General features: G+C 75.4%; 54 protein-coding genes and 1 pseudogene (2 of these 55 only partly in view). 20 read left to right on the top strand and 35 right to left on the bottom strand.

The annotated features are described in order from the left end of the window. Positions 1-576 carry the final stretch of an ATP-binding protein gene (locus ACGFZL_RS16325; protein WP_393692174.1) on the top strand. Its footprint begins 1200 nt before the window's first position, so the window shows 576 of its 1776 coding nt (coding positions 1201-1776); the start codon falls outside the window, past its left edge; its stop codon occupies positions 574-576. Further along, complete coding sequence (locus ACGFZL_RS16330) at positions 573-2150, top strand: SpoIIE family protein phosphatase (RefSeq protein WP_393692176.1); 1578 nt, start codon at positions 573-575, stop codon at positions 2148-2150. Before ACGFZL_RS16325 ends, ACGFZL_RS16330 begins: the two co-directional genes overlap by 4 nt. Before the next feature lie 72 nt (positions 2151-2222). Here ACGFZL_RS16330 and ACGFZL_RS16335 read toward each other — a convergent pair whose 3' ends face one another. After that, positions 2223-3587 (bottom strand): FAD-dependent oxidoreductase, encoded by a 1365-nt coding sequence (locus ACGFZL_RS16335; RefSeq protein ID WP_393692178.1) that lies wholly within the window; start codon positions 3585-3587, stop codon positions 2223-2225. Between the two features lie 128 nt (positions 3588-3715). On the opposite strand from ACGFZL_RS16335, the gene ACGFZL_RS16340 reads away from it, so the two are divergent. Continuing rightward, positions 3716-5281: an MFS transporter gene (locus ACGFZL_RS16340; RefSeq protein WP_393692180.1), complete on the top strand. Its 1566-nt coding sequence runs from the start codon at positions 3716-3718 to the stop codon at positions 5279-5281. Positions 5282-5292: 11 nt separating this feature from the next. On the opposite strand, the gene ACGFZL_RS16345 is transcribed toward ACGFZL_RS16340, so the two are convergent. Next, complete coding sequence (locus ACGFZL_RS16345; protein ID WP_355173554.1) at positions 5293-5439, bottom strand: hypothetical protein; 147 nt, start codon at positions 5437-5439, stop codon at positions 5293-5295. 156 nt (positions 5440-5595) lie between these two features. On the opposite strand from ACGFZL_RS16345, the gene ACGFZL_RS16350 reads away from it, so the two are divergent. After that, the gene (locus ACGFZL_RS16350) at positions 5596-5769 is read left to right on the top strand and encodes a CsbD family protein (RefSeq protein ID WP_355173556.1); all 174 of its coding nucleotides are present in this window, start codon (positions 5596-5598) and stop codon (positions 5767-5769) included. A 71-nt stretch (positions 5770-5840) separates the two neighbouring features. Here ACGFZL_RS16350 and ACGFZL_RS16355 read toward each other — a convergent pair whose 3' ends face one another. Continuing rightward, the gene (locus tag ACGFZL_RS16355; RefSeq protein WP_393692183.1) at positions 5841-8507 is read right to left on the bottom strand and encodes a SpoIIE family protein phosphatase; all 2667 of its coding nucleotides are present in this window, start codon (positions 8505-8507) and stop codon (positions 5841-5843) included. A gap of 100 nt (positions 8508-8607) precedes the next feature. Beyond that, entirely contained in the window at positions 8608-11163 is a 2556-nt protein-coding gene (locus tag ACGFZL_RS16360; protein ID WP_393692185.1) for a SpoIIE family protein phosphatase, read from the bottom strand. Between the two features lie 261 nt (positions 11164-11424). On the opposite strand from ACGFZL_RS16360, the gene ACGFZL_RS16365 reads away from it, so the two are divergent. Continuing rightward, entirely contained in the window at positions 11425-11811 is a 387-nt protein-coding gene (locus tag ACGFZL_RS16365) for an ATP-binding protein (RefSeq protein WP_393692187.1), read from the top strand. 28 nt (positions 11812-11839) lie between these two features. On the opposite strand, the gene ACGFZL_RS16370 is transcribed toward ACGFZL_RS16365, so the two are convergent. Continuing rightward, the gene (locus ACGFZL_RS16370; RefSeq protein ID WP_355173564.1) at positions 11840-12205 is read right to left on the bottom strand and encodes an STAS domain-containing protein; all 366 of its coding nucleotides are present in this window, start codon (positions 12203-12205) and stop codon (positions 11840-11842) included. 169 nt (positions 12206-12374) lie between these two features. On the opposite strand from ACGFZL_RS16370, the gene ACGFZL_RS16375 reads away from it, so the two are divergent. Next, positions 12375-12659, top strand: coding sequence for a hypothetical protein (locus ACGFZL_RS16375; RefSeq protein ID WP_393692189.1), 285 nt, complete (start codon positions 12375-12377; stop codon positions 12657-12659). A gap of 40 nt (positions 12660-12699) precedes the next feature. On the opposite strand, the gene ACGFZL_RS16380 is transcribed toward ACGFZL_RS16375, so the two are convergent. Both ACGFZL_RS16380 and ACGFZL_RS16385 read right to left on the bottom strand, forming a co-directional pair. Beyond that, positions 12700-14277, bottom strand: coding sequence for a glycerol-3-phosphate dehydrogenase/oxidase (locus ACGFZL_RS16380; RefSeq protein ID WP_393692191.1), 1578 nt, complete (start codon positions 14275-14277; stop codon positions 12700-12702). Further along, positions 14274-14891, bottom strand: coding sequence for a TetR/AcrR family transcriptional regulator (locus ACGFZL_RS16385; protein ID WP_355173570.1), 618 nt, complete (start codon positions 14889-14891; stop codon positions 14274-14276). The genes ACGFZL_RS16380 and ACGFZL_RS16385 overlap by 4 nt, the downstream gene beginning before the upstream one ends. Positions 14892-14961: 70 nt before the next feature. On the opposite strand from ACGFZL_RS16385, the gene ACGFZL_RS16390 reads away from it, so the two are divergent. Further along, positions 14962-16590, top strand: coding sequence for an FAD-binding oxidoreductase (locus tag ACGFZL_RS16390; protein ID WP_393692193.1), 1629 nt, complete (start codon positions 14962-14964; stop codon positions 16588-16590). A 54-nt stretch (positions 16591-16644) separates the two neighbouring features. Continuing rightward, positions 16645-17526, top strand: coding sequence for a diacylglycerol/lipid kinase family protein (locus ACGFZL_RS16395; protein ID WP_393692195.1), 882 nt, complete (start codon positions 16645-16647; stop codon positions 17524-17526). Positions 17527-17536: 10 nt separating this feature from the next. Here ACGFZL_RS16395 and ACGFZL_RS16400 read toward each other — a convergent pair whose 3' ends face one another. From ACGFZL_RS16400 to ACGFZL_RS16480, 17 genes are all read right to left on the bottom strand, one after another. Beyond that, the gene (locus tag ACGFZL_RS16400) at positions 17537-19426 is read right to left on the bottom strand and encodes a DUF2264 domain-containing protein (RefSeq protein WP_393692197.1); all 1890 of its coding nucleotides are present in this window, start codon (positions 19424-19426) and stop codon (positions 17537-17539) included. Next, complete coding sequence (locus ACGFZL_RS16405) at positions 19423-20454, bottom strand: hydroxyacid dehydrogenase (protein WP_393692199.1); 1032 nt, start codon at positions 20452-20454, stop codon at positions 19423-19425. Before ACGFZL_RS16405 ends, ACGFZL_RS16400 begins: the two co-directional genes overlap by 4 nt. Then, on the bottom strand, positions 20451-21317 hold the full coding sequence (locus ACGFZL_RS16410) for a carbohydrate ABC transporter permease (protein ID WP_355173580.1): 867 nt from the start codon (positions 21315-21317) through the stop codon (positions 20451-20453). Before ACGFZL_RS16410 ends, ACGFZL_RS16405 begins: the two co-directional genes overlap by 4 nt. After that, positions 21314-22303 carry a carbohydrate ABC transporter permease gene (locus ACGFZL_RS16415; RefSeq protein WP_393692201.1) on the bottom strand — a complete coding sequence of 330 codons (990 nt, stop codon included), beginning with the start codon at positions 22301-22303 and terminating at the stop codon, positions 21314-21316. The genes ACGFZL_RS16410 and ACGFZL_RS16415 overlap by 4 nt, the downstream gene beginning before the upstream one ends. A 24-nt stretch (positions 22304-22327) precedes the next feature. Continuing rightward, positions 22328-23659 (bottom strand): ABC transporter substrate-binding protein, encoded by a 1332-nt coding sequence (locus ACGFZL_RS16420; RefSeq protein ID WP_393692203.1) that lies wholly within the window; start codon positions 23657-23659, stop codon positions 22328-22330. 126 nt (positions 23660-23785) lie between these two features. Further along, positions 23786-24880, bottom strand: coding sequence for a substrate-binding domain-containing protein (locus tag ACGFZL_RS16425; protein ID WP_393692205.1), 1095 nt, complete (start codon positions 24878-24880; stop codon positions 23786-23788). Positions 24881-24947: 67 nt separating this feature from the next. After that, positions 24948-25241, bottom strand: a complete 294-nt coding sequence (locus ACGFZL_RS16430; RefSeq protein WP_355173588.1) for a gas vesicle protein K — start codon at positions 25239-25241, stop codon at positions 24948-24950. Further along, entirely contained in the window at positions 25238-25447 is a 210-nt protein-coding gene (locus ACGFZL_RS16435) for a gas vesicle protein (protein ID WP_393692538.1), read from the bottom strand. Before ACGFZL_RS16435 ends, ACGFZL_RS16430 begins: the two co-directional genes overlap by 4 nt. Positions 25448-25485: 38 nt before the next feature. Continuing rightward, positions 25486-26304 carry a GvpL/GvpF family gas vesicle protein gene (locus ACGFZL_RS16440; protein ID WP_393692207.1) on the bottom strand — a complete coding sequence of 273 codons (819 nt, stop codon included), beginning with the start codon at positions 26302-26304 and terminating at the stop codon, positions 25486-25488. After that, a complete protein-coding gene (gene gvpJ / locus ACGFZL_RS16445) occupies positions 26301-26642 on the bottom strand; it encodes a gas vesicle protein GvpJ (RefSeq protein ID WP_393692209.1) in 342 nt (113 codons plus the stop codon). The genes ACGFZL_RS16440 and gvpJ (ACGFZL_RS16445) overlap by 4 nt, the downstream gene beginning before the upstream one ends. 18 nt (positions 26643-26660) lie before the next feature. Further along, positions 26661-27533, bottom strand: coding sequence for an SRPBCC family protein (locus ACGFZL_RS16450; protein WP_393692211.1), 873 nt, complete (start codon positions 27531-27533; stop codon positions 26661-26663). After that, entirely contained in the window at positions 27530-28126 is a 597-nt protein-coding gene (locus tag ACGFZL_RS16455; protein ID WP_393692213.1) for a hypothetical protein, read from the bottom strand. The genes ACGFZL_RS16450 and ACGFZL_RS16455 overlap by 4 nt, the downstream gene beginning before the upstream one ends. Continuing rightward, positions 28123-28407: a gas vesicle protein GvpG gene (locus ACGFZL_RS16460; protein ID WP_393692215.1), complete on the bottom strand. Its 285-nt coding sequence runs from the start codon at positions 28405-28407 to the stop codon at positions 28123-28125. Before ACGFZL_RS16460 ends, ACGFZL_RS16455 begins: the two co-directional genes overlap by 4 nt. Positions 28408-28411: 4 nt before the next feature. Beyond that, complete coding sequence (locus ACGFZL_RS16465) at positions 28412-29185, bottom strand: GvpL/GvpF family gas vesicle protein (RefSeq protein WP_393692217.1); 774 nt, start codon at positions 29183-29185, stop codon at positions 28412-28414. Further along, positions 29182-29763 carry a gas vesicle protein GvpJ gene (gene gvpJ / locus ACGFZL_RS16470; protein WP_393692221.1) on the bottom strand — a complete coding sequence of 194 codons (582 nt, stop codon included), beginning with the start codon at positions 29761-29763 and terminating at the stop codon, positions 29182-29184. Before gvpJ (ACGFZL_RS16470) ends, ACGFZL_RS16465 begins: the two co-directional genes overlap by 4 nt. A gap of 36 nt (positions 29764-29799) precedes the next feature. Further along, positions 29800-30111, bottom strand: a complete 312-nt coding sequence (gvpO, locus tag ACGFZL_RS16475) for a gas vesicle protein GvpO (RefSeq protein ID WP_355173604.1) — start codon at positions 30109-30111, stop codon at positions 29800-29802. Between the two features lie 59 nt (positions 30112-30170). After that, positions 30171-30824, bottom strand: coding sequence for a class I SAM-dependent methyltransferase (locus tag ACGFZL_RS16480; protein WP_393692223.1), 654 nt, complete (start codon positions 30822-30824; stop codon positions 30171-30173). Positions 30825-31335: 511 nt separating this feature from the next. On the opposite strand from ACGFZL_RS16480, the gene ACGFZL_RS16485 reads away from it, so the two are divergent. Further along, on the top strand, positions 31336-31995 hold the full coding sequence (locus ACGFZL_RS16485) for a fasciclin domain-containing protein (RefSeq protein WP_393692225.1): 660 nt from the start codon (positions 31336-31338) through the stop codon (positions 31993-31995). A 50-nt stretch (positions 31996-32045) separates the two neighbouring features. Here the strand turns inward: ACGFZL_RS16485 and ACGFZL_RS16490 are convergent, their stop codons facing one another. Further along, positions 32046-32729, bottom strand: coding sequence for an alpha/beta fold hydrolase (locus ACGFZL_RS16490; RefSeq protein WP_393692227.1), 684 nt, complete (start codon positions 32727-32729; stop codon positions 32046-32048). Between the two features lie 213 nt (positions 32730-32942). Between ACGFZL_RS16490 and ACGFZL_RS16495 the strand changes: the two genes are divergently transcribed. Genes ACGFZL_RS16495 through ACGFZL_RS16515 form a run of 5 tightly spaced genes read left to right on the top strand, consistent with a single transcriptional unit; the run spans position 32943 to position 38392 of the window. Continuing rightward, positions 32943-34238: an NAD(P)/FAD-dependent oxidoreductase gene (locus ACGFZL_RS16495; RefSeq protein WP_393692229.1), complete on the top strand. Its 1296-nt coding sequence runs from the start codon at positions 32943-32945 to the stop codon at positions 34236-34238. Continuing rightward, on the top strand, positions 34235-34972 hold the full coding sequence (locus ACGFZL_RS16500; protein ID WP_393692231.1) for a DUF1365 domain-containing protein: 738 nt from the start codon (positions 34235-34237) through the stop codon (positions 34970-34972). The genes ACGFZL_RS16495 and ACGFZL_RS16500 overlap by 4 nt, the downstream gene beginning before the upstream one ends. Next, complete coding sequence (locus ACGFZL_RS16505) at positions 34969-36273, top strand: class I SAM-dependent methyltransferase (RefSeq protein WP_393692233.1); 1305 nt, start codon at positions 34969-34971, stop codon at positions 36271-36273. The genes ACGFZL_RS16500 and ACGFZL_RS16505 overlap by 4 nt, the downstream gene beginning before the upstream one ends. After that, a complete protein-coding gene (locus ACGFZL_RS16510; RefSeq protein WP_393692235.1) occupies positions 36270-37580 on the top strand; it encodes a class I SAM-dependent methyltransferase in 1311 nt (436 codons plus the stop codon). Before ACGFZL_RS16505 ends, ACGFZL_RS16510 begins: the two co-directional genes overlap by 4 nt. Positions 37581-37585: 5 nt before the next feature. Then, positions 37586-38392 carry a DUF1295 domain-containing protein gene (locus ACGFZL_RS16515; protein WP_393692540.1) on the top strand — a complete coding sequence of 269 codons (807 nt, stop codon included), beginning with the start codon at positions 37586-37588 and terminating at the stop codon, positions 38390-38392. 46 nt (positions 38393-38438) lie between these two features. Here ACGFZL_RS16515 and ACGFZL_RS16520 read toward each other — a convergent pair whose 3' ends face one another. Together ACGFZL_RS16520 and ACGFZL_RS16525 are read right to left on the bottom strand one after the other, a co-directional pair. Then, positions 38439-39191: an anti-sigma factor domain-containing protein gene (locus ACGFZL_RS16520; RefSeq protein WP_393692237.1), complete on the bottom strand. Its 753-nt coding sequence runs from the start codon at positions 39189-39191 to the stop codon at positions 38439-38441. Further along, positions 39191-39775 (bottom strand): sigma-70 family RNA polymerase sigma factor, encoded by a 585-nt coding sequence (locus ACGFZL_RS16525; RefSeq protein ID WP_393692239.1) that lies wholly within the window; start codon positions 39773-39775, stop codon positions 39191-39193. Before ACGFZL_RS16525 ends, ACGFZL_RS16520 begins: the two co-directional genes overlap by 1 nt. A gap of 166 nt (positions 39776-39941) precedes the next feature. Here ACGFZL_RS16525 and ACGFZL_RS16530 point away from each other — a divergent pair. The 3 genes and pseudogenes from ACGFZL_RS16530 to ACGFZL_RS16540 form a co-directional block, all read left to right on the top strand. Further along, a pseudogene (locus ACGFZL_RS16530) lies at positions 39942-40337 on the top strand (GNAT family N-acetyltransferase); the annotation flags it as partial. 139 nt (positions 40338-40476) lie between these two features. Beyond that, positions 40477-42861, top strand: coding sequence for a phosphoketolase (locus ACGFZL_RS16535; protein WP_393692241.1), 2385 nt, complete (start codon positions 40477-40479; stop codon positions 42859-42861). Between the two features lie 7 nt (positions 42862-42868). Beyond that, positions 42869-45241, top strand: coding sequence for a glycoside hydrolase family 65 protein (locus ACGFZL_RS16540; protein ID WP_393692243.1), 2373 nt, complete (start codon positions 42869-42871; stop codon positions 45239-45241). Between the two features lie 18 nt (positions 45242-45259). Here the strand turns inward: ACGFZL_RS16540 and ACGFZL_RS16545 are convergent, their stop codons facing one another. From ACGFZL_RS16545 to ACGFZL_RS16560, 4 genes are all read right to left on the bottom strand, one after another. After that, positions 45260-45715, bottom strand: a complete 456-nt coding sequence (locus ACGFZL_RS16545; RefSeq protein WP_393692245.1) for a hypothetical protein — start codon at positions 45713-45715, stop codon at positions 45260-45262. An 87-nt stretch (positions 45716-45802) separates the two neighbouring features. Further along, positions 45803-46666, bottom strand: coding sequence for a DMT family transporter (locus ACGFZL_RS16550; RefSeq protein ID WP_393692247.1), 864 nt, complete (start codon positions 46664-46666; stop codon positions 45803-45805). A gap of 39 nt (positions 46667-46705) precedes the next feature. Next, the gene (locus tag ACGFZL_RS16555) at positions 46706-47029 is read right to left on the bottom strand and encodes an SCO0607 family lipoprotein (RefSeq protein WP_393692249.1); all 324 of its coding nucleotides are present in this window, start codon (positions 47027-47029) and stop codon (positions 46706-46708) included. 111 nt (positions 47030-47140) lie between these two features. Next, positions 47141-48055, bottom strand: coding sequence for a hypothetical protein (locus ACGFZL_RS16560; RefSeq protein WP_393692251.1), 915 nt, complete (start codon positions 48053-48055; stop codon positions 47141-47143). A 102-nt stretch (positions 48056-48157) separates the two neighbouring features. Between ACGFZL_RS16560 and ACGFZL_RS16565 the strand changes: the two genes are divergently transcribed. After that, on the top strand, positions 48158-48727 hold the full coding sequence (locus tag ACGFZL_RS16565) for a WHG domain-containing protein (protein ID WP_355173637.1): 570 nt from the start codon (positions 48158-48160) through the stop codon (positions 48725-48727). A 90-nt stretch (positions 48728-48817) separates the two neighbouring features. Here ACGFZL_RS16565 and ACGFZL_RS16570 read toward each other — a convergent pair whose 3' ends face one another. From ACGFZL_RS16570 to ACGFZL_RS16580, 3 genes are all read right to left on the bottom strand, one after another. Further along, positions 48818-49519 carry a type 1 glutamine amidotransferase gene (locus ACGFZL_RS16570; RefSeq protein ID WP_393692253.1) on the bottom strand — a complete coding sequence of 234 codons (702 nt, stop codon included), beginning with the start codon at positions 49517-49519 and terminating at the stop codon, positions 48818-48820. 73 nt (positions 49520-49592) lie between these two features. Further along, positions 49593-51218, bottom strand: a complete 1626-nt coding sequence (locus ACGFZL_RS16575; RefSeq protein ID WP_393692255.1) for an amidohydrolase — start codon at positions 51216-51218, stop codon at positions 49593-49595. A 28-nt stretch (positions 51219-51246) separates the two neighbouring features. Then, complete coding sequence (locus ACGFZL_RS16580; RefSeq protein ID WP_393692257.1) at positions 51247-51885, bottom strand: TetR/AcrR family transcriptional regulator; 639 nt, start codon at positions 51883-51885, stop codon at positions 51247-51249. 68 nt (positions 51886-51953) lie between these two features. On the opposite strand from ACGFZL_RS16580, the gene ACGFZL_RS16585 reads away from it, so the two are divergent. After that, on the top strand, positions 51954-53399 hold the full coding sequence (locus ACGFZL_RS16585) for a purine-cytosine permease family protein (RefSeq protein WP_393692259.1): 1446 nt from the start codon (positions 51954-51956) through the stop codon (positions 53397-53399). 3 nt (positions 53400-53402) lie between these two features. Here the strand turns inward: ACGFZL_RS16585 and ACGFZL_RS16590 are convergent, their stop codons facing one another. Continuing rightward, the gene (locus tag ACGFZL_RS16590; protein WP_393692261.1) at positions 53403-54524 is read right to left on the bottom strand and encodes a lipid II:glycine glycyltransferase FemX; all 1122 of its coding nucleotides are present in this window, start codon (positions 54522-54524) and stop codon (positions 53403-53405) included. A 227-nt stretch (positions 54525-54751) separates the two neighbouring features. On the opposite strand from ACGFZL_RS16590, the gene ACGFZL_RS16595 reads away from it, so the two are divergent. Beyond that, on the top strand, positions 54752-54926 hold the beginning of the coding sequence (locus ACGFZL_RS16595; protein WP_393692263.1) for a Ku protein. It continues 818 nt past the right edge of the window; the window shows 175 of its 993 coding nt (coding positions 1-175); it begins with the start codon at positions 54752-54754; its stop codon lies off the right edge, out of view.

Genomic DNA, 54926 nt, shown 5'->3' on the forward strand with positions numbered 1-54926 from the left:
TTCGAGGAGTTCTACCAGGTCCGGGGCCCGCACCAGCGCGGCCGGTCCGGCACCGGCCTCGGCCTGCCCTACGCCCGCCGCCTCACCGAGGCCCTGGGCGGCCGGCTCACCCTGGACAGCGAGCCCGGCCGCGGCACCCGAGTCGTCGTGGAGATCCCCTCCCGCCCCACCGAGCCGGCCCCCGACCCGGGCCCCCTGGCGCGGCTGTCGCTGGTCGTGGTGGACGACGACGAGACGTTCCTGGCCGGCTTCCGCCCGCTCCTGGACCGCTTCGTCGCGTCCGTCACCCTGGTCACCGACAGTGCCCGGGCCGCCGCCGCGGTGCGCGCCGGACGGCCGGACGCCGTCCTGCTCGACCTGGACATGCCGGGACCGGACGGCTACGAGGTGCGGCGCCGGCTCGCCGCCGACCCGGCCACCGCCGAGGTGCCCGTCGTGGTGCTGACGGCGGCCGAACCCGCCGACGTGGACCACGAGCGCCTGCCCGGGGTGCGCGCCGTCCTGAACAAGTCCCGCCTCACCACCGCGCAGCTCGTCACCGCCCTGACCCGTCCGGCCCCGAGGGACCCCCGATGAACCCCACCCCCGCCCCGGACGCCGCCGACACGGACCGGGTCCCCGCGCACGTGCTCGTCGTGGACGACGACCCGACCAACCGCTACGTCCTGACCACCACCCTGCGCCGGGCCGGCCACCGGGTCACCGAGGCCGAGGACGGTACCGGGGCGCTGGAGTCGCTGCGCGACGGCGGGGAGCTCCCCGAGGTCGCCATCGTCGACGTACGGCTGCCGGACATGACCGGGTTCGAGGTGTGCGAGCACATCAAGGCGGAGCCGGCCACCGCCGCCGTGCCCGTGATCAACATCTCGGCGTCCGCCATCACCGTGGACGACCGGGCCCAGGGCCTCTACCGCGGCGCCGACGCCTACCTGGTCGAACCCGTCGCCCCCGCCGAACTGCTCGCCACCGTCACCGCCACCCTGCGCTACGCCCGCGCCCGGCGCCGGGCCGAGCTGCTCGCCGAGCGGCTGCGCCTGCTCAACCGGGCCACGCTGGCCCTGTACAGTGCGACGGACGCGCAGGAGCTGGCCGCCGCGGCGGCCGAGGGCGCGGCGGCGATCCTGCGCTGCGAGGTGGCCGCCTTCCTCTCCAGCCCCCAGGGCGCCCCGCTGGTCGCCCACACCTGGCACGACGAGGGCGGCGCCGAGACACAGGTGCACCACCTCACCACGGTCAGGCCCGCCGACCCGCCGTGCCTGTCCGCCCGCCTCGGCGGCCCGGAGCGGCGCCGCACCGTGGCCGGCCGGGCCAAGGCCGAGCGCCCGCCCGTCGTCCTCGTGACCCCCGCCGGCGCCGTCGCCGGCGGGGACGACGAGCAGCTCCTCGCCCAGCTGGCCCAGGCCGCCGCCCTGGCCCTTGAGGCCCTGCGCAGCTACAGCGAGGAACACGCGCTCGCCCTCACCCTGCAGCGCGGCTTCCTGCCGGAGAGCCTGCCCGAGACGTCCCGCGCCGACCTCGCCGTCCGCTACCTCCCGGCCGGCGAGCGCACCGAGATCGGCGGGGACTTCTACGAGGCGATCCGCACCCCCGCCGGGCTGGTCGTCGCCGTCGGCGACGTGGCGGGGCACTCCCTGGACGCGGCCATGGTGATGGGCCAGGTCCGGCACGCGCTGCGCGCCTACGCCGTCGAGGGCCACCCGCCGGCGGACGTCCTCACCCGCCTCGACCACCTGCTCACCACCGTCGAACCCGGTGCCAGCGTCACCCTGTGCGTGATCCTCGTCGAGTCCGGCACCGACACCCTGCACATCGCCAACGCCGGCCACCTCCCCCCGCTGCTGCGGCACCCCGACGGCACGACGTCCTACGTCTACGACCACGGGCCGCTGCTCGGGCTCGGCCTGCCCCATCCGCCGGCCCGGCAGGTCACCGCCCCGCCCGGCACCCTGGTCCTGCTCGTCACGGACGGTCTGGTGGAGCGCCGCCACGTGCACCTCCAGGACTCCCTGGACACCCTCGCCCGGGTCGCGGCCGGCATCTCCGCCGACCCCGAGCGGGCCTGCGCCGACCTCCTGGACCGCCTGCCGCCGGACGGCAGCGACGACGTCGCCCTGATGGCCATCCGGCTGTCCGACCCCGGACCGGGCTGACGGCCCCCCCGGAACGCGGCCGGCGCCGGCGCCCCCTCGGGACACCGGCGCCGGCCACAGCACGAGTGGGGCTCAGGCGCCGCTCTCGCGGAGCATGTCCTCCCGCTCCACGAGCTTCACCCGCGCCCGCCCCTGCGGCTCGCCCAGCGCGCGCTCCGCGGCGTCCAGGCGGTACCAGCCGTCCCAGGTGGTGAAGCGGACGTCCCGCTCGGCGAGGAAGGCGTCCACGGCCTCGGGGCCGGGGGAGGCCGGCGTGTGCAGCCGTCCGTTCGCGTGGTCGGCCAGGAGGTTGGCCACCGTCTCGTTGGCGTCGCCCTTGGTGTGGCCGATCAGGCCGACCGGGCCGCGCCGGATCCAGCCGGTGACGTACGTCGACTGCAGGTGCTCGCCGGACTCGGCGATGACCCGCCCGCCCTCGTCCGGGACGGTGCCGGTGCCCAGGTCCCAGGGCAGCTTGGCCAGTTCCTCGGAGAGGTAGCCGACGGCCCGGTAGACCGCGCCGACCGGCCAGTCGGTGAACTCGCCGGTGCCCTTGACGTTCCCGGTGCCGTCCAGCTCGGTGCGCTCGGTGCGCAGGCCGGTGACCTTGCCGTCGGCGCCGAGGATCTCGGTGGGCGACTCGAAGAAGTGCAGGAACAGCTTGTGCTGCCGCTCGCCCACGTCGCGGATCGCCCAGTTCTCCAGCGTCTTGGCGACCATGTCGGCCTGCTTGTTGCCGCGCCGGGTGGCGATCGAGCCCTCGTCGTAGTCGATGTCCTCGGGGTCGACGATGACCTCGATGTTGGGGGAGTGGTCCAGCTCCCGCAGCTCCATCGGGCTGAACTTCGCCTGCGCCGGGCCGCGGCGGCCGAAGACGTGCACCTCGAGGGCCTTGTTGGCCTTCAGGCCCTCGTACACATTCGGCGGGATCTCGGTCGGCAGCAGCTCGTCGGCCGTCTTCGCCAGGACGCGGGCCACGTCGAGCGCGACGTTGCCGACACCGAGCACCGCGACCTTCTCGGCCTCCAGCGGCCAGGTGCGGGGGACGTCCGGGTGGCCGTCGTACCAGGAGACGAAGTCGGCGGCGCCGTAGGAGCCGTCGAGGTCCACGCCGGGGATCGGCAGGGCCCGGTCGGCCGTCGCACCGGTGGCGAAGATCACACCGTCGTAGAAGGTGCGCAGGTCGTCCAGGCTGATGTCGGTCGGGTAGTCGACATTGCCGAAGAGGCGGATCTGCGGCTTGTCGAGCACCTGGTGCAGGGCGGTGATGATGCCCTTGATCCGCGGGTGGTCGGGGGCGACCCCGTACCGGATCAGCCCGAACGGGGCGGGCATGCGCTCGAAGATGTCGATGGACACACCGGGGTCGGCGGCCACCTCGGACTTGAGCAGTGCGTCGGCGGCGTAGATCCCGGCGGGGCCGGATCCGACGATGGCTACCCGCAGCGGGCGGGGCATGTTCGAGTTCCCTTCGAGCGGTGACAGATCGACTCGACGGGAAGCCTAAGCTAAGGCAAGCCTAAGTGGGTACGCGGGTCCGGTCTATGGGCACATAAGCCGAACTTATGACTGACCCCGGTGGAGGTATGAGGCGGGCCCGGGGTTTGAACCGCCGGGCGCGGGTGTACGCAGGCGGAGGGCGCGGCGAGCGCGCCGCACGCCCGGAGGGAGCCCCTGTGAAGCCCGGTACCCCGGAGGACGGTCCCGACCCGAACCGCTGGCGGGCCCTGTGGGTGACCCTGGTCGCCGGGTTCATGACCCTGCTCGACGTCACCATCGTGGCCGTCGCGCTCCCCTCGCTCCAGAAGGAGCTGCACACCTCGGCGGCAGCCGTCCAGTGGGTGGTCTCCGGCTACGCCCTGGCCTTCGCCCTCACCCTGGTCACCGCCGGGCGCGTCGGCGACGCCTTCGGCCGACGCCGGGTCTTCCTGATCGCGCTGGCCGCCTTCGTGCTGTGCAGCGCCGCCGCGGGCGCCGCACCCGGCATCGTGCTGCTCGTCGTCGCCCGCCTCGCCCAGGGCGTCGCCGCCGGCAGCATCGCCCCGCAGAACTCAGCCCTGATCCAGCAGCTCTTCCGGGGCGAGGAACGAGGCCGCGCCTTCGGCCTGTTCGGCGCCACCGTGGGTGTCTCCAGCGCCGTCGGACCGGTGGTCGGCGGCCTCATCCTGGCCCTGGCGGGTCCGCAGGGCTGGCGGTGGATCTTCTACGTCAACGTGCCGGTCGGCGTGGTCGCGCTGCTGCTCGGCATGCGCTTCCTGCCCCGGGTCGCGCCGGCCGGGCGGGGACGCCTCGACCCGGTGGGCGTCGCGCTGCTCGGCGCCGGGATCCTCGCCCTGATGCTGCCGCTGGTGCTCGCCGAGGGCGGCGGGGTGGCCCGCGTGTGGTGGCTCTTCCCGGTGGGCGCGGCCCTCCTCGTCGCCTTCGCGCGCTGGGAGCGCCGGGTCGCCCGCCGCGCCGGCGAACCCCTCCTCGACCCCGCGTTGCTCACCCAGGCCCGCGGCTACGCCACCGGCGCGGGCCTGGGCGCCCTGTACTTCGTCGGCTTCAGCGGGGTCTGGCTGGTATTCGCGCTCTTCTTCCAGAACGGACTGGGCTACTCCCCGCTGCGCTCCGGGCTCGCGGTCACCCCGTTCGCCGTCGGCTCAGCGGTCGCCGCGGCCGTGGCCGGACGCCTGGTGGACCGCCTGGGGCGGCTGCTGACCGTGTGGGGCCTGGTCGCCGTGATGGTGGGCCTCGGCACCACGGCCCTGGTGCTGTGGCTGGCCCCCGGCGACCGGGCCGCCCTCTACGCGGCCCCCGCGCTGCTCGTCGGCGGCCTGGGCAGCGGCTGCGTCATCTCGCCCAACATCACGATGACGCTGCGGGAGGTGCCGGTGCGGATGGCCGGCGCCGCCGGCGGCGCCCTCCAGACGGGCCAGCGCCTCGGCGGCGCCGTGGGCACCGCCGCGCTGCCCGGGCTGTTCTACCTGGTGCTGAACGCCGGCGGCGACGACTACCACCGGGCCGTCGGCCTGTCGGTGGGCACCGGCGTCGCCGCCATGGTGTGCGCGCTCGCCGTGGCCGTCCTCGACTGGCGCCGCGACCACCGCCACGACGAGCGGCGCTGCCCGCCGGAGACCGCCCACAGCCACGCCCACGCCAGTCAGAGCTGAACGGCCCCCGTTCAGCGGCGCTTGCCGAACTTCCGGAGCATCTCCTGCGCCTGGGCCCGGCGGCGCGGGTCGGCCGCGGCGCGGCGCACCTGCTCCGCCGCGCGACGCCCCTGCGGGCTGCGGGCGAACTCCTTGATCCGGTTCACTATTCCGGCCATCACGTTCCTCCGGTTCGACGCGGTGTCTCTTCGCCGTGCGTCTACCCCCGGTGTCCCCGCGGTCACCCCGGAGCCGGGTCCGGTGGTTTCAACCCGTCGCCGGCGGTCACCCGCAGTGCCAGGACGAACCGTACGACTGCCGAGAGGTGAGCGACTGTGGCCGGCGACGAGAAGACCAAAGCCAAGATGGAGCAGGCCAAGGGCAAGGCCAAGGAGGCGGCCGGCCGCGCGGTCGGCAACGAGCGCATGACGGCCGAGGGGCGCGCCGAGCAGTCCAAGGGCGACGTCCGCCAGGCCAAGGAGAAGGGCAAGGACGCGTTCAAGCACTGACGCGAACCGACGCGGCGGGCCGCGGAGACCGGTGAGAGCCGGCTCCGCGGCCCGCCGCGTCTGCGCGGCCGTCAGCCGAGCGGCTGCTCCGCCCAGATGACCTTGCCGGCCGGCGTGTAGCGGGTGCCCCACCGCTCGGCGAGCTGCGCCACCAGGAACAGGCCGCGCCCGCCCTCGTCCGTCATCGCCGCGTACCGCAGGTGCGGCGAGGTGCTGCTGCTGTCGAACACCTCGCACACCAGGCTGCGGTCCCGCAGCATCCGCACGTGCACCGTCTCGCCGCCGTACCGGATCGCGTTGGTGACCAGCTCGCTCAGGATCAGCTCCGTCGTGAACACCAGCTCCTCCAGGCCCCACTCGGCCAGCCGCCGGGTGACCCGGGCCCGCACCTCGCCGACCGCCGCCGGGTCCGAGGGCACCTGCCACTCGGCGACCTGGTCGGGACCGAGCACCTGGGTGCGGGCCACCAGGAGCGCGACGTCGTCCCGGGGCCGGTCGGCCTGCCGGTCGTCCAGCACCTGCCGGCAGGTCTCCTCCGGCGAGGGCCCCGCCGCCGCGAGCGCCTGCCGCAGCCGCTCCAGACCGACGTCGATGTCGTGCGCCCGGTCCTCCACCAGGCCGTCGGTGTACAGCACCAGGCGGCTGCCCGCGGCCAGCCGCAGCTCCGTCTTCTCGAACGGCAGCCCGCCCACGCCCAGCGGCGGACCGGCCGGCACCTCCGGGAACTCCACCCCGCCCTCCGGTCCGATCACGGCCGGCGGGGGATGCCCGGCCCGGGCGACGGCGCAGCTGCCGGAGACCGGGTCGTAGACGGCGTAGAGGCAGGTCGCGCCGGTGACCGGCGCGGTGCCGTCCCCGCCCGCCTCGTCCTGGTCGATGCGGCCCACCAGCTCGTCGAGCAGCGTCAGCAGCTCGTCGGGCGGCAGGTCGAGGGAGGCGAAGTTGTGCACCGCCGTGCGCAGCCGCCCCATGGTGGCCGCCGCGTGCAGCCCGTGCCCCACGACGTCGCCGACCACCAGCGCGACCCGGGCCCCCGACAGGGGCAGCACGTCGAACCAGTCGCCGCCCACGCCCGCCTGCGCCGGCAGGTACCGGTAGGCGATCTCCAGCGCGTTCTGCTCGGGCAGCCGCCGCGGCAGCAGGCTGCGCTGGAGGGTCACCGCCATGCTGTGCTCGCGCGTGTAGCGCCGGGCGTTGTCGATGGCGACCGCGGCCCGCGCGACCAGCTCCTCGGCGAGGGCCAGCTCGTCCTCGTCGAACGGCTCCGGCGCCCGGGAGCGCCAGAAGCTGACCACCCCGAGCACCAGGGTGCCCGCCCGCAGCGGCACGGTGATCAGCGAGTGGATGCCGTACTCCATCACCTGCGCGGAACGCTCGAAGTCCTGCGCGTGCCAGCCGGGGGCCTCGGCGAGGCGTGGCGCGAGCACCGGCCGGCCCGACTCCAGGGAGCGGCCCTGCGGGGCGGAGGCCACGAAGCGCAGCCGGTGGCCCACCGGGTACAGCGGCGCGTCCTCGGTGACCCCGCGCAGCGCGGTGCGGCGCAGCGGCGTCACCTCCTCCGGACGCCCGCCGCCGAGCACCGAGTCGAACAGGTCCACGCAGACGTAGTCCGCGAACCGGGGCACGGCCACCTCGGCCAGCTCCTCGGCGGTCCGGGTGACGTCCAGGCCGGTGCCGATGGCCACACCGGCGTCGTACAGCAGGTCCAGGCGCTCCCGGGCGGTCTCGGCCCGGCCGGACAGGGCCCGCAGCTCGGTGGAGTCGCGCAGCGTGGCGACGGTGCCCGGCGGACCGCCCCGCAGGTCGGTGGCCCGCTGGTTGACCGCGAGCAGCCGGTCCGCCACCCGGTGCACCTCGTCCGTCGCCGCCCGCCCGGAGACCAGCAGCTCGGCCGTGTCCGGGGGCAGACCGAGGTCGCGGACGTGGCACCCCTCGGCGTCGGCGGGCAGGTCGAGCAGGCGCCGCCCCTCGTCGTTGGCGAGCAGCAGCCTGCCCTGGCCGCCGACGATGAGCACGCCCTCGCGCACCGAGTGCAGCACCGCGTCGTGGTGCTCGTACATCCTGGTCATCTCGCCCGGGCCGAGCCCGTGCGTCTGGCGCCGCAGCCGCCGGGTGACCAACGCGGTGCCGGCGGTCGCCAGGAGCAGCGCGACGGCCGCCGCGACCAGGACCAGCGGCAGCTGGCGGTCGGCGGCGCCGCCGACGTTCGCCGTGGTGATGCCGGCCGACACCAGGCCCACCACCGTGCCGTCGGGCGCCTCGACCGGGACGACGGCCTGCACCAGCGGCCCCAGGGTCCCCTCGATCTCCTCGGTGGAGGTCCGTCCGGCCAGCGCGGGGGCGAGGTCCCCCACGAACAGGCGGCCGATGCGGTCGGGCTTGGGGTGGGTGTAGCGGACCCCGGCGGTGTTCATGACGACGATGAAGTCCACGCCCGTGGCCTTGCGCGCCGCCTCGGCCCGCGGCTGGAGCACCGCCGTCGGGTCCGGGGAGCGCAGCGCCTCGCGGATGCCGGGCGACTCGGCGAAGGAGGCGGCCACGGCGATCGAGCGGTTGCGGGCCTCGATGGTGGTGTCGTGCCGCACCTGGAGCACCAGCGCCACCACCGCCGCCACCACGAGCAGCAGCACGATGGCCACGTTGAGGAGGAAGACCTGTCCGGCGAGGCTGCGTCCGGTCAGCGCCGACCGCAGCGCCGCACCGGGGCGCCGGGGTGACCGCGCTCCCGATCGACCCATCAGTCGGACCATGAGCCCATGTCTACACTGCGGGGACCCCGGAGGCGAGAGGCACCCCCGGTACCGGAGCGGCGGGCGGGGACCGGGCCCGTGCCCGCCCTCACGGCGGCTCCCCGGGGCCCGGCCGGCGCACGGCGAGCAGGACGGCGATGTCGTCCGGGCGGTCGGTGGCGTGCCGGGCCGTCGCGGTGAGCCGGTCCGCGACCCGTGCCAGCGACCGGCCGCCGGGCCGGGCGGCCGGTGCCCCCGCCTCGGACAGCGCCACCCGCAGCGCCATGACGCCGTCGTCGATGTCGAAGCCGGGCCGCTCCACCAGACCGTCCGTGTAGAGGGCGAGCACGGCCCCCGCGTCCAGCCGGAACTCCGTCAGCGGATACTCCGCCACCGGATCCACGCCGAGCACCACCCCGCCGGGCAGGTCGAGCATTTCGGTGCGGCCGTCCGGGTGACGCACCAGCGGCTGCGGATGGCCTGCCCGGGCCGCGCGGGCGTGCCCGGTGGCGGGGTCGAGGCGGAGGTAGCAGCAGCTGGCGAACAGGCCCGGGTCGAGGTCGGCGAGCAGCCGGTTGGTGCCGCTCAGCACCTCGTCCGGCGGCCGGTCGCCCAGCGCGAAGGCCCGCACCGCGCTGCGCAGCTGCCCCATCATGGCCGCCGCCTGCACCCCGTGGCCCTGCACGTCGCCGATGACCAGGGCCATGCCGTCGCCCGAGGCGATCACGTCGTACCAGTCGCCGCCGACGTCCATGCCCTGGGTGCCCGGCAGGTAGCGGCCCGCGGTCTCGAGGCGGGGGTGGGTGGGCAGCCTCCGCGGCAGCAGCACCTGCTGGAGGCCGCGGGCGAGCGCGCTCTCCGACTCGTAGCGCCGGGCCTTCTCAAGCGCGTGGGCGATCAGCCCGGCCAGCGCGGTGAGCACCGCGCGCTCCTCGGTGCCGAAGGGCCGGCCGCGGTCGAAGCCGAGGATGCAGGAGCCGACCGGACGGCCCGAGGCGATCAGCGGCAGGAAGGCGCGGGCGCCCTCCGCGGCGTCCAGCGGGATGCCCGGGTAGGCGGCGGAGAGCGCCTGCATCGAGTCGAAGAACAGCGGACGGCCGCTGGTGAGCGTCTCCACCCCGGGCAGCTTGGCGTCAAGGGCCACGCCCTCGAAGGGGGCGAGGAAACCCGAGGGGAAGCCGGTCTCCCAGGCCAGGTACAGGTGCCGGTCCTGGAGCAGGTAGATCGCCAGCCGGCGTCCGCCGAAGGCGGGCAGCAGCTCGCGCACCACCACCTCCGACACCTGCCGGGCGGTCACCGCCTCGGTCAGCGCGACGGCCAGCACGATGGGGCGGTACACGGGCGCCATGGAGGCCGCCGCCGGCGCCGGGTCCGCCGGCTCCGTGACCGGGTCGCCGGGCGCCTCGGGGTCCTGCCCGGGCGGGGCGTCGGCCATCCGGTTGGCCGGCCGGAGGACGCAGGTCAGGATGTCCGCGCCGGGATGGACCGACACCGCGAGCCAGTCCCCCTCGAAGGCGCGCGGCGCCGTCCGGCGGCTCGCGTCGGGCGGGCGCCTGACGTGGAAGTGACCCGGCTCGTGGGACAGCAGCGCGCCGCGCAGATGGTCCTCGTAGGCGGCCTGGTCCAGCCACGGCACGGCCTCCCACAGGGAGTGTCCGGACAGGCCCGCACGGGGGCGGCCGAGCAGCTCGGCGGCGCGCGGGTTGGCGTAGCCGATCATCCCCAGCCGGTCCAGGCAGAACACGCCGTCCGGCAGCAGGTCGGCGGCGGCGTCGGCCAGGGTGCCGGACAGCGGATCGCGCACGGCGCCGCGCACCGGGGCGGCGCCCGGCGGCCCGCCGGCCGGCCGCCACAGCTCCACCAGGCGCGGCGAGCCGTTCGCGGCCCGCACGTGCAGCGGCAGGGGCGGCGGCCGCCCGGCGGCCGTCTGCCGCAGCGCGGCCGCGATCCGCAGGCCGTCCTCCGGGGCCAGGGCGGCGGTGAACGCCTCCAGCGGGCCGGCGGTGGTGGCCGGGCCGCCGCCGTCGCCCGGCGCGCCGAGCAGGGCGCGCAGCGGCTCGTCGGCGACGACGGCACCGGTGGCGGGGTCCCAGGAGAAGGTGCCCGCGCCGCGAGCGGTCCGGCGGCTCGCCGGCGGGCGGACGCACAGCGGCTCCTCGTCCCAGGTGAACGGCGGGACACCGGCCGCCTCCAGGTCCGCCAGGGCGCAGCCGAGCTCCCGGGCGGTGCGCTCCATGCGGTCCACGCCGGCCATCACCTCGGCCGCGTCGGCGGCGGCCGGACGCAACACGGTCAGCACGCCGAACGTCCGCCCCGCCGCGGTCACCGGCACGTACAGCGAGCCGAAGGGGAAGGGCAGGGCGGCGGCGAACTGCGGGTAGCGGCCCATGGTCTCGGTGGCGTTCGGCAGCACGACCCGCACCCCGAGGCGGAAGGCGTCGGCGGCCGGGGACCTGCTGTCCGTGTGCACCCGCCACCAGGGGCGGAACAGCGGCCCCGGCAGTCCGGCGAGGACCGACAGGCGCAGCAGTCCGGGCGTGGGGGAGCGCAGGTACACCCCGCCCGCGTCGCCGGCGGTCGCGCGGATCGCCTCGGCCGAGGCGTCGATCAGCAGCGCCGCCGGCCGCCCGGGCCCCCGGTCGGTGTCCTCGGCGCCTGCGGTCATCGGCCCCACCTCGTCCGTACGCCCCACGCGGGCGACACAGCAAGAATGCGCCCGCACACCCCCCGCCCGCACCCGCTGGGCCGCGCCGTCCGCCCGGCCGTCCGAAGGGCCGCGGCCGGGGCGGAAGTTGGGGCAAAGGAGCCGTGCGGGCCGGATCGATGCGTATCGTGAGGGTCCGTGGGCCCGAGACCCGGCCCGAACCGGACGGTGAGGCCCTGTATGACGCCGGCGCACAGACACGATGCCGCGGACGCCTCCGTCGTGTCGACGGTGGTGGAGTTCAGCGGCGGATCGGCGATGATCCCGGCCTCCCGGGACGTCGTCCGGCGCTTCGTGGCCCGGCTCGCCGCGGCCGGCGTGGAGGCGGCCGGAACCTTCGCGGACGCCGCCCGGCTCGTGGTCAGCGAGCTGGTCACGAACGCGCTGCGGCACGCGCCCGGACCCTGCCGCCTGGAGCTGACCCTGAAGGGCGACAGCGTGGAGATCGCGGTGTCCGACACCGGCGACGGCTTCCCCACCTTCCTGCCCCGCGACCCGCAGCGGGTGGGCCGGCACGGCCTGGAGATCGTGACCCGGCTGTGCGACGAGGTCATCACCAAGCCGCACGCCTCGGGCAAGACGGTGTCCGCCCTGCTGCCGCTCCTCTAGCGCCCCCCGACAGAGCCCTCCGGCCGGCTCAGCCGCGCAGGGCGCCCTCCACGGTGGGGTGGCAGGCGATGAGCGTGTCGACGCCGACGAGCTGCAGGACCCGCTCGACGGACGACTGCGGTGCGGCGATGCGCAGCCAGACCCCGCGCGACTCGGCGGCCTGGTGGGCGGAGATGAGCACATTGATGCCGCTGGAGTCCAGGAAGGCCACCTCGGCGAAGTCGACCACCGTGCCGGGCGTCCGCTCCACGCAGGACAGCAGCACGTCCCTCAGCTGGCTGCTGCCGTCGAGGTCGACCTCGCCGGCGAGGGTGACGACGCTGACGCCCTCACCCGTGGTGGTACGGGTGATCAGCAGCCGCTCCGGTACCGCCGCACCCTCGATGTCCGCCACGCTCGACTCACCTCTCGCATATGCCCGGCCGTTTCGGTCGCTTGATGTTAAGGCTCCGGGGAGCTTGTGTAAGCCACTTGGGTGGAAGGGCTCCCACGGCCCGGCGGGTCCCGTCGGCGGGGCGGGCTCGGCGCGCGGGACGGCGCCGCGCTGACTAGGCTCTTCCGGTGTGGCTCATACATTCGACGAGCTCGTGCACAAGCGCCGTGCGGCGGACCAGGCCCACCACCGGGTCGAGGAGCTGCGCGGCTCGTACGGGCCTCCCACGCAAGCGCACTGGAGCGCCCGGCAGTCCCGTACCTACGAGACCGCCGTACGGGCATGGCGCGACCTCGACCGGGACGCGCAGAGCGCGATGACCGAGTACGTCAGGGAGGAGGGCCAGGGCCAGTCCCGGCACAAGATCGAGGCGAGGGTCCGCAAGGCCGTCCAGGAGGGGCAGCCGGGCGGCTGACGCCCCTCCACCGACCGACCGCCGCGTCGGCCGGGTAGCCTCACCTGACCGCGGCCTCCCCGAGCGCGGCGCGGGCGCTCTCCAGCGCCGCGGCCCGGTCCTCGGGGACCAGCCCGACACGGGTGCGCCGGTCGAGCAGATCGGCCTCGTCCAGCGCGCCCTCGTGGCGCACCGCCCACCACAGCTCCGCCCCGGTCACCGGGTGGCCCGGCAGCACCGGCTCGCCGAGGCGCGGGTCGGCCGCCGCCAGGGCGTGCACGGCCGCCGCCTCCGTCCCGTACCGCCGCACCAGCCGGCGCGGCGCCCGCAGCGCGGCCAGCGTCGCCGGGTCCGCCGCGCCCACCAGCGGCAGCGTGGCGGTGGGGGAGGGTCCCGCGGCGAGGCGCCGGGCGGCCAGCGCGGCGTCCACGGCGTCCTCGGCCATGCGCCGGTAGGTGGTGAGCTTGCCGCCGACCACCGTGACCACGCCGTCCGGCGAGGTCAGGACGGCGTGCCGCCGGGAGATGTCGGCGGTGCGCGTGCCGCCGGCCGGCCCCGAGGTGTCCAGCAGCGGGCGCAGCCCCGCGAAGGCGCCCACCACGTCCCCCCGCTGGACCGGCGCGTCGAGGACCGAGCCGAGCACGTCGAGCAGGAAGCCGATGTCGGTCTCCGGCACCTCGGGCACGTCCGGGATCTCCCCCGCCACGGGCTCGTCGGTCAGCCCGACGTACACCCGCCCGTCGCCCTGCGGCAGCACCAGCACGAAGCGGTTGGTCTCGCCGGGTACCGGCACGTGCAGGCCGGCCGGGAGCGGGCCGAGCCGGTCGGCGCGCAGCACGAGGTGGGTGCCCCGGGAGGGGCGGACCCGGATGCCGTCCACCAGCCCGCCGGCCCACACCCCGGAGGCGTTGATCACCGTCCGGGCGCGGATCTCGCCCTCCTCGCCGGTGAGTTCGTCGCGGATCCGGGCGCCCGCGGCGGTCAGCTCCAGGACCCGGGTCCGGGTGAGTATGCGGGCGCCGCGCGCGGCGGCGGTGCGGGCCAGCGCGGTCACCAGGCGGGCGTCGTCCGTGAGCCGGCCGTCCCAGGACAGCAGCCCGCCGCGCAGCCGCTCGGGACTGAGCGCCGGGGCGAGGTGGCGGGCCTCCACGGCGGACAGCCGGCGCGGCGCGGGCAGCGTGGCCCGGGCCGTGCGCGCCGCCAGGCGCAGGGTGTCGCCGGCCCGGAGCCCCGCCCAGGCCAGGGCGGCCTGCCCGCGGGAGACCAGCGGGGTCAGCGGCAGCACGAACGGCTGGGCGTGCACCAGGTGCGGGGCCGTGCGCTCCATCAGCACGCCCCGCTCGACGGCGCTCTCGTGGGCGACGTCGAACTGGGCGGAGGCCAGATAGCGCAGCCCGCCGTGGATGAGCTTGGAGCTCCAGCGGGAGGTGCCGAACGCCAGGTCGTGGGCGTCCACCGCGACCACGCTCAGGCCGCGGGCCGCGGCGTCCAGGGCGGCGCCCGCGCCGGTCGCGCCGAGCCCGACGACGAGGACGTCTGCGACGGCGCCGCCGGCCGCCTCGGCCAGCTCGCGCGAGCGGCGGGCGGCGGACAGGGAGGCGCCGGAGGCCGCGGCGGCCGGGTCGCTGTGCGGGCTCATGGCGTGAGGGTCCTCTCCAGGATGGTGCGCAGCTCCGCGAGGAAGGCCGCGGGGGTCAGCTCGGCGTCGTCCTCGTCGGTCATGGTGCGCAGGGACAGCGCGAAGGACTGGACGACCAGCAGCACGGAGCGGGCCTGCCGCGCGGGGTGCGCCGGGCGCACCGACCCGTCGGCGTGGCCCTCGCCCAGCGCCTCGGCGAGGAGTTCGAGGAGGGCCTCCTGACTGGCGCCGCGCCGGTCGAGGACGTAGGGGAGCAGCAGCTCCGGGTCGACGTCGACGATCTTGCGGAAGAGCGGGTGCGCGCGGAACGCCGCGATCCCGGCCACCAGGCCCTCGACCATGCGCGTCCGGGTGTCCGTGCCCGGCCGGGGCGCCGGGATGGCGCCGGTGGCCACGGCGATCCACTCCCGGGTCATCAGATCGCCGACCAGGGAGCGCACGTCGGGCCAGCGCCGGTAGAGCGTCATCCGGGAGACGCCGGCGCGCCGCGCCACGTCGGTCATGGTCGTGCGGCGCACCCCGACGGCCAGGACGCAGTCGCGCACGGCGTCGAGGACCGCGTCGTTGTCGGCCGGAGCCGGCCGGCCCGGGCTGTTGTGACGGTTAGGCGTCATGTGTAACAGTGTAACGCCCGTGAGGCCGCCGAGACGGCACCCCCGCACCGACCGTGAGGACGATCAGGCCATGGACATGCTGTGGAACGGCTGGGGCGACCCGGCCAGGGCGACACCGCTGCCCGACACGGTCACCGGGCTGCTGCGCGACCTGCTCGGCGTCAAGCCCCGCGAGACGCCGGCCGTCCGCCTGGCGGACCTCGACGTCCCCGCCGCGCCCCTGGCCGAGGCCGCGCACCGGGCGCTGCGCACCGCCGTCGGCGACCGCGCCGAATCCCTGCGCACCGACGCCGAGAGCCGGATCCGGCACACCCGCGGCAAGTCCACGCCCGACCTGCTGCGGATGCGGGCCGGCGACACGGCGGACGTCCCCGCCGCCGTCGTGCTGCCCGACGGCCACGACGAGGTGCTGGCCGTCCTCGTGGCCTGCGCGGCGCACGGCCTGGCGGCGGTCCCCTTCGGCGGCGGCACGTCCGTCGTCGGCGGCCTCGCCCCCGCCCGTCGCGGCGGGTTCGTCGCCCTGGACCTGCGGCGCATGAACCGCCTGCTCGACCTCGACCCGGTCTCCCGCACCGCCACCCTGCAACCCGGCCTGCGCGCCCCCGAGGCGGAGGCGCTCCTCGCCGAACAGGGCTGGACCCTCGGCCACTTTCCGCAGTCCTACGAGTGGGCCACCATCGGCGGCTTCGCCGCCACCCGCTCCAGCGGGCAGGCGTCCGCCGGCTACGGCCGCTTCGACGAGATGGTCCTCGGCCTCACCCTCGCCACCCCCGAGGGCACGCTGGACACCGGGCGCGCCCCGCGCTCGGCGGCCGGACCCGACCTGCGCCAGCTGGTGCTGGGCTCGGAGGGCGCCTTCGGCGTCATCACCGCCGTCACCGTCCGGATCCGTCCCGCGCCCGAGGTCCGGCGCTACGAGGGCTGGCGGTTCACCTCCTTCGCGGAGGGCACCGCCGCGCTGCGCCGGCTCGCCCAGGACGGCCCGCGTCCCACGGTGCTGCGGCTGTCCGACGAGACGGAGACGCTGATCGGCCTCGCCCAGCCCGACGCCGTCGGCGCCTCGCTCTCCGACGGGTCGGACGGCTCCGGGGCCTCCGCCGGCTGCCTGGCCGTCGTCGGCTTCGAGGGCACCGAGGAGGACACCGCCCACCGCCGGGCGGGCGCCGCCGCCGTGCTGCGGGAGGCCGGCGGCACCTTCGCCGGCGAGGAGCCCGGGGAGCGCTGGGAGCACGGCCGCTACTCCGCGCCCTACCTGCGCGACGCCCTCCTGGACGCCGGCGCGCTGGCCGAGACCCTGGAGACGGCCGCCTTCTGGTCCCGCCTGCCCGGCCTGTACACCGCGGTCCGCGACGCGCTCACCGCCACCCTCACCGACGCGGGCACCCCGCCGCTGGTCATGTGCCACGTCTCGCACGTCTACGAGAACGGCGCCTCCCTGTACTTCACCGTCGTCAGCGCCCAGGGCGAGGACCCCGTCGCGCACTGGACCCGGGCCAAGCACGCCGCGGGCGACGCGATCCTCGCCGCGGGCGGCACCATCACCCACCACCACGCGGTGGGCACCGACCACCGCGACTGGTACGTCCGCGAGGTCGGACCGCTCGGCGTCGAAGCACTGCACGCCGTCAAACGGCGCCTGGACCCGGCCGGGGTGCTCAACCCGGGCGTCCTCCTGCCCGGTGACCCGCCGCGCCCGTGAGGCAGACTCCCGTCCTGATCGTCCGGCACCACCGCCCAGCCCGGAGGCACTTCGATGCGACAGTTCACCGCCGTCGTCAACCCCACCGCGGGCGGCGCCACCTCGGCCGCCGCGCTGCTCGGGGTGGCGCGGCTGCTGCGGGAGGCCGGGGCCGGCCTGGAGACGGAGTACAGCCGCAGCCTCGCCCACGCCCGGGAGCTGGCCCGGGCGGCGGGGGAGCGGGGCCGGGTGGTGCTCGCCGTGGGCGGCGACGGCATGGCCGGCGCGATCGGCGGCGCGCTCAGCGGCACCGGCACCACGCTCGGCCTGGTCCCGGCCGGGCGCGGCAACGACTTCGCGCGCGCCCTGTCCCTGCCCACCGCACCCGACGCCCTGGCCGAGGTCCTGCTGCACCACGAGCCGCGCCCCGTCGACACCGTCGAGGTCGTCTCCGCCGTGCACGAGCGCACCGTGGTGCTCGGCAGCGTCTACGCCGGCGTCGACGCGCTCGCCAACCGCCACGCCAACCGCTCCCGGCTGCTGCGCGGCACCGCCTCCTACTACGCGGGCGCGCTGCGCGCCGTCGCCACCTGGCGCCCGCCCCGCTACCGGGTCACCGTCGACGGCCGCGAACACGCCTTCAGCGGCTACACGGTGGTGGCCGCCAACTCCGGCTACTACGGCTTCGACCGGCGCATCGCCCCCGAGGCCCGGGTGGACGACGGGCTCCTGGAGGTCGTGATGATCCACCACGCCCCGCGCCTGCTGTTCTTCGCCCTCATGAACGAACTGGCCACGGGCGCACACGTGCACCGCCCCCAGGTGCGGATCGCCCGCGGCACCGAGGTCCGCATCGAGGCCGACCGGCCCATACCCTACGGCGCCGACGGCGAGGTGGAGGCCGAGGTGCCGGTCACCGCCCGCGTCCTGCCGGGGGCACTGCGCGTGCTGTGCTGAACGGCCGTGGTCAGCCGTGCACCACCGCCACCGGGTCGAACGTGACCCGCGTGCGCCGCGGGTCGTCCTGCCAGGTCAGCTCCACGCCGCCGGCGTCGGCGACGGCCGTCGGCGCGGGACCGGACGGCGGTCCCTCGGTCAGGGCGGCCAGGCAGACGTGCAGCGTGCTGCCGCCGGCCTCGCCGGTGAGGCGGGGGACCTCGGCCCACGGCACGCAGGCCGTGCCCTGCGGGGCGCGGAGTGTCTCCGGTTCCGGGTGCCAGCCGTACAGGGGGAGCAGCGTGGAGACCAGCGGCTCCTCCGGCCCGGTGGCCCAGCCGGTCTCGGTGAGCCGGGTGCCGTCCGGCGCTCCCGTCACCCGGTGCACCCGTACCTCCCAGGCGCCCCGCGCCACCGTCACGCTCTCCACCCGCAGCCCCGGCACCATCGGCGGCCCGGCCGCGAAGACCGGCCGGTGCCAGGACGCCGCCCAGCCCCAGCCGTCGCCCTCCCCGGCGCCCAGCGGACGGATCCGCCGCCGCACGCCGTCCCGGCCGTCCACCACGACCGCGAGCCGGTTGTCCGCCACGTTGCCCGGCGCGGTGGGACCGGTGCGGGTCGAATACGCCAGCCGGCCGTAGTGCGGGTCGTCGGCCACGGCCGACTCGCCCTCGTGCGGCCGCACATGGTCGCTGCCGTGGTTGTGCAGCCGGACGATCCCGTCCGCGCGCGTCGCCTGCACCAGCAGGCCCGGCGACGGCAGCGCCAGCACCCGGTCGCCCCGCTCCACCGGCGCCGCCTCCTCCGGGTCCGTCCACAGCGGGTGCCCGGCCGGCGCCAGCAGCGACACGAACGCCTTCGAGGCCCAGTACGGCGACGCTGGACCGGAGTAGGACTGCAGGGTCGGCTCGTGCGGGCCGTGCCAGCCCAGGCTCAGCAGCCCGTCCCGCGACACCGCCCCGCGCTCCAGGAAGTACCGCAGCGCACCGCTCACCAGCCGCCGCGAGGCCCCCGGCGTCAGCGGCGTGTGCCCGGTCACCGCGCCGAGGCCCACCGCCGAGGCGGCGGCGAAGCGGTAGGTGAGCGACCGGCCGAAGTGCAGCGGCGCCCCGTCGCCGCCGAACATCAGCCCGAAGGAGCCGAGATGCTCCCGCAGCCGGCCCCCGAAGGGCTCGGCCGCGCCGCCCTCACCGGCGAGATGGGCGTCCAGGACCGGGTACAGGTGCAGCGCCCAGCCGTTGTAGTGGTCGAAGGCCCGCCCGTCCCCGTCGGCGTACCAGCCCCCGCCCCGGTACCAGCCCTCCATCAGCTCCAGCGCCCGACGCCGGGCCGCCGCCGTCTCCGCGTCCCCGCGCCCCACCGACTCCAGGAACCCGGCGACCGTGTACGGGAACAGGTACCAGTTGTTCGGCGCCGGCACGTGCCGCAGCGCCCCGCGCAGCCACGCCTCCACCCGGTCCCGCACCCCGCTGTCCAGGTGCTTCCACAGCCAGGGCGCGGTCAGCCGCAGGCCGAGGGCGACGGACGCCGACTCCACCATCGGCTGGCCCTGCACGTCGTGGCCGAGGATCAGCGGCCAGGACTCGGCGTCCTCCCGGCCCGGCGAGCGGGTGCCCGCGGCCAGGCCGCCCGCATACCGGTCCAGCCAGCCGTGCGGGTCGTCGCCGCCGGCCCCCGCGACGCGGAAGGCCGCCGCGAGGAAGGTCCGGGCGAAGCCCTCCAGGCCGTCCGAGCGCACCCCCGAGCGCGAGGGCCGCCCCGGCAGGTCGAGCAGCGCGCCGCCCGGGGTGGCCCACCGCCACGCCGCCCCGAGCAGCCCGTCCGCGACGGCCTCCCAGTGCGCCCGGGTGAACCCGGTGTACGGGCTGGACGCCCGGTCCTCGGCGGGCAGGGGGAACGGAACCACCAGGTCCTTGCTCATGCCAGGAACGCCAGCCTCTCGCGTCGTACGGGATGGAGGAACCCGGCGCCGGAGGCCCAGCGGGTGGTCTCGGCGAGCGCCAGGTCGGCCAGCCGGCGCCACTCGTTGCCCTCGGAGCCGGCCAGGTGCGGGGTGATCAGCGCGTGGTCGCAGTCCCACAGCGGATGCGCGGGCGGCAGCACCTCCGGGTCGGTGACGTCCAGGACGGCCCGGATCCGCCCCGCCAGGACGGCGTCGGTGAGCGCCTCCTGGTCGACGACGGCGCCCCGGGAGGTGTTGATCAGCACCGCCCCCGCCGGCATCGACTCGATCAGCGCCCGCCCGACCAGGCCCCGGGTGGCGGGCAGCAGCGGGGTGTGCACGCTGACCGTGTCGCAGCGCGCGAACAGCTCCCCGAGCCCCACGCGTTCGGCTCCCAGCGCGGCGGCGTCCGCGTCGTCCACGTACGGGTCGTGCAGCAGCACCTCCACGTCGTGCGGGCGCAGCAGCTCGATCACCCGGCGCCCGATCAGCGACGCCGACAGGATGCCCACGGTGCGGCGGTAGTTGCCGAGGCCGGGCGGGAGGTCGAGCAGCCGGCCGCGCGAGCGGGCCACCCGGAAGTCGCGGGCGCGCTCCAGGACCTGCTTGCCGCTGAGCAGGATCATGCCGAGGGTGTACTCGGCCACCGGCACGGCGTTGGCCGCCGCCGCCGAGGACACATCGAGGCCCCGCTCCCAGCAGTCCTCGGTCACATGCCCGCGCACGCTGCCCGCGGTGTGCACCACCGCCCGCAGCCGCGGCGCCGCCGCCAGCACCTCCGCGTCCAGTGGCTGGCAGCCCCAGCCGGTGACCAGCAGGTCGGCGTCGGCGAGGACCGCCCGCGCCCGCGGTGTCGACAGGTCGTCCAGGACCGGCGGCGGGGCCAGGTCGCAGACCCGGCGGAAGCCGGCGAGGGAGTCCGGGCCGAGGACGGCCGCGGCGGCGTCCCGGGACATGGCCACGGCGGCCCGGGGCCGGAAGCCGGGCCCGGGCCCGACCGGGGTCACTTGACGGCTCCCGCGGTCAGTCCACCGCGCCAGAAGCGCTGGAGCAGCGCGAAGGCGAGGACGAGCGGGAGGACGGCGAGCAGTGAGCCCATGACGACCACGGGGTAGTACTCCGGCGAGACGCGGGCGGCGCTGTTCCACTGGTACAGGCCGAGGCTGACGGGATACAGGTGCTGGTCGGAGAGCATCACCATGGGCAGGAAGAAGTTGTTCCAGATCGCCGTCAGCTGGAAGAGGAAGACGGTGACCAGCCCCGGGCCGAGCATGCGCAGCGACACCCGTACGTAGGTGGTCAGTTCGCCCGCCCCGTCCACCCGGGCCGCCTCGAGCACCTCGTCGGGCACATAGCCCCGGCTGAAGACGCGCCCCAGGTAGACGCCGAACGGGTTGAACAGCACCGGCACGAACACCGACCAGAAGGTGTTGATCAGCCCGGCCTTGGACGCCATCAGGTACAGCGGCAGCGCGAGGACCGTCTGGGGCACCATGACCGCGGCCAGGACCAGGCCGAACAGCTTCTCCTTGTGCCGGAAGCGGTACTTGTCGAAGGCGTATCCGCAGGCCACACTGACCAGCGCGCCGATCGCGGCGCCAAGCACCGCGTACAGCAGGCTGTTGACGTACCAGCGGCCGTACACCCCGTCGTCCATGGCGAACAGGTCGCCGAGGTTCCGGCCGAAGGAGAAGTTCCCCAGATCGAGGAGGTCGCTGCCGGACAGCGCGTCCCGGTCCTTGGTGGAGGCCAGCACCAGCCACAGCACCGGCAGCAGTGTGTAGAGGACGGAGAGGGCGACGACCACGTTGACCGTCGTCCGGCCCAGCACCCCGGGGCGCAGGGGCGCGGGTCCCGCGGTGGCGCTCATCGGGCCTCCTCGGCGATGTCGGCGCGGCTGGTGAAGCGGGTGACGCCGTAGGACAGGGCGATGGTGCACACCAGCAGCACCACCGACGCGGCTGCCGCCAGGCCGTAGTTGGTACGGGTGAAGGCGGCGTCGTAGATGTACATGCTCGGCGAGAACCGGGAGCTGATCATCGGCGAGGACTGGCTGAGCAGCATCGGCTCGGTGAACAGCTGGAGCGCCCAGATCAGGGTGAAGATCGCCACCATCACGACGGAGGCCCGCACCAGCGGCGTCTTGACCTGGAGCGCGGTGCGCACCGGACCGGCGCCGTCCACCACGGACGCCTCGATCACCTCGCGCGGCACGGCCTGCAGGGCGGCGTAGAAGACCACCATGTTGTAACCGAGGTTGCTCCACAGGGCGATGTTCACGATGGACGGGACGACCGTGTGGATGCCGAGGAAGTCGACCGTGACGTCGGCGCGGGCGAACAGGTCGATCACCGGGCTGATGCCGGGGGTGTAGAGGTACAGCCAGATCAGCGCCGCGATGATGCCGGGCACCGCGTGCGGCAGGAACAGTGCCAGCTGGGCCGAGGCGCGCAGCCGGACCACGCCGGAGTCGAGGAGCAGGGCGAGGCCGAGGGCGCCGGCGACCATCAGCGGGATGTACACCAGGCAGTACAGGCCGACCGTGCCGAGCCCGCCGAGGAAGGTCGGGTCGGACAGCACCGCCGCGTAGCTGCGCAGGCCGGTGAAGACGGAGCGCTCGGGGCCGAAGCCGAGCCCCGGCTGGTCGTCGGTGAAGAGGCTCAGGTAGAGCGCCGTGCCGACCGGGATGAGGAAGACGGTGACCAGCAGGGCGAAGAACGGCGTCATCAGCACGCCGCAGGCGGCTGCGCGCCGGCGTCGCGCGGTGCGGCGGGCGCGCAGGCCCGCCGCGGCGGGATCCGGGCTGCCGGCGCGGGGCGCGCCGGTCGTCACCCGGGGTCCGGTGGTCGTGGTCATGGGTGTCACCTGCCTCTCGTCGGCTCAGGTGGTGTGCTGGGTGGTGGACAGGCCGAGGGCCTCCAGATCGGGCATGGTGCCCTCCTGCGCCGCGCGCAGGGAGTCGGTGAGCGAGCCCTGGCCGCCGCCGACGCGGGCGAAGGAGTCCTGCATCACCCGCTGGGTGGCGCTCATCCGCGGGCCCCAGGTCCAGTCCGCGCCGATCTTCCCGGCCTCCTGCTCGAACAGGGTGTAGACGTCCTGCCCGCCGTAGTACGACCGGTCGAACGCCTCGCGGCCGACGGCGACCAGGGCGGGCGCGGCCGGGAACTGGCTGCTGGTGCCGCTGGAGAGCCGGGCCCGCAGCGCGTCGGGGTGGGAGACCTGCCACTCGATGAACTCCATGGCGGCCTCGGGGTGGCGGCAGTCCGCGGTGATCGCGAAGGTGGAGCCGCCCTGGGTGCCGACGACCGGACGGCCGGTGTCCCACTGCGGCATCGGCGCGATCCGCCACTGCCCCTTCTGGCCGGGCCGCGCGTTCATCTGGGCGCCCGCGTCCCAGGCGCCGGTCAGCCGCGCCAGCACCAGGCCGCCGCTGATCTGCGCGTCGGACTGGCTGCTCTCCACGGCGTTGGCGAACACGTCCCCGCGGTCGATCAGCCGCTGCCAGTACGCCGCCACCCGCCGGGACGGCGCGTCGGCCAGCGAGACGTTCCAGGCGCCGCCCGAGGTGTCGAACCACCGGGCGCCGGCCTGCCAGGACCACGCGGCGAACTGCGCCATCCCGTCGGTGGGGAAGATCGCGAGGCGTCGCTCCCGGGCCTTCGCCCTGACGGTGCGGGCCTGTTCGGCGAACTCGTCCCAGGTCGCCGCGGGCCGCAGCCCGAAGCGCTCGAACAGGTCGGTGCGGTAGTGCATCACCATCGGCTCGACGTCCAGCGGCACGCTGACCACCTTGCCCTCGAAGGTGGTCAGCCCGAGCGCCTGCGGCTGGAGCTTCCGGCGCAGCCCGTCAGACAGCAGTCCGGTGATGTCGCGGGCCACACCGTCGATGGCGAACCCCGGGACCTGCGGGTACTCGATGGTGGCGACGTCGGGCGCGTTGCCGGCCCGGGCGGCGTTGCTCAGCTTGGCGTAGCCGCCCTGCGCGCCGGCCGGGATCTGCTCGAAGTCGACCCGCACGGTGCGGTGCGTGCGGTTGAAGGCGTCGACCACCTCCTTGCTGCCGCGCAGGGCGGACCAGAAGGTGACGTGCGTGGTGCGGCCGGTGCCGGCTCTCGCGGCGCCGTTCCCCCCGCTGCAGGCGCCGAGTGCGCCCGTCAGCGGCACGGCGGCCGTCGCGGTGAGCACGGACCGGCGGCTGGGTCGTCCGGGCATGGGCGCCTCCCGCGGCTCCGGCGTGCCCGCGGCGGGCGGGCACGGCTGTTCGGGACACGGGAATCCTCAACGCTGGGTGTCAAACGGTCAATAGACCGATCAGAAGAAACTCAAACGGTCAAACACTCAGACGGGGTGGGTCAGCCGCCTGGTCGACCCCCGGACCAGCAGGCTCGGCAGCAACTCCACCCGCCGCGCCGCACGCGGCCCGCCGCCGCCCCGCAGCCGCTCGAGAAGCAACTCCGCCGCCGTCCGGCCCACTTCGGCCTTCGGCGGGGCCACGGCGGTCAGCGGCGGCGTGGCCAGCGCGGCCACCACGTCGTCGTACGCCACCACCGAGCAGTCCTCCGGCACCCGCACCGCCTCGTCCGCGAGCCGCTGCACCACCATCACGGCGTCCACGTCGCCGTGCAGCACCACCGCCGTCGCCTCCGTGGCGCGCAGCAGCGCCGACACGCCGGCCGTCTCCGCGGCGGAGTACGGCCCGCCCCGCCCCGCCTCCGGCGAGACCAACCCCCAGGCCCACGCGTCCACTTCGGGGTGGGCTCCGGCGATCTCCGCGAACCCGGCGCGCAGCGTGCGCGCGGTCGGGCTGTCGTCCCGGGTGGCGAACACGATCCGCCGGTGTCCCAGCGCCACCAGGTGCTCCACGGCGAGATGGGCGCCGTACCAGTGGTCGGAGCACACCGAGTCCAGGACGTGCGCCGCGCCGCCGCGCCGCGGCCGCCGCTCCATCAGCACCGTCGGCACCTCCAGGGCGGCCAGCCATCCCTGGTCGGCGTCCTCGTCCCGCGGGGTCAGCCAGCGCGGTGCGAGCAGCAGGCCGCGCGCCCCGTCCGCCAGCGCCCGCTCCACCAGCGGGCGTTCGGCGCCCGGGCTCTGCGGCGCGATGTGCAGGGCCATCCGCAGCCCGGACTCCTCGAGGACCGAACGGGCCCCGTGCAGCGTCTCCGTGAGGTACGAGTGCCGCGCCGGCACCACCACGGCCACCCGGTCGCCGTCCGCGGCCCGGCGCGCCGGCACCTCCTGGGCGGGCACCGTGGAGCGCACCACGCCGTGCCCCCGGTGCAGCCTGCCCTCCTGGGTCAGCTCCTCCACGTCCCGGCGGACCGTGACCACCGACACCTGGAGCTCGTCGGCTAGATCACGCACCCGGGCCGCGCCGCGCGCCCGCACCGCCGCCAGGATCCGCTGCCGCCTGACCTCGACCGGCTCCCGCATCCGCCGCCCTCCGCACCCGAGCATGTTCGTTTGAACGATTTCGGGTCATCATAGCGATCGCCGCGCGTCAGTGGCCGGGGTCGGCGAGCAGCTGCCCCAGCGGGCCGAGGTCGAGGTTCAGGTCGCCGCGCCGCAGGCCGTGCCGGGCGCACAGCTCGTCCATGCGCTCGTCGAGGAGCATCAACGCCGTGCCCAGCCGGTCCTCCTGCTCCGCGCTGAGCGTGCCCTCGTCGAACCGGCGCACCGCCTGGCGCTCCATCAGCTGACGCAGCAGTTCGACGACGGTCAGCACCAGGGCGGCCAGGTCCTCGGTGACCCGCTCCGGGTCCAGGTCCAGGGTGCTCTCGCCGGGCGCCGTCACAGCGGCCCGCTGTCCGGCCAGGGCGCGGGAACCCGCTCGCTGACCGACGCGAGCAGCGCCCGCAGCGAGATCCGCACCAACGGCACGTCGGCGACGGCCAGGACGAGGTCCCCGCTGACCACCACGCCGGTGCCGAGCACCCGGTCGAGCAGGTCGACCAGCGGCACCCCGACCGGCGCGTACGGCTCGGACCCGTCCCAGGGCACGGGCGCGGGACCCGGTGTGCGGACGTCGCCAGGGCGGCTCACGCGCCCGCCCCCGTCCGCTCCGGGTCCGCCGCGGGCGCCGCCCGGGCGAAGGAGTACGGCACCCACGGCCCCGACGCGTCGATGGTCACCGCCCCGCCCCGCCCGGCGATCCGTTCCAGGGCGCGGGTGAAGGCGGGGCGCGCGGCGTCGTCCACCAGGTAAGCGGCGTTGAGCAGTTGGGGGGCGCGCCGGCCGGTCAGCCGCTCGCCCTGCGGACGGTGCCGGGTCGCCGCCACCGCGAACCGGCGCAGCTCCGCGTCGACGGCCTCCGCCTCGGCCAGCGCCCGGCCGTGCGCGTCCTGCCGGGCCCGGTTGCGGGCGCTGGCCCGGCCGAGGTAGGCACGCCCCCCGCCGCCGTCTCCGGCCGGCTCCGCGTCGCCTGGGGCGGCCTCGGCGGCGTGCGCCTTCACCGCCCACTCCGTACGGTCCCCGAGCAGGTCGAGCAGCGCGCCGAACTCCGCCGCCCGCGCCGCCACGGCCCGCCGGGCCGCGCCGTCCCCGCGGTACAGCGTCGCCAGCGGGAGCGGCACCGCGGCACCCCGGCGGGCGGCGGCCTCCACTCCCCGGTGATGGGCCCGGGCGCAGCGCTCCAGCTCCGCCGGCCGCTCGAGCCGCTCCCGCAGCGCGGCCTCGCCGAACAGCGCTACGGGGACGTCCTGGACGACCACCGACAGGCCGCCGGCGTCCAGGACGCGCAGCGGGCCGCCCTCCTCGTGCCCCGGCGCGACGAGGTCGACGTCGTCCGGGGTGCTGTCGGTGACCGCGAAGGCGCAGACCAGCGACGCGTCGCCACCCGTCTCCTGGTGCCCGCTCATCGTGCGGCCCCGGCAGGCTCCTCGGCGCCCTCCAGGGCGTCGAGGCGGGCCCGCAGCCGCTCGTTCTCCTCGGCCAGTTCCTCCCGGGCGGCCCGGGACGACAGCGCCGGATCGGTCTCCCACCAGTCGATGCCCGCCTTCTTCGCGGTGTCGACGGAGGCGATGAACAGGCGCAGCCGAATCGTGAGCAGCTCGATGTCGAGCAGGTCGATCTTGATGTCGCCCGCGATGACGATGCCCTTGTCCAGAACGCGTTCGAGCAGGTCGGCGAGGCTGCCGGACGGGGGGCCGTACGGCTGCGGGTCGAGGCCCGGGTAGGCCGGGGCGAAGTCCGTCACCACGCGGTCCCGGGGTGGTCAGCGACGCCGGCGGGGGCGGGCGGGGGGTTCGTCATCGGCATCCTCCTCGTCCTCGTAGTCGTCCTCTTCCTCCTCGTCGTCCGCTTCGTCCTCGCCCTCTTCGTCCTCGTACTCCTCGTCCGCACCCTCGTCCTCGTCGTACTCGTCCTCGTCGCCGTCCTCCTCCGCCACGACGTCCTCGTGGCTGCGGACGACCTCGCCCTCGCGGATCTCGCCGCGCCAGCCCTCCACCTCCTCGTCGCCCATGAGGGTCACGAAGCGGGCGAAGTGCTTGAGGTCCAGGCGCAGGCGGCGGCCCTGGGCGCGCCAGAGGTTGCCGGTCTTCTCGAAGAAGCCGGCCGGGTAGTACTCCACGACCACCACGACCCGGGTCAGCCGGGGCGCCAGTTCGTGGAAGGTGACCGCGCCGCGCGTACTGCCCTTGGCACCCTCGGAGGTCCAGACGATCCGCTCGTCCGGCACCTGCTCCTGGACGGTCGCCTTCCAGCTGCGGCTGGACGGGCCGACCTTGAGGTTCCAGTCGGAGGACGTCTCGTCGTTCTCACTGACGCTGCGGACGCCCTTGGTGAAGCGGCTGAAGTCCTTCAGCCGGGTCCACTGGTCGTAGACGGTGCGCAGGGGCACGCCGATGTCCACGACCTCCATGATGTGGGTCGCCTTGACGCTGCCGCCCCGGGCGCCGCCGCGCTGCGAGCCGCCCTTGCCGTCACCGCCGGCGGACGCCTTCAGCCGGTCGGTGAGCCCGCCGACACTCTTCCCGGCCTTGCCGACCAGGCTCTGCCCGCCGGCCGAGAGATAGCCGCCGAGGGCGTCCTTCAGGTCGTTCAGCGGGGACGCGCCCGCGTCGTCCTTGCGGTCGTCGTCGCTCATCGGCGGCCACCTCCCTGCCGCCCGTCCCGTCGCGCCTGGGCGGTCTTCTTCGCCGGTGCCTTCTTGGCCGCGGTCTTCTTGGCGGCCGTCTTCTTCGCAGGCGTCTTCTTAGCGGGCGCCTTCTTGGCCCGCTTCCGGGGCGGCGCCGGCTCGGGCTCCTCGTCGGGCTCCTCTTCCTCGTCCTCGTCGAGGTCGGCGTCCTCGTAGCCGCCGCTGTCGTCCTCGTAGTCGTCCTCGTCGCGGTCCTGGTAGCCGGCGGAGGGAGCCTTGCCGCCGGCCGCCGCGCCGGTGAGCGTCTCGGTCCGCTCGCGCAGGGTGTCGGCGAGGCCGGTCAGCCGCCGGTTGGCCGCGGCGGAGACGGCCGCCTTGCCCGCGGTCAGCAGCTCGTCCCGCAGCTGGTCGGTGAGCTGCTGGAGCTGCGGCGTCTGCGGCAGCCGGCCGAGCCCCTCGGTCAGCAGCTGGCCGGGGGACATGCCGAGCTTCTTGCCCGCCATGTAGGAGCCGACCGCGATCGCCAGCTTCGCCTTCTTCGTGCGGCCGAGGAGGTATCCGCCGGCCAGGGCCGCCGCCAGGGCCGTCCTGTTGTCGTTCATGTGCGCCTTCCCTGCGCTGGATGCGTGCTCGTGGTCGTGGTGCGGCCGGTGGGCCGTGCCGGGCGTTCGAGGAGGGTGAGCAGGCGCTCCTCCTCCCGTTCGAAGGCGGCCTCGTCGATGGCGCCCTCGTCCAGCGCCCGGTTGAGTGCGGCCAGCCGGGCCTGGACGGCGCGCGGGTCGTGCACCTGGCGCCGGGCCTCCGCCAGGAGGTGGTCCGCGATCCAGGCCGTTCCCCGCACGGGTGCCAGGGGGAGCAGCAGCAGACCGCTCACGAGGCCCACCCCGTCACCGTCCGGCCGGTGCGGGTCGCGGCTCGACGAAGCTGTAGCAGGGCAGCGGGCCGGTGAGGCTCAGCGCCAGCCGGTCCCCGCGGTCCCGGGCCCGCGCCGCCACCGCACGGCGGAACGGCTCCTCGTCGGCGGACCGCAGCAGGAACGAGGCGCTCAGCACCTGCTCGTCGTCGGTGGTCCCGAGCACGGTGCGCACGGCCAGCGGAGCGAGGTCGGTGAGCACCTCCCGCGCCGCGCGCCTGGCCTCCCGCCGGACGGCCCGGGCCAGGGCCTCGCCGAGCCGCACGTTGGCCTCGTAGTCCGGCCGCAGCCGGGTACGGCGGGCCAGGTCGCGCAGCTTCTCGTCCTGCTGCACCAGCTGGGCGAAGCAGCCGGGGACGACCGAGCCCTTGACGTTCAGCTCGACGCAGCCGCGGACGCCGTCGAGCTGGCCGGCCAGGTGGGCGGCATCGGTGCGCAGCTGGGCCAGCAGCGCCTCCGGTTCGGGGGACAGCACCCCGAACCGCATGGGCAGCAGCGGCCCCTGGGCCGCCAGCTCGTCCAGGACGGCCTGGTGGGCCGTCAGGTCGCGGCGACGGGGCCGGAGCCGCGCGGGTGCCGCCGAGACGGCGGCGGCCAGCCCTGACTCGGTCAGCACCCGCACCGGGGCGCCGTCGACGCCGGCGGCTCGGGGGGTGCGGACGCCGGCGGGCGTGATGCCGTAGACGTACAGGGTGTCCGCGGTGACGCCGGCGGTGGTTCCGGCGACGGTGGTGGCGGTCATGGTCATCCCTCCTCGGTGGCCGGGCGCCGGCGGGCACGGCCACGCGGGCGCTCGTCCTCGTCGTCGCCCCTGCTCCGGCCCGCCGCGCGCTCACCGCGCGGGCGGCCGGCCGGGCGGCTCTCGGACCGGCGGGGCGCGCGGCCGGCCGTCTCGCGCTCGCGGCGGCGGGGCCGGTCCTCCGTCCCGCCCCGCTCGTCCGCCTCCTCCCACTCGTCCCGGTCGTCCCCGTCGTCGGGCTCCTCCGGCGCCAGCACGTCCCGCACCTTGTCGGTGAGCGAGCGTGCCGTGCGCCGGGCGCCCGCCTTGCCCACCCGCTTGGCGGCGGACCCGCCGAACAGCTCGGGGACCGTCTTGGAGCGCGCGTCGTGTTCCAGGTCCAGCCGGTTGCAGGCCTCGGCGAAGCGGAGGTAGGTGTCGACGCTCGCCACCACGATCCGGGCGTCGATCTTGAGGATCTCGATGCCGACCAGCGAGACGCGTACGAAGACGTCGATCACCATGCCGCGGTCGAGGATCAGTTCCAGCACGTCGTACAGCGTTCCGGCGCGGGGCGCGCAGGCGACCTCGTCGTCATAGGTGATCATCCGGTGGTCCTTCCGGGTGCGGGCCGGGCAGCCCGGTCACTGGTCCTGGGCACCGCGCCGGTAGCGGGAGATCCGGCGGTACCTGAGGAGGTCGCCGGACGCGTCCAGCTCGACCTCGTAGGTGGCGAGCAGGCTGGTGGTGTCCGGGATCCGGGCCACCTCCAGGAGGTCGACGTTGACGATCCAGCCGTCGTCCTCGCTCCGGCACACCGCGGAGACGCCCTCCACCCGGTGCCGGACGAGTGCGGCCAGGGCGTCCGCCGCGTGCCGGGCGGCGTCCTGGGCACCCCGCACCGCACGCTCGCGCGTGGTGGCCGTGCCGCGTCGTCGCCCGCCAGGTTCTGTCATGCGGTCCACTCTGGCCGCGCGCCCCGCCCCGCGCGTGCGGTGTTACCCCATCCGGGCGGTCAGCGGCCCGGGGCGTCGGCGCGGCGCCGGCAGTACAGGAAGAGGTGTGGTTCGGGGACGGCGTCCGGATGCGCCGGGGTGAAGAGCAGTTCCTCCCGCTCCAGCACCTCCAGGCCCGCGCCGTCGGCGACCGCGGCGAGGGCGGGCGCGGCGAAGCTGGACACCCGGACCGGCTGCCCCATGAACACGGCGTCCACGCCGTCCACGTCCACCGGCACGGTCGCCAGGACCAGGTGCCCGCCCGGCCTCAGCGCCCGCGCCAGCCGCCGCACCAGCTCCGCCTGCTCGTCCCGGTCGAGCTGCAGCAGCGAGAAGTACACGCAGACCGCGTCGTACGAGGCGTCGGCGAGTGGCACCTCGCGGATGTCCGCGCACCGGAAGGCGGCGCCGGGCACCTGCCGGGCCGCCAGCTCCACCATGACGGGGGAGACGTCGACGCCCAGCACCTCATGCCCGGCGTCGGCGAGGGTCTCGGCGGTGGGCCGCCCGGTACCGCTGCCGACGTCCAGGACCCGGCTGCCCGGGGCGAGCCGGGCCAGCAGCCAGGACAGGGAGCGCCGGTGCGCGGGGGAGTCGGCGAAGGCCCGCTCGTAGGCGGCGCCCAGCGCGTCGAACACGGCGGCGGCCGGGGGCCGCGGCTGCTCGTCGGTCACGACGGTCCCTCCGGGAGGCGAGCCGGTTCCCGGGCATCGTTCCACCGGGTGGGGCGTGCGGACAAGGTCGCACCCGGAGCGGCGCCGGCCGGCTCGGTCCTCGTTCGCCGTGCCCGTCTCTGTGAAAACCGCTGGTCACAGGCGCCCCACGGAAACTTCTTCACTCGATCGGGTGATCGACCCATCCGGTGGCCGAGCGGCACCGTATTCCCCACGTGAGGGAAGAACGCAGGACACACCGGCAGCGGCCCACCCGGCCGCCGGCCGCCGTCGGCCGCCCAGCGGCCGGCACGGCTTCCCGCACGCCCGCGCCGCGCCCCCGGCCGAGTGGGGACCCCGTGGCGGGCACGGTTCCTCCGAGCGCGCCCGCCACGACGAGGGATGCCGGCCGGGGCCGGCGCGGGTTCATCCCCATACCCAGATCCAGCTGAACCGCCGTACGCCGTACAACCCTTCACCTTCATCCGCTCCAACGCGGCCTTCGTGCTGCCCATTTGTCAGGAGATCGCTCATGAATTCCCGTTTCCACCGCGCCGCCCTCGCCGTCGCCGCCGCCGCCGTCCTGCCCTTCGCGCTGGTCGGCTGCTCCAGCGACGACAACTCCTCGGACAGCGCCTCGGAGGCCAGCTCCTCGGCGCCCGCCGGTGGTGGCGGCGACGAGATGGCCAGCCCGTCCGATGACATGTCCGGCATGGACCAGCCGTTCGGCCCGGCCTGTTCCTCGGTGCCGAAGTCCGGTTCCGGTTCCTTCGACGGCATGGCCCAGGACCCGGTGGCGACCGCCGCCTCGAACAACCCGGCGCTGTCCACGCTGGTCACCGCCGTCAAGAAGGCCGGCCTGGTCGACACCCTCAACAACGCGCAGAACATCACGGTGTTCGCGCCCACCAACGACGCCTTCGCCAAGATCCCGAAGGCCGACCTGGACAAGGTCCTCAACGACAAGGCCATGCTCACCAAGGTCCTGACCTACCACGTCGTGGGCCAGAAGCTCACGCCGAGCGACCTGGAGAACGGCTCGTTCGACACGCTGGAGAAGTCCAAGCTCACCACGTCCGGCTCCGACGAGTCGTACACCGTCAACGACTCCGCCAAGGTCGTCTGCGGCAACGTGAAGACCGCCAACGCCAACGTGTACATCATCGACAGCGTGCTGATGCCGAAGAGCTGACGCACCGCGAGGCCCGCTGGGCCGCGACGCCCGCCGAGCCGCAGGGCCTGCTAGCGCAGGACCTGCGGCTCGGCCGCGCGGGTGGCCGCCGCGAAGAGCGGTGACGGCGCCGCCTCCGGCGTCAGGAGGTGGGCGACCGCCGCGGACGCCGTGTCGTGCCAGCGACCGCGCGGACGCAGCATCGCGTGGTCGCCGCCGTCCACGAGCAGCATGCCCGCGTGCGCGCCGGCGGCCCGTGCCCGCAGCACGTACGCGGCGGACTCCCGGGGGTCGGTGACCCGGTCGCGATCGCCGTGCAGCACCAGCACCCGCCGGTCCCGCAGCTGCGCCACCGGTTCCCCCGGCGGGCACCAGGGGGCGAGCGCCACCACGCCCCGCACCTGCTCGGCGCCGGCCGCCCGCAGCGCGGCCCGGCCGCCCATGGAGTGCCCGAGCAGCACCACCGGCACCGCACCGGCCTCCTCGCGCAGTTCGGCCAGGGCCCGCCCGGCGTCGAGCAGCGGATCGGCCTCGGCGCCGTTCCAGCCGCGCCGGCGGTAGCGCACCTGGCCGAGCAGCACGTCGTCGCGGTCGGTGACCGCCGCCACCGCGCGCAGGAACGGACGCATCCGCAGCGCCGCGAGCTGCCAGGGGCGGGCCGCCTGCCGGCTCTCGGCCCGCCCGCCGTGCAGCACCAGCACCGCGGCCGTCGGCCGCCGCGGGCGGTGCCGCACCAGCAGGGCTCGTGTCGACATGTCGTCACCTGTGCTCATCCGCGCCCGTCGCTCCTCTCGAACCTCTCGGACCCTTCCGGATCCCCCGGATCCCTCCCGGCTTCCCTGGTGATCCGTAGCCGACGCCCCACCGGATGGCCCGGCGGCGGCCCATCCGGTCCGCGGCCAATCCGCGCGGGCCGCGGCCCCGGATTACCCCCGCACATGTTGATCACGGAGGGCGGAGGAGAAGCGATGCCGCGAGCGTCAGGGACCGGGGATCGCGAAACGGCCGTACGCCGCACGGCCGTCATCGGGAGCGGCGTGGCAGGGCTGACCGCCGCGCACGTGCTGTCCCGCGCACACCACGTCACGCTCTACGAGGCGGACGACCGGCTCGGCGGCCACGCCCACACCCACGAGCTGACCGGCTCCGACGGCCGGGTCCGCCGCGTCGACTCCGGTTTCATCGTGCACAACCGGCGCACCTACCCGAACCTGCTCCGCCTCTTCCGCGAACTGGGCGTCGGCACCCAGGAGTCGGAGATGAGCATGTCCGTGCGCTGCGAGGGCTGCGGCCTGGAGTACGCCGGCGCCCGTGGCCCGGCCGGCCTGCTCGCCCGCCCGGCCAACGCGCTGCACGGCCCCTACCTGCGGATGCTCGCGCAGGTGCCCCGCTTCCACCGGGCCGCCCGGCGCCTCCTCGCCGAGCGGCCCGAAAGCACCCTCACCCTCGGTGAGTTCCTGGACCGCGAGGGCTTCCCGCCCTACTTCCGGGCCCACTTCATGACCCCGGTCGTCTCCGCCGTGTGGTCCTGCGACGCGGCCACCGCCCAGCGCTACCCGGCCGCCTACCTGTTCCGCTTCCTCGACCACCACGGCCTGCTCGCCGTGACCGGCTCCCCGGTGTGGCGCACGGTCACCGGCGGCTCCCGCTCCTACGTCGACCGGATAGCCGCCCGGCTGCCCAACGTCCGCACCACCACCCCCGTGCGCTCGGTCACCCGGCACGCCGACGGGGCGGAGGTCACCGCCGCCGACGGCACCACCGACGCCTACGACCACCTCGTCGTCGCCGTCCACCCCGACCAGGCGCTGCGGCTGCTGGCCGACGCGACGCCGGAGGAGAAGGAGGTCCTCGGCGCCTTCCGCTACTCCCGCAACTCCACCCTCCTGCACACCGACACCGCGCCGCTGCCCCGGGCGCGCCGGGCCCGCTCCTCCTGGAACTACCTGATGCCCGCCTGCGACGCCGGCGCCGACCGCGTCCGCGTCAGCTACGACATGAACCGGCTCCAGCGCCTGGACGCCCCCGAGACCTACGTGGTCACCCTCGGCGCCCTGGACCGGGTCGACCCGGCCCGGGTACTGGCCCGGCTGAGCTACGAACACCCCGTGTACACGCCCGAGTCGGTCGCCGCCCAGCGCCGGCTGCCCGGCCTGGCCACCTCCGTCACCGCCTACGCCGGCGCCTACCACGGCTGGGGGTTCCACGAGGACGGCTGCCGCTCCGGGGTGGCCGCCGCAGCGGCCCTGGGAGTCGCCTGGTGAGCGGCGCCGACGGAGCCGGGCTCTACCCCTGCGAGACGGTGCACGTGCGCACCGACCCGCTGCGCCACACCCTGCGCCACCGCACCTACATGTGGCTCGTCGACCTCGACCGCCTCCCCGAACTGCCCCGTCCGCTGCGCCCTTTCGCCGGCTTCCGCGCCCGGGACCACTTCACCAGCGACGCCCCCACGCTGCGCGCCGCCCTGGAGGGGTTCCTCGCCCGGCACGGCGTCGACCTGGAGGGCGGGCGCGTACTCATGCTGGCGCACGCCCGGGTCCTCGGCCACGTCTTCAACCCGCTGACCCTGTACTGGTGCCACGGCCCGGACGGCCGCCCGCGCTGCGTGGTCGCCGAGGTCCACAACACCTACGGCGAGCGCCACGCCTACCTGCTCCACCCCGACGAGCGGGGCGTCGCCCGGGCGGACAAGGACTTCTACGTCTCGCCGTTCTTCCCCGTCGACGGCGCCTACCGCATGCGGCTCCCGCTGCCCGGCGACCGCCTCGACCTCACCGTGCGCCTCGACCGGCCGGGCAGCCGCCCGTTCACCGCCACCGTCCGGGGTACCCGGCGTGCGGCGACGCCCGCCGCGCTGCTGCGGCTCCTGCTGCGCCACCCCTTCTCGACCCTCGCCGTGTCGGCCGGCATCCGTCGCCACGGCATCCGCCTCTACCTGCGCGGGCTGCCCGTCCAGCCGCGCACCGGCAACCGCCCCACGGAGAAAGCCACATGAGCACAGTGCACCCCCCGACCGCCGGTACCGCCCTGCCCGGCCCCCGCACCCCGGCGCCCAACGCCTCGGCCGGCCAGGTCGACGCCGCCCGGTGGCCCGACGTGGCCATACCGCCCCGGGTGTCCCGGGCCCGCCGCGCCCTGGCCGCCGCCGTCGTGGGCCGCGCCCTGGACCGGCTGCCGCTGCGGGTGCGCTACGCCGGTACCCGCACCGCCGGCCTCGGCGGCCCCCTGGTCGAGATCCACCGGCCGGACGCCTTCCACGACCGGATCGGCGCCCACGGCCTCATCGGCTTCGGCGAGTCCTACATGGCAGGGGAGTGGGACGCCCCCGACCTGGTCGGCGCCCTGACCGTGCTCGCCGCCCACGCCGGGGACCTGATCCCCGCCCCGCTGCAGCGGCTGCGCCGGCTGTGGGCCCCGCGCCACCCGGCGGCGATGCGCAACACCCCCGACGGCGCCCGCTCCAACATCAGCAGCCACTACGACCTCTCCAACGACCTGTTCGCCCTCTTCCTGGACGAGACCCTCAGCTACTCCTCCGCCGTCTTCCTCGGCTTCCCCGCCCGCCCCGAGTCCCTGGCCGCCGCCCAGCACCGCAAGATCGACCGGCTGCTCGACCTCGCCGAGGTCCGCGCGGGCACCAGGCTCCTGGAGATCGGCACCGGCTGGGGCGAACTCGCCCTGCGGGCCGCCGCCCGCGGCGCCGACGTCACCACGCTCACCCTCTCCGCCGAGCAGCGCGAACTCGCCCTCGCCCGCGCCCGCGAGGCCGGCCTCGCCGACCGGATCCGGGTCGAGCTGCGCGACTACCGCGAGGAGAGGGGCACCTACGACGCCGTGGTCAGCGTCGAGATGATCGAGGCCGTCGGCGCCGAGTTCTGGCCCGTCTACTTCCGCACCCTCGACGCCCGCCTCGCCCCCGGCGGCCGGGCCGCCCTGCAGGCCATCACCATGCCGCACGAGCGCATGGAGGCCGCCCGGGACACCCACACCTGGATCCACAAGTACGTCTTCCCCGGCGGCATCATCCCCTCCACCGACGCCATCGAGGCCACGGTCCGCGACCACACCGCGCTGCGCCCCGCCCGGCGCGACGCCTACGGCCCGCACTACGCCGAGACCCTGCGGCTGTGGCGGGAGGCGTTCACCGCGCGCGCCGCCGAGGTCGACGCCCTCGGCTTCGACGCGACGTTCCGGCGGCTGTGGACCTTCTACCTCGCCTACTCCGAGGCCGGCTTCCGCGCCGGCTACCTGGACGTCCAGCAGTACCTGTTCACCAAGGAGGGCACCGCCCGATGACCACCACCACCCGCCCCGCGCGGACCGGCGTCGCGCACCGCCTCGCCGGGCTGGCCGAGGACGCGCTCGGCGGCCCGCTGCCGCTGCGGCTGCGCGCCTGGGACGGCACCGAGACCGGCCCGGAGGGCGCCCCCGCGGTCGTCGTGCGCTCCCGGCGCGCCCTGCGCCGCCTGCTGTGGCAGCCCGGCGAACTCGGCCTCGCCCAGGCGTACGTCACCGGCGAACTCGACGTGGACGGCGACCTCACCGACGCCCTGCGCCTGATGTGGGCCGCCGCCCGCGACCGCCGGCTGCGCCCGCCCCGGGCCGGCCTCGCCGACCGGGCCCGCGCCGCCGGCACCGCCGTACGCCTCGGCGCCGTCGGGCCCCGCCCGGCGACCCCCGCGAGCCAGGCCCGGCTGCGCGGCGGCCTGCACACCCGCACCCGCGACCGGGCCGCCGTCAGCCACCACTACGACCTGTCCAACGACTTCTACCGCCTCCTCCTCGACGAGACCATGGCCTACTCCTGCGGCTACTGGGCGGGCGAGGCCGGCCGGAGTCCGGTGGACGCCCAGCGCGCCAAGCTGGAGCTGATCTGCCGCAAGCTCGGCCTGGCCCCGGGCGCCCGGCTCCTGGACATCGGGTGCGGCTGGGGCTCGCTGACCCTGCACGCGGCGCAGGTGCACCGGGCCCGGGTCACCGCCGTCACGCTGGCCGCCGAGCAGGCGGCGTACGTCCGCGAGCAGGTGCGCGAACGGGGCCTGACGGACCGGGTGGAGGTGATCTGCCAGGACTACCGCGACATCACCGGCGGCGACTACGACGCCGTGTCCACCGTCGAGATGGGCGAGCACGTCGGCGACGCGGAGTACCCGGCCTTCGCCGCCGCCCTGCACCGGCTGGTCAGGGAGCGCGGACGGGTGCTCGTCCAGCAGATGTCCCGGGGCCGCAACGCGCCGGGCGGCGGGGCCTTCATCGAGGCGTACATCGCCCCGGACATGCACATGCGCCCGCTGGGCGAGACGGTCGGCCTGCTGGAGGGGGCGGGGCTGGAGGTCCGGCACACCGAGTCGTTGCGGGAGGACTACGTCCGCACGGTCGCGGCGTGGGGCGACACCCTCGAGCGCCGGTGGGACGAGGCCGTCCGGTTGGTCGGCGAGGAGACCGCCCGGGTGTGGCGTCTTTACCTGGCCGGCGGCGCGCTCGCCTTCGAGCAGCGGCGGATGGGCGTCGACCAGATCCTCGCCGTCCGGCCCTCCCGGGAGGGCGACGCCGGCCTGTCCGCGTCGCCCGGGGAGTGGTACGCGGCGCCGGTGGGGACGTGAGCGACGTGAGCGACTACCCCTGGGGCGCCTTCGCCGCCGGTCTCGGCTGGGCGGCCCTCGCCGCGCTCGCCGTCATGCTGGTCACCTTCGCCCTGGCCCTGCGCAAGGGCGTCCACCGGATCGTGGACGCCGCCTGGGGCGTCGGCTTCACCGCGGTCGCCGCGGTGAGCGCCGTGGCGGCCACCGGAGAGGGCGACGTCGGGCGCCGCGTCCTGGTGACCGCCCTGACCGCCGTCTGGGGCCTGCGCCTGGCCGTGCACATCGCCCGGCGCGGCCGGGGGCACGGGGAGGACCCGCGCTACGAGGAGCTGCTCGGCAAGGCGCCTGGCAATCGGAACCTGTACGCCCTGCGCATGGTCTACCTCCTCCAGGCCGCCCTGGTGTGGCTGGTGTCCCTGCCGGTCCAGGCCGCCTCCTACGGCCCCGACGGGCTCGGCGCCCTGGCCTGGGCCGGCACCGCCCTGTGGGCGGTCGGGCTTGCCTTCGAGGCCGTCGGCGACGCCCAGCTGGCCCGCTTCAAGGCGGACCCGGCCGCGAAGGGCCGCATCATGGACCGCGGCCTGTGGAGCTGGACCAGGCATCCCAACTACTTCGGCGACTTCTGCGTCTGGTGGGGCCTGTACCTGGTCGCCTGCGACGCGGGCGCGGCCGCCGCCGCCGCCGTCTCCGCCCTCTCCCCGCTGGTCATGTCGTACCTGCTGATCGGCGGGAGCGGCAAGCGCCTCCTGGAGCGCCGCATGGCCGACCGGCCCGGCTGGTCCGCCTACGCGGCGCGCACCAGCGGCTTCTTCCCGAGGCCACCGCGCCGGTAGCGGTGGGCGGCCGGGGCCCCATGGGGGAGGGCCCCGGCCGCCGGTCTCAGGCCGGCATGCTCATCAGCGCCACCGGCGAACCGCTCGGCGCCTTCGACCCGCCGTCCGGCTCGACCGTGACCCCGACCCCGGCCGCTCCGTCCACGCCGCCCGTCATCAGCACCGCCTGGCTGGGCCGCCCGGGGTCCATCAGGCCCGCCGACCGCATCGTGCCGTGGTCGTCGAACCAGAGCTGGTACACCTTGCCCCGCGGTGGCGCGGCCATGTCGGAGGCCAGGAACACCGCCCGGTCCTGTCTCCTGGAGACCACCAGCGTGGCGCTCGCCCCGTCGGACAGCCGGACGGTGCGCGACGCGGCGTCGGGCGCGGCCAGCACGCCGGCCAGCTCCTCGGTCCGCTGCTCGGCCTGGGCGGCCCGGTCCCCGGCGTCCTGCGCGCGGTCGTACTGCCAGACGGCGGTGCCGCCCAGGCCGGCCGCCGCCGCCACGCACGCGGCCAGCACCCAGCGGGCCAGGCCGCGGTTGCGGGGCGCGCGCTGCCGGAGCGGCTCCACGGCCCCGCCGCCGGGCGGCACCTGACGGACGGTGGTGATGCGGTGCAGCACCCGCTCCTTGAGCACCGGGCTCGGCGTCACCGACGCGGCGAGGCCCAGCCGGGCGGTGGCTGCGGCGAACTCGCGGCTCTCCTCGGCGCAGGCGGCGCAGTCCGCGAGATGGCGCTCGAAGGCGGCGCGCTCGTCGTCGGACAGCGCGTGCAGGGCGTAGGCGCCCGACAGGCTGTGCAGGTCCTCGGTGCGCATCACGCGCTCACCCCCAGGCAGTCACGGAGCCGGATGAGGCCGTCACGCAGCCGGGTCTTGACCGTGCCGAGCGGCAGCGCGAGCGCCTCGGCGACCTGCCGGTAGGTCAGGCCGCGGTAGTAGGCCAGGGTGACCGCCTGGCGCTGGATCTCGGTCAGGGTGCGCAGACAGCGCCGCACCTGCTCCCGCTCCAGGCGGGTCTCCACCTGTTCGGTCACCTCGTCGTACTCGGGCGTACGGTCGAGCAGCGCGGCCTTGTGGTCGCGGGCGGCGGCGGCCTCCACCGAGCGCACCCGGTCCACGGCCCGCCGGTGGGACAGCGTGAGGATCCAGTTGATCACCGAGCCGCGCTCGGGCCGGTACTTGGGCGCCGTACGCCACACCTCCACCAGCACCTCCTGGGCGACCTCCTCCGACTGCGCGTGATCGCGCAGCACCGCGCGGACCACCCCGAGCACGGAACTCGCGACCGCGTCGTAGACGGCGGAGAAGGACTCCTGGTCGCCGAGGGCCACCTCATGGATCAGCTGTTGCAGATCGGGCTGCGCCGATGGATTTCTGCCGATGTGTACGGCTTCCTTCACGAGGATTGCTCCCAAAGAGTGCGACAGGCCGGGGACGTCCCCGGGGAATTCGGGGCCGGACGGGCGGCGGATTGGTCGGGACGGCACACGGAAGGGCAGGTGAGCCGGTCGGTAGAGTCTGCCGTACCAGCTCCACGCGATCGGACACGGATCCTCCCTCATCGCCATGGCCTCTTCCTGGACCACCCGCGCCGAGACCCCCGCCGACGTCCCCGCCGTACGCGACGTCGTCGGCGCAGCCTTCCCGACCGCGGAGGAGGCGGGGCTCGTCGACGCGCTGCGCGTCGATCCCGGCGCCTGGATCGAGGGGCTGTCCGTCGTCGCGGTGGACGACGACGACCGGCCGGTGGGCCACGCCCTGCTCACCCGGTGCCACATCGGGGACGCCCCCGCCCTGTGCCTCGCCCCGGTCGCGGTGCGCCCCGACGCCCAGCGCACCGGCGCCGGCTCCGCCGCGGTCCGCGCCGCCGAACGGCGCGGCGTAGCGCACGGTCCCGGCGGGCAGCGGGCGGCCGGGGTCCAGGGTGAGGGCCATCACGGCGTCGTCGGGGGCGGGCCGGACGGGACATGACCCGAACGGCCCTCTCGGGTACCCACCCGGGGCGCGGAGGCTGTGGGGTAGGAGGTGCCGCGACTTCGCCGCAGACGTGCGTGCCGCGCCCCAGCCGCCCGACCGCTGTCCCGACACGGAAAGGAACCCGATGTCCGCCGACACGCAGCAGGCGCCCACCGGACTCACCGACGAGGAAGTGGCCGTCCTGGACGCCCACTGGCGCGCCGCGAACTACCTCGCCGTCGGCCAGATCTACCTGATGGCCAACCCGCTGCTGACCGAGCCGCTGCGCCCGGAGCACGTCAAGCCGCGCCTGCTCGGCCACTGGGGCACCTCACCGGGGCTGAACCTGGTGCACACCCACCTCAACCGGGTGATCAAGGCCCGCGACCTGGACGCCCTGTGCATCTGGGGCCCCGGCCACGGCGGCCCCGCCGTGCTGGCCAACGCCTGGCTGGAGGGCTCGTACACCGAGACCTATCCCGACATCACCCGGGACGCGGCCGGGATGGGCCGGCTCTTCAAGCAGTTCTCCTTCCCCGGCGGCGTCCCCAGCCACGTGGCCCCCGAGACCCCGGGCTCCATCCACGAGGGCGGCGAGCTGGGCTACTCCCTCTCCCACGCCTACGGCGCCGCCTTCGACCACCCGGACCTGGTGGTCGCCTGCGTGATCGGCGACGGCGAGGCGGAGACCGGGCCGCTGGCGACGTCCTGGCACTCCAACAAGTTCCTGGACCCGGTCAACGACGGCGCCGTGCTGCCGATCCTGCACCTCAACGGCTACAAGATCGCCAACCCCGCGGTCCTCGCCCGCCTCCCCGAGAGCGAGCTGGACGAGTTGCTGCGCGGCTACGGCCACGACCCCATCCACGTCACCGGCGACGAGCCGGCCGCCGTGCACCGCGCCATGGCCCAGGCCATGGACACCGCCCTCGACCGGATCGCCCACCTCCAGCGCGCCGCCCGCGAGGAGGGCGCCGGCGACCGCCCCCGCTGGCCGATGATCGTGCTGCGCACCCCCAAGGGCTGGACCGGCCCCGCCGAGGTCGACGGCCTGCCGGTGGAGAACACCTGGCGGGCCCACCAGGTGCCGCTCTCCAACGTCCGCACCGACCCCGGGCACCTGCGCCAACTGGAGGAGTGGCTGCGCTCCTACCGGCCCGAGGAGCTGTTCGACGAGCACGGCACCCCGCGCCCCGGCATCCTCGCCGCCGTCCCCGAGGGCACCCGCCGCCTCGGCGCCACCCCGTACGCCAACGGCGGCCTGATGCTCCGCGAGCTGCCCCTGCCGCCGCTGGAGAAGTACGCCGTCCCGGTGGACGAGCCCGGCACCACGATGCACGAGCCCACCAAGGTCCTCGGCGACCTGCTCCGGGACGTCATGGACGCCACCACCGGGCGCCGCGACTTCCGCCTCGTCGGCCCGGACGAGACCGCCTCCAACCGCCTCCAGGCCGTCTACTCCGCCAGCGGCAAGGCCTGGCAGGAGCGGACCCTGGAGGTGGACGAGGACCTCGACCGGCACGGCCGGGTGATGGAGATCCTCTCCGAGCACACCTGCCAGGGCTGGCTGGAGGGCTACCTCCTCACCGGCCGGCACGGACTGTTCTCCTGCTACGAGGCGTTCGTGCACATCGTCGACTCGATGGTCAACCAGCACGTCAAATGGCTGCGCGTGACCCGCCGGCTGCCCTGGCGCGCCCCCATCGCCTCCCTCAACTACCTGCTCACCTCGCACGTCTGGCGCCAGGACCACAACGGCTTCTCCCACCAGGACCCCGGCTTCGTCGACCACATCCTCAACAAGAGCCCCGAGGCCGTGCGGGTCTACCTGCCGCCGGACGCCAACACCCTCCTCTCCGTCGCCGACCACGCGCTGCGCAGCCGCGACTACGTCAACGTCATCGTGGCCGGCAAGCAGCCCTGCTTCGACTGGCTGACCATGGAGCAGGCCCGAGTGCACTGCGCCCGCGGCGCCGGCATCTGGGAGTGGGCCGGCACCGAGGACGGCACCCGGGAACCGGACGCGGTCCTCGCCTGCGCCGGCGACGTGCCCACCCAGGAGGTGCTGGCCGCCGCCCAGTTGCTCCGCGAGCACCTGCCCGACCTCGCGGTGCGGGTGGTCAACGTGGTCGACATCGCCCGGCTGCTGCCCGCCGAGGAACACCCGCACGGGCTGAACGCCTTCGAGTACGACGGCCTGTTCACCGCCGACAAGCCGGTCGTCTTCGCCTACCACGGCTACCCTTGGCTGATCCACCGCCTCGCCTACCGGCGCACCGGCCACGCCAACCTGCATGTGCGCGGCTACAAGGAGATCGGGACCACCACCACCCCGTTCGACATGGTGCTCGGCAACGACATGGACCGCTACCGCCTCGTCATGGACGTCATCGACCGGGTGCCGGGGCTCGCCGTGCGCGCGGCGCCGGTCCGCCAGCGGATGGAGGACGCCCGGCTGCGCCACCACGCGTACATCCGCGAGCACGGCGTCGACCTGCCCGAGGTCGCCGACTGGACCTGGACCGGCTGAGGCCGCCGTGACCGCGTCCCCCGGCACCTGGGTGTACGACCGCTACGACCCCGCGGAGGAGCGCCTGCGCGAGTCGCTGTGCACGCTGGGCAACGGGTACTTCGCCACCCGCGGCGCGCTCCCCGAGTGCGCCGCGGACGACGTGCACTACCCGGGCACCTACGCGGCCGGCTGCTACAACCGGCTCACCTCCGCGGTGGCCGGGCGCCGGGTGGAGAACGAGGACATGGTCAACCTCCCCAACTGGCTGCCGCTGCGCTGCCGTACGGGAGACGGTCCCTGGCTCACCCCGGACACCGCCGAGGTGCTCGACCACCGCCAGACGGTGCATCTGGAGACCGGGGTCCTCGAGCGCCGCACCCGCTACGGCCTCGGCGACGGGCTCGCCCTCACCGTGCGCCAACTCCGCCTGGTCCACATGGCCGATCCCCATCTCGCCGCCCTGCGCACCGAGTTCACCGTCGAGGGCGGCGCCCTGGACCTCGAGGTGGAGGCCGCCCTCGACGGCCGCGTCACCAACTCCGGGGTGCCCCGCTACCGCGACCTGGCCGGCCGCCACCTCACCCACGTGCACACCTGCGCCGACGACGGCATGTCCTGGCTGCGATGCCGCACCCGCACCTCCGACATCCGCGTCGGCATCGCCGCCCGCACCACGGCCGACGCCCCCGTCACCGGCGTGCGCGAGTCGCTGCGGGCCGTCCAGCGGACCACCCTGCGCCTGGAACCGGGCCGCACCGCCACCGTCGACAAGATCGTCGCCCTGCACACCTCCCGCGACCCGGCGATCAGCGACCCCCTCCAGGCCGCCGTGGACCGGGTCGCCGCCGCGCCCGGCTTCGAGGAGCTGCTGGCCGGCCACCGCACCGCCTGGGGCCAGCTGTGGCGCCGCGCCGAACTGGACGTGCCCGGCGAGGCGGGCGCCATCCTGCGCCTGCACCTCTTCCACGTGCTCCAGACCCTCTCCCCGCACACCGCCGAACTCGACGTCGGCGTCCCCGCGCGCGGACTGCACGGCGAGGCCTACCGGGGCCACGTCTTCTGGGACGAGCTGTTCGTGCTGCCCTACCTCAACCTGCACTTCCCCGAGGTCTCCCGGGCCCTGCTGCACTACCGGCACCGCCGCCTGGAACGGGCCCGCGCCGCGGCCCGCGCGATCGGCCGGCGTGGCGCGCTCTACCCCTGGCAGAGCGGCAGCGACGGCCGCGAGGAGACCCAGCGGCTGCACCTCAACCCCCGCTCGGGGCGCTGGCTGCCGGACCACTCCCACCTCCAGCGGCACGTCGGCTCGGCCGTCGCCTACAACGTCTGGCAGTACTGCGAGGCCAGCGGCGACGCGGAGTTCCTGCACACCAAGGGCGCCGAGATGCTGCTCCAGATCGCCCGGTTCTGGGCCGACTCGGCCACCTGGGACACCGGCCTGGAGCGGCACCGCATCCGCGGGGTGATGGGCCCCGACGAATACCACGAGGCATACCCGGGCGCCGAGCACGCCGGCCTGGACGACAACGCCTACACCAACGTCACCGCCGCCTGGGTCCTCGCCCGCGCCCGCGAGGTCGTGCGCTCCCTGCCCGAGCCGCGCCGCCGCGAACTGGTCGAGCGCACCGGCCTGGACGCCGGCGAACTCGACCGCTGGGACGAGGTCTCCCGCACCCTGCACATCCCCTTCCACGAGGGCGTCGTCAGCCAGTTCGAGGGCTACGGCGACCTCGCCGAACTGGACTGGGACCGCTACCGCGCACGCTACGACGACATCCGCCGCCTGGACCGGGTCCTGGAGGCCGAGGGCGACAGCACCGACAACTACCGGGCGTCGAAGCAGGCCGACGTGCTGATGCTCGGCCACCTCTTCTCCCCGGCCGAACTGCGCTCCCTCTTCGAGCGGCTCGGCCACCGCCTCGACGACGACACCTGGCGGCGCACCGTCGACCACTACCTGGCCCGCACCAGCCACGGCTCCACCCTGAGCGGCCTGGTGCACGGCCGCATCCTGGCCCGCGCCCGGCGGGCCGAGGCGTGGGCGTACTGCCAGGAGGCCCTCAAAGGCGACGTCGCCGACCTGCAGGGCGGCACCACCGGCGAGGGCATCCACCTCGGTGCGATGGCCGGCACCCTCGACCTGGTCCAGCGCGGGCTGACCGGCCTGGAGACCCGGGCGGGCGCACTCTGGCTCGACCCGGTGCCGCTGCCGGAGCTGTCCTCGTACACCTTCAGCATCCGCTACCAGGGCCACTGGGGCGTGCGGATCCGCCTGGAGCACGGGCGGCTGGAGATCGCCGTGCCGCCCTCCGACCTCTCGGCCATCGACGTGCGGCTGCCGGACCGCACCGTACGGCTGCGGCCCGGCGACACCTGCCGCCTGGCCCTGCCGGGCTGACGGCCCCCGCGTGGGCCGTCAGCCGGACAGCGGGTAGCTCACCGTGCGCGGGAAGCCGGCCGGGCGGCCGTCGGTGTAGGTGAGGGTGATCTGCGTGTAGTGCCGTTCACCGGGGTCCCCGGCGTTCGCCCGCGCCCCGTCCAGACGGACCGAGACGGGGTAGGAGCGGAACGTCCCGGCGGCGCAGTAGGGCTTGCAGTCGTTGAGCGCGTTCGTGCCCCGGCCGACCGCCCCGCCGGTGTCCCAGCGCGACCAGGTCAGCGACGTCAGCCGGCTGTTGCCGTCCCCGCAGGCCACGACGAACGCCGCGGGGCGCACCTCGGGCCGCCCGGCGCAGTCCACCACCACCGGGGTCCGCGTCTGCCGCGCCGCCGTGTGCTGCGCGGCCGGCGCGGCGGACGCCGCGCTCACCGGCAGCGCCAGCGCCGCCGCCGCGCACAGGGTGATCGCCGCCTTCATCGGGTGTCCGCCCATGCCAGCTCCCTGCTGATCTCGTCGGCCCCCTCCGTGTCCGTACGACCGTACGGCCGCCACCGCGCCCGCACCACTCGAACGGCCTACTCACCGGCCGGTGCGCAGGTCGACCCCGCGCCGGGCCAGCGCGAGCACGCCCGCGACGACCAGGGCGACGCCGAGCAGCTGCGGCAGCGCCCACCAGCCGGTGCGGACGTCCTCCCGGTAGAGGACCACGCCGAGCAGCAGGCTGACCGTGGCGTCCCCCAGGGTGAGGGCCGGCTGGGAGGCGACCAGCGGGCCGCCCTGCATGGCGTGCTCCAGGAGCAGCACGGCCGCGACGCCGGCGAGCGCGAAGCCGTAGGTCTGCCAGGTGGTGAAGAAGCCGGTCACGCCGTCCCGGCCGAGGACCCGCATGGAGTCCTTCATCAGGGCCGCGGTCAGCGCGTAGCAGACGGCGGTGGCCGCGCCCAGGCAGCCGGCCCGCGCCTTGCCCACCGGGCGCCGCAGCCCGGCCGCGGTGAGCAGCACGGCCAGTCCGGCGCAGGCGCCGAGCGCGGGCAGCCAGCGGTCGAGGGACACGTCGGCGCGGCCACCGCCCGGATCCGCCGCCGCCAGTGCCACGCCGAGGCCGACGACCACGGCCCCGACGGCCAGCCACATCGCCTCGGGCAGCCGGTTCCCGGTCATCAGCGAGGCGAGCAGCAGGGCGCAGGGCAGTTCCAGCACGAACAGCGGCTGGACGAGCGACAGCGGCCCGGTCGCCAGTGCCGCCGCCTGCCCCACGCCGGCGACGACGACGGCCAGCATGCCGCCGAGCCAGACCGGGCGGCGCAGCAGATCGAGGATCAGGGACGGCCGGAAGCCCTGGGACTGCGGCACGCTCAGCGCGGCCCGCCGCTGGAGGACGGTGGCCAGCGCGTTGCTGAACGCGGCGAGCAGGGCGAAGAGGACCGGCAGGACGAGATCCATCCCCCGATCCTCACCCGGTTTGCCGGGTCCCGCGCGCGGTCATGACCCCTCCGGTACCTCGATGATCTGGCCGTGCTCGTCCACGGTGTGCGTCCGCCAGTAGACGTCCCACTTGTCGTCGACGTGCCGGGGCACCTTGCCCTCGGGATAGCGGGTGTAGCCCTTCGGCGGCTGCTCGCCGTCGGGCACGCAGGCGCTGCCCGTCCCGCCCACGCTCAGCACGGGGTACTCCCCGTCGCTGCAGCTCGCCTCCTCGATGGAGCAGCCGGACAGGAGGGCGGCGGCCACCGCACCGGCCAGGGCCAGGGCCCAGAGCGGCCGGTGGGCGGGGGAGGGGCGGGTGGCACGGCGGACGAGAGGCATGACCGAACTCCTTTGCGGCGACTGGTGGCACCAGCGTGCCGCGGGCCGGTCCGGTGCTCATGAGTACGCCTACTCAGGCCCCTTGGGTCGCCTACTCGGCCCCCGTGTGCTTCAGCGCCCCTGTTCGAGCCGCGCGGCCGCCCGTTCCGCCTCGCGGGCCAGGCGGTCGGCCCCCGCGAGCGCGTCGCCGGCCGTCCGGGCGGCCTCCTCGGCGTGCCGCCGCGTCCGTCCCGCGCGCGCCGCCTCCTCGCGGGCCTCGGCCAGCCGCCGCTCGGCGTCCGTCACCCGCCCCATGGCCCGGTCGTCCTCGTCCGCCGCGCGGTGCCGCGCCGCCTCGGCGTCCGCGTGCTCCGCCCGCCGCTCCCGCAGCCGCTCACCGGCTTCCTCGGCCGCCTGCCGGGCCGCGGCGAGCCGCTCGTCGTGCCGCCGCCGGCGCCGCTCGGCGAGTTCGTCCCTCGGCTCCGGCTCCCTCTCCGGCTTCCGCCGCCGGGCGGGCGGCGCGGCGGGCCCGGGTGCGGCGGCGAAGTCCGACGGCGGCGTGAGAGAGGACTCCAGCCGGCCCCCGGCCCACTGACCGGCCGCCTCCGGGTCCGCGAGGACCGCCCGCAGCGTCGACTCCACCTCCCGCTGCGCCGCCTCCGACAGCCGGTACCCCGCCTCGTCGGCCAGCCCGGCCGCCTGCCGGGACAGCGCCGCCACGACCCGCCGGCGCTGCGCGGACAGCTCCTTGAGCGCGGCGGCGTCCAGGCCGCGGTGCGCCTCGCGCAGCGCCTCGCCCAGTTCCAGGAACCGACCGCTCTCCTCGGGCCGGCCCTGTCGCAGCAGGTTCGCCGCCCAGGCCGCCCGGGTCGGCCGGCGCGCGGCCCGGATGCGCCGGGCGTCCTCGGCCCGGCCGGCGGTCCGGGCGGCGGCGGCCCGCTCCGCGCGCCGGGACACGAAGTCGGGCGGCGGCGTGGCGTACAGCTCGTCCAGGACCGCGTCCACGTCCGGGCCGCCGCGGTCGGCCCCCGCTCGGCGCGCGCTCATGTGTCCTGTGTACGGGCGCGGTGGCCGCCGCGCGACCCGGGGGGATTCGGCCGACCCCGCCGGGCGCCTTCATACTGAGTGACCACCACCGGGAGGACGTACATGGCACGCGTGGGACTGACCACGGAACGACTGGTCCGGGCGGGTGCGGAACTCGCCGACGAGATCGGCTTCGACCAGGTGACGGTCTCCGAGCTGGCCCGGCGCTTCGACGTGAAGGTCGCCAGCCTCTACTCCCACGTGCGCGGCTCGCAGGACCTGCGGACCGGGATCGCCCTGCTCGCCCTCGCCGAACTCGCCGACCGGTGCGCCGCCGCCCTGGCCGGACGCGCCGGCAAGGACGCCCTCGCCGCCTTCGCCAACGTCTACCGCGACTACGCCCGCGCCCACCCCGGCCGCTACGCCGCCGCCCGGCTGCGGCTCGACCCCGAGACGGCGGCGGCGAGCGCCGGCGTCCGGCACTCCCAGATGACCCGGGCCATCCTGCGCGGCTACCATCTGGCCGAGCCGGACGAGACCCACGCCGTGCGCCTGCTCGGCAGCGTCTTCCACGGCTACGTCGACCTGGAACTGGCCGGCGGCTTCAGCCACAGCGCCCCCGACTCGCAGGAGTCGTGGGACCGCATCGTGGACGCCCTCGACGCCCTGCTGCGGAACTGGCCCGCGCCCTGAGCGATCACGGCGTACGCCGCGCCGTCATGACCGACATACCTGAAGGCTCCCCCTTCCAGGGCATACCGGGCTGGATCGCCGCCAACCCCCTCATCCGCGCACCAGCGCCGCGAAGCGCCGGGCGACCCGCCGCCAGACCGCCGCACCCGCCGGCCCGTCCCGCTCCGCCCTCCGGCACAGCTCCGCCGGGTCCAGGCCCAGCTCGCGCAGGCGCGCCGGGTCCCAGGCCCGTACCCGCTCCGCGTCCGCCTCCGGGTGGAACTGCACGCCCCAGGCCCGCTCTCCGACCCGGAACGCCTGGTACGGGCAGCGCTCGCTGGACATCAACCAGGCGGCGCCCGGCGGCAGCGCCGTGACGGCGTCGACGTGCCGCTCCACCGCCGTCACCCGGTCCGGCAGTCCGCGGAAGAGGAGGTCCCCGCCCGCCTCGGCCCGTACGGTGAGCGGCGTGCTGCCGAACTCCGGCTCGCCGCAGCGCCCTTCGACGCGCCCGCCGGCCACCTGGGCGAGCAACTGCCCGCCCAGGCAGATCCCGAACACCGGCGCACCCTCCGCCAGCGCCTCGGCGACCAGCGCCCGGGTGGTGGCGAGCCAGGGTGCCCGGGCGTCGTCGTCGGGGAGGTAGCCGCCGCCGAGCACCAGAACGCCCCGGTGCCCCGACAGCCGGCGAGGGAGCGGCGCGCCGGCGTGGGCGTGCACCACGTCCGGTGACACGCCGTCCGCCCGCAGCCAGTCGCCGAACCGGCCCGGACCGCCGTCCGGTCCGTTCTGCACCACCAGCAGCCGTGCCATCCGCGCCTCCCGGTCGGTCCGTCCCTCGGGAGACCGTGCCCGCGGCGCGCCCGCCGTCAACCCTCCGGCGCCGTCAGAGCGTCGCGGTCCGGTGGGTCAGGTCGCCGGCCAGGACCGTCGCCAGCACCTGGACGTCCGCCAGCTCGGTGGCCGGCACCGTCAGCGGGTCGGCGGCCAGGACGGTGAGGTCGGCGCGGTGGCCGAGGGCGATCCGGCCGGCCTCGCGCTCCTCGCCCGCCGCGTGGGCCGCGCTCGCCGTGACACCGCGCAGCGCCTCCAGGGCGGTGAGCGCCTGCTCCGGGCCGTGCGGCGCCCGGGTCAGGTCCCGGGTCGGCCGCCGGTGCCGGGCGCCCGCCATGACGCCCAGCGGCGGGTAGGGGGCGATCGGCCAGTCCGAGCCGAGGACCACCGTGGCCCCCGAGTCCAGCAGGTCGCGGCAGCGCCAGGCGCGCGAGGCCCGCGGCTCGCCGAGGCGGCGGGACCAGTTGTCGGTGTGGTCGGCCCGGGTGAAGTCGCAGCAGTGCGTGGGCTGCATGGACGCGACGACGCCGAGCGCGGCGAACCGGCGCAGCGTGTCGTCCGGGACGGTCTCGATGTGCTCGATCCGATGGCGCACCGCGGCGGCCACGTCGGCCTGGGCCCGCTCCACCGCGTCCAGGGCGTGGCGCACCGCCGCGTCGCCGATGGCGTGGGTGGCGGTGGGCACGCCGGCCCGGTGCAGCGCGCCGACGACCCGCGAGTACTCCTCCGGGTCCGGCCAGAAGGCGTCCCGGGACTCGCCGTGGCAGTCCGGCTGCTCCAGCCACGCGGTGCCGTTGTCGATGGTGCCGTCCATGAAGATCTTGACGCCGGCGATCCGCCACAGCCGGCCGCCCGTGCCCTGCCGCTCGACCAGGGCCCTCACCCCCTCGGCGCCGGTGCCCGGCTGGCACCAGGGCGCGACCCGCAGCCGCAGCGGCAGCCGCCCCGCCTCGTCCAGCTCCCGGTACAGCTCCACGCTGTCACCGCCCGCGTCCATGACATGACCGCCGGTCAGTCCGGCGGCGGCCATGGCGTCCAGGGTGGCCGCGAGCCGCTCCAGGCGCTCGGCGCGGGTGGGCTGCGGAGCGACCCGCTCCACCAGCTCACCGGCGGCCTCCTCCAGGAGCAGACCGGTGGGCCGGCCCGCCGCGTCGCACACCACCTCGGCGGTGGCCTGGTCGAAGGAGCGCGGCCCGTCGACCCCGGCCAGTTCCAGGGCGCGGCGGCTCGCCAGCAGGGAGTGCGCGTCGAAGAGGCGCAGCAGCGCCGGCACCCCGTCGAGCACCGCGTCGAAAGGCGTGATGCCGACCGGGCCCTCGCCGAACACGTTCGGGTCCAGGCCCCAGCCGTGCAGCCAGGCACCGGGGGAGAGGTCCCGCACCGCCGCCGCCAGCGCCGCGCGCACCTGGGGCACGTCGGTGCACCCCGACAGGTCGAGACCGTGGGTCATGTCGGCCCCCGAGGCGGGGTGGATGTGCCCGTCGACCAGGCCCGGTGTCACCACCGCGCCCTTCAGGTCGAGCACCGTGGCCGAGGGGCCCGCGAGCGCGCGGACCGAGCGGTCGTCGCCGAGGGCGGTGATCCGCCCGTCGGACACGGCCAGCGCGGTCTCGGGCAGGAAGCCGCCGGCGACCGGGTCGAGCAGCCGGGCCGAGAGCAGGACGAGGGAGGTGCGCACAGGGGCTCCTTCGGGGCGGGTGCACGGGTCAGTTCGCAGCGGGGTCGGTCAAGGCGCCCGGGGCCAGGCCCAGTTCGCGTTCGGCGGTGATGGCGGGCAACAGGAGCAGCTCGGGCGGGTGCGCGCTGGTGTCGCTGTTGGCGTGCGCCCCGAGACCGTCGAGGACGACGAGGATCCGCACGGCCGCCGCATCGGGGTCCGCCGTGCGGAACTCGCCGGCCGTGACGCCGTCGCGGATCAGGCCGCCGAGCCGGTCGCGCCAGGCCGCCTCCTGGACGGCGACGCGGTCGCGCAGCGCGGGCCGGTAGCGGCTCAGGTGCCGGGCGTTGAGCCAGAGCCGGCTGATGCCGTCGAACCGCTCGCCGCGCGTGCGGGCGAGGAAGCGCGCCAGGTGCCGGGACGCACTCGCGCCGCCCCGGTCGGCCGGGAGCAGGTCGTCCAGTTCGCCGCCCGCCGCGTCGCCGTACGCCTCGGCCACCAGCTCCTCCACGGCCGGGAAGTAGTGGCTGATGAGCCCCGGGCGGACGGCCAGTTCCTCGGCGATCCGGCGGAGCGTGACGCACTCGAGACCTTCGGTCAGTGCGACCTCGGCGGCCACCGCAACGATTTCCGCACGTCTGACGGCGGGAGACTTGCGGATTCGCTTGTTCGGAGTGCTTGACGACATGGAATCGATGCTATTGAGTGTGCGACCAACAAGCAAGCAGGTGGGTTACCAGCCTCCGGAGGAGCCTCATGGCGTCCACGATCCCCGACCCGCAGCACCGCACCGGCACCGCCCGCCAGGAGGCGCCGCCCCCCTCGGAACGGGCGGGACGCGTGGAGGCCCACGGCATCGACCACATCCCCGACCACGAACGCCACGGACACCCCCGGCAGTTGTTCTCCGTCTGGGCGGCGGCCAACGTCACCTACCTGAGCCTGGTGATCGGCGGGTCCCTGATCCTCATGGGCCTGACCCTCTGGCAGGCGCTCGCCGCCGTCGTGGCCGGCAACCTCTTCTGGGTGCTCACCGGCCTGCTCGCGGTGTCCGGACCCGCGGCCGGCGCGCCCAGCGAGGTGATCACGCGGGCCATGTACGGGGTGCGCGGCAACCGCGTCAACAACGCGATCGTCGGCTGGCTGATCTCCGTCTGCTACTTCGCCCTCAACCTGGCCGCCGCCGCGTCCGCCGCCTTCGCCCTCGTCGAGCGGACCGGCCTCACCGCCACCACCGGCGTGAAGGTCGCCGTCGTCCTGGTCATCGCCGCGCTCACCCTCGCCATCGGCGTCTACGGCCACGCGATGATCATGAAGATCTACCTGCCGATCACGCTGGTCCTCGGTGCCGTCTTCTGCGTCGTCGCCGTCGCCGTGCTCGGGCACACCGACTTCTCCTACACCCCCGCCGCACCGCTGCACGGCGGCGACCTGTGGACCGCCATGATCGCCGCCGTCACCCTCACCGGCTCGGGCCCGCTCTCCTACACGACCAGCGCCGACTTCTCCCGCTACCTGCCCCGCACCACCTCGCCCCGGGCCGTCGCCGGCTGGACCGCGCTCGGCGGCTTCCTGCCCAGCGTCGTCGTCTGCTCCCTGGGCGCCCTCGCCGCCACCGCCGTCGACATGACGGACCCGCAGGCCGGCCTCGCCCATCTGCTGCCCGGCTGGTTCACCCCCCTCTTCCTGCTCGCCCTGGTGCTCGGCACCATCGCCATCAACGCCCTGACCTCCTACAGCGCCGGCCTCGCCCTCCAGGCCGTCGGCATCCGCATCCGCCGCTCCGTCAGCGTCCTTGCCGACGGCACCGCCGCCGTCTCCCTCACCCTCTACGGGCTGCTCGCCTCCGACTTCCTGGAGACCGTCAACAACGTCCTCCAGCTCACCGTCGTCCTCCTCGGCCCCGCGATGGCCGTCTACGCCGCCGACATCCTGCTGCGCCGCAACCGCTACGACGGCACCGCCCTGACGGACGAGACCCCGGACAGCCGCTTCTGGTACACCGCGGGCGTCAACCCGGCCGGCGCCCTGGCCCTGGCCGGCGGGGTCGTCGCCGCCGCCCTGTGCGTCGACACCCTCTACACCGGGCCCGTCGCCCGGCTCCTCGGCGGCGTCGACCTGGCCCTGCCGGTGGGCCTCGTGGTGGCGGCGGTGCTCTACCTGCTCCTCATGCGCCGCCGGACCACCGCGGGGGCGGCCTGAGGATCAGCGCCGGGACATGTACAGGCCGAAGGCCCGGTGCAGCAGCCGGTTCAGCGGGTACTCCCACTCGCCGAGGTACTCCACCGCCTCGCCGCCCGCGCCGACCTTGAAGCGGAGCAGCCCCAGCAGGTGGTTGTCCTCCGCCAGCGTGTCCGTGATCCCCCGGAAGTCGTAGACGGCCGCGCCGAGTTCATGGGCGTCGCGCATCATCTGCCACTGCAGGGCGTTGTTCGGCTGGACCTCGCGCCGGCGGGCCGTGGAGGCGCCGTAGGAATACCAGACGTGGTCGCCGACGGTCAGCATGGTGGCCGCGGCGAGCACCTCGCCGTCGTGGTGCGCGAGGTACAGGCGCATCCGGTCGGGGTCCTCGGCGGTCAGCGCGGTCCACATGCGCTCGAAGTAGGCGAGCGGGCGGGGAGCGAAGCGGTCCCGCTCCGCGGTCTCCCGATACAGCTCGTGGAAGGCCGCGAGGTCGCCGCGATCGCCCCGCACGACCTTCACGCCCGCCTTCTCGGCCTTCTTGATGTTGCGCCGCCACTGCTGGTTGAAACCGCCCTGGATCTGCTCCAGCGACCGCCCGGCGAACGGCACCTGGCACACGTACCGCGGCTGGCCCGCCGCGAAGCCGTCCTCGCCGCCGGCCGCGGCCGGCCGCCAGCCCAGCTCCCGCAGCCGGCCCGCCAGCTCCGCCGCGCCCGGCTCCTCGGCGGTGGCCGGCACGTCCCCGAGCCGCCGGGCCCCGGGATCGGCGATCGCCGCCTTCACCGCGTCCGCGTCCCAGCGCCGCGCCACCACCGGCGGACCCATCCGCACCGCGAACGCGCCCCGCTGCCTCAGGTGCGTCAGCATCGGCCGCAGCCACCGCTCCAGGTCCCCGCCCGACCAGTCGATCACCGGGCCCTCCGGCAGGTAGGCCAGGCACCGCCGCATCCGGGGCAGCGGACGCAGCAGCACCAGGGCGGCGCCCACCAGGTGCCCCTCCCGGTCGAACCAGCCCAGGCTCTCCGCCCGCCAGTCCGGCTTCACCTCGCCCCACGAGGGGACCTGGAGGTGGCTGACGGACGGCCGGGCCGCGACGAAGCGGAGGTGCTCCTCGCGGGAGATCGGCTTCAGCTGGTAGGTCATGGGCGACGTTCCTCGGTTCGGCTGGACGGTACGGTCCGGGTGACGTCGCCCCTTCGGGTGACGGTTCCCGCCCCACCAGGGAATACCGGCGCCGCCCGATCCGCGCGGGCTGACGGCTGTTCGGGCATCCCCGGGGCGCCACCGACCCCCGCCCGCCCCGCCCGACGCGCGGGAGCGCCCCGACGGTGCCAGCGTGGAGGGGGACGGAGCGGCGGCGGAGGAGAGCCATGGCGCGGGCGATCTGGACGGGCGTGATCACCTTCGGTCTTGTCACGGTGCCCGTCGGCCTGTTCACGGCGACCGAGGACCACACCGTCCACTTCCACCAGCTCCAGCGCGACACCTCCGACCGGATCCGCAACCGGCGGGTCAACGAGCGCACCGGCAAGGAGGTCGACGCCT

Origin of the sequence: Streptomyces sp. NPDC048182 (assembly GCF_043202555.1) — a bacterium.
GTDB lineage: Bacteria > Actinomycetota > Actinomycetes > Streptomycetales > Streptomycetaceae > Streptomyces.

Bases quoted from the DNA above. Each gene is read 5' to 3' on its own strand.
- ACGFZL_RS16330 (WP_393692176.1), top strand. From the start codon at position 573: ATGAACCCCACCCCCGCCCCGGACGCCGCCGACACGGACCGGGTCCCC.
- ACGFZL_RS16335 (WP_393692178.1), bottom strand. From the start codon at position 3,587: ATGCCCCGCCCGCTGCGGGTAGCCATCGTCGGATCCGGCCCCGCCGGG.
- ACGFZL_RS16340 (WP_393692180.1), top strand. From the start codon at position 3,716: ATGAGGCGGGCCCGGGGTTTGAACCGCCGGGCGCGGGTGTACGCAGGC.
- ACGFZL_RS16345 (WP_355173554.1), bottom strand. From the start codon at position 5,439: ATGGCCGGAATAGTGAACCGGATCAAGGAGTTCGCCCGCAGCCCGCAG.
- ACGFZL_RS16355 (WP_393692183.1), bottom strand. From the start codon at position 8,507: ATGGGTCGATCGGGAGCGCGGTCACCCCGGCGCCCCGGTGCGGCGCTG.
- ACGFZL_RS16360 (WP_393692185.1), bottom strand. From the start codon at position 11,163: ATGACCGCAGGCGCCGAGGACACCGACCGGGGGCCCGGGCGGCCGGCG.
- ACGFZL_RS16380 (WP_393692191.1), bottom strand. From the start codon at position 14,277: ATGAGCCCGCACAGCGACCCGGCCGCCGCGGCCTCCGGCGCCTCCCTG.
- ACGFZL_RS16385 (WP_355173570.1), bottom strand. From the start codon at position 14,891: ATGACGCCTAACCGTCACAACAGCCCGGGCCGGCCGGCTCCGGCCGAC.
- ACGFZL_RS16390 (WP_393692193.1), top strand. From the start codon at position 14,962: ATGGACATGCTGTGGAACGGCTGGGGCGACCCGGCCAGGGCGACACCG.
- ACGFZL_RS16395 (WP_393692195.1), top strand. From the start codon at position 16,645: ATGCGACAGTTCACCGCCGTCGTCAACCCCACCGCGGGCGGCGCCACC.
- ACGFZL_RS16400 (WP_393692197.1), bottom strand. From the start codon at position 19,426: ATGAGCAAGGACCTGGTGGTTCCGTTCCCCCTGCCCGCCGAGGACCGG.
- ACGFZL_RS16410 (WP_355173580.1), bottom strand. From the start codon at position 21,317: ATGAGCGCCACCGCGGGACCCGCGCCCCTGCGCCCCGGGGTGCTGGGC.
- ACGFZL_RS16415 (WP_393692201.1), bottom strand. From the start codon at position 22,303: ATGACCACGACCACCGGACCCCGGGTGACGACCGGCGCGCCCCGCGCC.
- ACGFZL_RS16420 (WP_393692203.1), bottom strand. From the start codon at position 23,659: ATGCCCGGACGACCCAGCCGCCGGTCCGTGCTCACCGCGACGGCCGCC.
- ACGFZL_RS16425 (WP_393692205.1), bottom strand. From the start codon at position 24,880: ATGCGGGAGCCGGTCGAGGTCAGGCGGCAGCGGATCCTGGCGGCGGTG.
- ACGFZL_RS16440 (WP_393692207.1), bottom strand. From the start codon at position 26,304: ATGAGCGGGCACCAGGAGACGGGTGGCGACGCGTCGCTGGTCTGCGCC.
- ACGFZL_RS16450 (WP_393692211.1), bottom strand. From the start codon at position 27,533: ATGAGCGACGACGACCGCAAGGACGACGCGGGCGCGTCCCCGCTGAAC.
- ACGFZL_RS16455 (WP_393692213.1), bottom strand. From the start codon at position 28,126: ATGAACGACAACAGGACGGCCCTGGCGGCGGCCCTGGCCGGCGGATAC.
- ACGFZL_RS16465 (WP_393692217.1), bottom strand. From the start codon at position 29,185: ATGACCATGACCGCCACCACCGTCGCCGGAACCACCGCCGGCGTCACC.
- gvpJ (WP_393692221.1), bottom strand. From the start codon at position 29,763: ATGATCACCTATGACGACGAGGTCGCCTGCGCGCCCCGCGCCGGAACG.
- gvpO (WP_355173604.1), bottom strand. From the start codon at position 30,111: ATGACAGAACCTGGCGGGCGACGACGCGGCACGGCCACCACGCGCGAG.
- ACGFZL_RS16485 (WP_393692225.1), top strand. From the start codon at position 31,336: ATGAATTCCCGTTTCCACCGCGCCGCCCTCGCCGTCGCCGCCGCCGCC.
- ACGFZL_RS16490 (WP_393692227.1), bottom strand. From the start codon at position 32,729: ATGTCGACACGAGCCCTGCTGGTGCGGCACCGCCCGCGGCGGCCGACG.
- ACGFZL_RS16495 (WP_393692229.1), top strand. From the start codon at position 32,943: ATGCCGCGAGCGTCAGGGACCGGGGATCGCGAAACGGCCGTACGCCGC.
- ACGFZL_RS16505 (WP_393692233.1), top strand. From the start codon at position 34,969: ATGAGCACAGTGCACCCCCCGACCGCCGGTACCGCCCTGCCCGGCCCC.
- ACGFZL_RS16510 (WP_393692235.1), top strand. From the start codon at position 36,270: ATGACCACCACCACCCGCCCCGCGCGGACCGGCGTCGCGCACCGCCTC.
- ACGFZL_RS16520 (WP_393692237.1), bottom strand. From the start codon at position 39,191: ATGCGCACCGAGGACCTGCACAGCCTGTCGGGCGCCTACGCCCTGCAC.
- ACGFZL_RS16535 (WP_393692241.1), top strand. From the start codon at position 40,477: ATGTCCGCCGACACGCAGCAGGCGCCCACCGGACTCACCGACGAGGAA.
- ACGFZL_RS16545 (WP_393692245.1), bottom strand. From the start codon at position 45,715: ATGGGCGGACACCCGATGAAGGCGGCGATCACCCTGTGCGCGGCGGCG.
- ACGFZL_RS16550 (WP_393692247.1), bottom strand. From the start codon at position 46,666: ATGGATCTCGTCCTGCCGGTCCTCTTCGCCCTGCTCGCCGCGTTCAGC.
- ACGFZL_RS16555 (WP_393692249.1), bottom strand. From the start codon at position 47,029: ATGCCTCTCGTCCGCCGTGCCACCCGCCCCTCCCCCGCCCACCGGCCG.
- ACGFZL_RS16560 (WP_393692251.1), bottom strand. From the start codon at position 48,055: ATGAGCGCGCGCCGAGCGGGGGCCGACCGCGGCGGCCCGGACGTGGAC.
- ACGFZL_RS16565 (WP_355173637.1), top strand. From the start codon at position 48,158: ATGGCACGCGTGGGACTGACCACGGAACGACTGGTCCGGGCGGGTGCG.
- ACGFZL_RS16570 (WP_393692253.1), bottom strand. From the start codon at position 49,519: ATGGCACGGCTGCTGGTGGTGCAGAACGGACCGGACGGCGGTCCGGGC.
- ACGFZL_RS16580 (WP_393692257.1), bottom strand. From the start codon at position 51,885: ATGTCGTCAAGCACTCCGAACAAGCGAATCCGCAAGTCTCCCGCCGTC.
- ACGFZL_RS16585 (WP_393692259.1), top strand. From the start codon at position 51,954: ATGGCGTCCACGATCCCCGACCCGCAGCACCGCACCGGCACCGCCCGC.
- ACGFZL_RS16590 (WP_393692261.1), bottom strand. From the start codon at position 54,524: ATGACCTACCAGCTGAAGCCGATCTCCCGCGAGGAGCACCTCCGCTTC.